Source organism: Agrobacterium sp. CCNWLW32, assembly GCF_037083425.1.
GTDB lineage: Bacteria > Pseudomonadota > Alphaproteobacteria > Rhizobiales > Rhizobiaceae > Agrobacterium > Agrobacterium radiobacter.
Genome location: NZ_JBAOJM010000013.1, coordinates 55821 through 111209, shown reverse-complemented (window position 1 = coordinate 111209; position 55389 = coordinate 55821). Strand labels below are relative to the sequence as shown.

Annotated in this window: 58 protein-coding genes and 4 pseudogenes (2 of these 62 running past the window's edge); 42 read left to right on the top strand and 20 right to left on the bottom strand. The window is 58.6% G+C overall.

Features of this window, described 5'->3' with window-relative positions; genetic code table 11:
• The 6 genes in view from V6R85_RS21855 to V6R85_RS21830 are tightly spaced (at most 33 nt apart) and all read left to right on the top strand, a layout consistent with a single transcriptional unit that may run on beyond the window.
• A protein-coding gene (locus tag V6R85_RS21855; protein WP_121557649.1) for a DUF2188 domain-containing protein crosses the window boundary here: on the top strand, positions 1 to 18 show its final stretch. It extends 219 nt beyond the left edge of the window; 18 of the gene's 237 nt are visible here — the last part of the coding sequence; the start codon falls outside the window, past its left edge; the stop codon is at positions 16 to 18.
• Positions 19 to 51: 33 nt separating this feature from the next.
• Positions 52 to 966, top strand: coding sequence for an AAA family ATPase (locus tag V6R85_RS21850; RefSeq protein WP_121557650.1), 915 nt, complete (start codon positions 52 to 54; stop codon positions 964 to 966).
• A complete protein-coding gene (locus V6R85_RS21845; RefSeq protein ID WP_121557651.1) occupies positions 963 to 1436 on the top strand; it encodes a hypothetical protein in 474 nt (157 codons plus the stop codon). The genes V6R85_RS21850 and V6R85_RS21845 overlap by 4 nt, the downstream gene beginning before the upstream one ends.
• Entirely contained in the window at positions 1433 to 1930 is a 498-nt protein-coding gene (locus V6R85_RS21840; RefSeq protein WP_121557652.1) for an HORMA domain containing protein, read from the top strand. Before V6R85_RS21845 ends, V6R85_RS21840 begins: the two co-directional genes overlap by 4 nt.
• A complete protein-coding gene (locus tag V6R85_RS21835; protein WP_121557653.1) occupies positions 1930 to 2835 on the top strand; it encodes a CBASS oligonucleotide cyclase in 906 nt (301 codons plus the stop codon). Before V6R85_RS21840 ends, V6R85_RS21835 begins: the two co-directional genes overlap by 1 nt.
• Positions 2836 to 2849: 14 nt before the next feature.
• On the top strand, positions 2850 to 3572 hold the full coding sequence (locus tag V6R85_RS21830) for a DUF6602 domain-containing protein (RefSeq protein WP_121557654.1): 723 nt from the start codon (positions 2850 to 2852) through the stop codon (positions 3570 to 3572).
• A gap of 865 nt (positions 3573 to 4437) precedes the next feature.
• Here V6R85_RS21830 and V6R85_RS21825 read toward each other — a convergent pair.
• Entirely contained in the window at positions 4438 to 5469 is a 1032-nt protein-coding gene (locus tag V6R85_RS21825; RefSeq protein ID WP_336377190.1) for an IS110 family transposase, read from the bottom strand.
• A gap of 369 nt (positions 5470 to 5838) precedes the next feature.
• Positions 5839 to 6624 carry an alpha/beta fold hydrolase gene (locus tag V6R85_RS21820; protein ID WP_022557122.1) on the bottom strand — a complete coding sequence of 262 codons (786 nt, stop codon included), beginning with the start codon at positions 6622 to 6624 and terminating at the stop codon, positions 5839 to 5841.
• Between the two features lie 192 nt (positions 6625 to 6816).
• Between V6R85_RS21820 and V6R85_RS21815 the strand changes: the two genes are divergently transcribed.
• The 3 genes from V6R85_RS21815 to V6R85_RS21805 all read left to right on the top strand — a co-directional run bounded on the left by V6R85_RS21815 (position 6817) and on the right by V6R85_RS21805 (position 9178).
• Positions 6817 to 7359, top strand: a complete 543-nt coding sequence (locus V6R85_RS21815; protein ID WP_048903003.1) for a sigma-70 family RNA polymerase sigma factor — start codon at positions 6817 to 6819, stop codon at positions 7357 to 7359.
• Positions 7352 to 7999, top strand: a complete 648-nt coding sequence (locus V6R85_RS21810; RefSeq protein WP_022557124.1) for an NrsF family protein — start codon at positions 7352 to 7354, stop codon at positions 7997 to 7999. The genes V6R85_RS21815 and V6R85_RS21810 overlap by 8 nt, the downstream gene beginning before the upstream one ends.
• Positions 8000 to 8191: 192 nt before the next feature.
• Positions 8192 to 9178, top strand: coding sequence for an alpha/beta hydrolase (locus V6R85_RS21805; RefSeq protein ID WP_034499610.1), 987 nt, complete (start codon positions 8192 to 8194; stop codon positions 9176 to 9178).
• A gap of 45 nt (positions 9179 to 9223) precedes the next feature.
• Here V6R85_RS21805 and V6R85_RS21800 read toward each other — a convergent pair whose 3' ends face one another.
• Complete coding sequence (locus V6R85_RS21800) at positions 9224 to 10033, bottom strand: SDR family NAD(P)-dependent oxidoreductase (protein ID WP_336377192.1); 810 nt, start codon at positions 10031 to 10033, stop codon at positions 9224 to 9226.
• 46 nt (positions 10034 to 10079) lie between these two features.
• Between V6R85_RS21800 and V6R85_RS21795 the strand changes: the two genes are divergently transcribed.
• The 5 genes from V6R85_RS21795 (at position 10080) to V6R85_RS21775 (ending at position 14449) form a co-directional block, all read left to right on the top strand.
• On the top strand, positions 10080 to 10460 hold the full coding sequence (locus V6R85_RS21795) for a winged helix-turn-helix transcriptional regulator (RefSeq protein WP_034499614.1): 381 nt from the start codon (positions 10080 to 10082) through the stop codon (positions 10458 to 10460).
• A 9-nt stretch (positions 10461 to 10469) separates the two neighbouring features.
• On the top strand, positions 10470 to 11150 hold the full coding sequence (locus tag V6R85_RS21790; RefSeq protein WP_244475395.1) for a TetR/AcrR family transcriptional regulator: 681 nt from the start codon (positions 10470 to 10472) through the stop codon (positions 11148 to 11150).
• An 80-nt stretch (positions 11151 to 11230) separates the two neighbouring features.
• Positions 11231 to 12649, top strand: coding sequence for an MFS transporter (locus V6R85_RS21785; protein ID WP_022557127.1), 1419 nt, complete (start codon positions 11231 to 11233; stop codon positions 12647 to 12649).
• An 88-nt stretch (positions 12650 to 12737) separates the two neighbouring features.
• Positions 12738 to 13493, top strand: a complete 756-nt coding sequence (locus tag V6R85_RS21780) for an SDR family oxidoreductase (RefSeq protein WP_013637163.1) — start codon at positions 12738 to 12740, stop codon at positions 13491 to 13493.
• 266 nt (positions 13494 to 13759) lie between these two features.
• Entirely contained in the window at positions 13760 to 14449 is a 690-nt protein-coding gene (locus V6R85_RS21775) for an aspartate/glutamate racemase family protein (protein WP_022557128.1), read from the top strand.
• 51 nt (positions 14450 to 14500) lie between these two features.
• Here V6R85_RS21775 and V6R85_RS21770 read toward each other — a convergent pair whose 3' ends face one another.
• Positions 14501 to 15412, bottom strand: a complete 912-nt coding sequence (locus V6R85_RS21770) for an AraC family transcriptional regulator (protein ID WP_022557129.1) — start codon at positions 15410 to 15412, stop codon at positions 14501 to 14503.
• Between the two features lie 93 nt (positions 15413 to 15505).
• On the opposite strand from V6R85_RS21770, the gene V6R85_RS21765 reads away from it, so the two are divergent.
• The 7 genes from V6R85_RS21765 to V6R85_RS21735 all read left to right on the top strand — a co-directional run bounded on the left by V6R85_RS21765 (position 15506) and on the right by V6R85_RS21735 (position 20608).
• Positions 15506 to 16333, top strand: coding sequence for an oxidoreductase (locus tag V6R85_RS21765; protein WP_020808319.1), 828 nt, complete (start codon positions 15506 to 15508; stop codon positions 16331 to 16333).
• A 55-nt stretch (positions 16334 to 16388) separates the two neighbouring features.
• Entirely contained in the window at positions 16389 to 16979 is a 591-nt protein-coding gene (locus tag V6R85_RS21760) for a TetR/AcrR family transcriptional regulator (RefSeq protein WP_020808320.1), read from the top strand.
• A gap of 66 nt (positions 16980 to 17045) precedes the next feature.
• A complete protein-coding gene (locus tag V6R85_RS21755; protein ID WP_336377191.1) occupies positions 17046 to 17672 on the top strand; it encodes a hypothetical protein in 627 nt (208 codons plus the stop codon).
• 110 nt (positions 17673 to 17782) lie between these two features.
• Positions 17783 to 18637 (top strand): cytochrome b/b6 domain-containing protein, encoded by an 855-nt coding sequence (locus V6R85_RS21750; protein ID WP_031233276.1) that lies wholly within the window; start codon positions 17783 to 17785, stop codon positions 18635 to 18637.
• Positions 18634 to 19410, top strand: coding sequence for a molybdopterin-binding protein (locus tag V6R85_RS21745; RefSeq protein WP_020808323.1), 777 nt, complete (start codon positions 18634 to 18636; stop codon positions 19408 to 19410). The genes V6R85_RS21750 and V6R85_RS21745 overlap by 4 nt, the downstream gene beginning before the upstream one ends.
• A gap of 275 nt (positions 19411 to 19685) precedes the next feature.
• Entirely contained in the window at positions 19686 to 20270 is a 585-nt protein-coding gene (locus V6R85_RS21740; protein WP_020808324.1) for a DUF308 domain-containing protein, read from the top strand.
• 26 nt (positions 20271 to 20296) lie between these two features.
• The gene (locus V6R85_RS21735) at positions 20297 to 20608 is read left to right on the top strand and encodes a chorismate mutase (protein WP_020808325.1); all 312 of its coding nucleotides are present in this window, start codon (positions 20297 to 20299) and stop codon (positions 20606 to 20608) included.
• A gap of 67 nt (positions 20609 to 20675) precedes the next feature.
• On the opposite strand, the gene V6R85_RS21730 is transcribed toward V6R85_RS21735, so the two are convergent.
• Positions 20676 to 21539 carry a LysR family transcriptional regulator gene (locus V6R85_RS21730; RefSeq protein ID WP_020808326.1) on the bottom strand — a complete coding sequence of 288 codons (864 nt, stop codon included), beginning with the start codon at positions 21537 to 21539 and terminating at the stop codon, positions 20676 to 20678.
• Positions 21540 to 21647: 108 nt separating this feature from the next.
• Here V6R85_RS21730 and V6R85_RS21725 point away from each other — a divergent pair, with 108 nt between their 5' ends.
• The 7 genes from V6R85_RS21725 to V6R85_RS21695 all read left to right on the top strand — a co-directional run bounded on the left by V6R85_RS21725 (position 21648) and on the right by V6R85_RS21695 (position 27113).
• Positions 21648 to 22472, top strand: a complete 825-nt coding sequence (locus V6R85_RS21725; protein ID WP_020808327.1) for an oxidoreductase — start codon at positions 21648 to 21650, stop codon at positions 22470 to 22472.
• Between the two features lie 47 nt (positions 22473 to 22519).
• Positions 22520 to 23368, top strand: coding sequence for an alpha/beta fold hydrolase (locus V6R85_RS21720; protein WP_020808328.1), 849 nt, complete (start codon positions 22520 to 22522; stop codon positions 23366 to 23368).
• 65 nt (positions 23369 to 23433) lie between these two features.
• Positions 23434 to 23964, top strand: a complete 531-nt coding sequence (locus tag V6R85_RS21715; protein WP_020808329.1) for a VOC family protein — start codon at positions 23434 to 23436, stop codon at positions 23962 to 23964.
• The gene (locus V6R85_RS21710; RefSeq protein WP_022557137.1) at positions 23961 to 24695 is read left to right on the top strand and encodes a L,D-transpeptidase; all 735 of its coding nucleotides are present in this window, start codon (positions 23961 to 23963) and stop codon (positions 24693 to 24695) included. Before V6R85_RS21715 ends, V6R85_RS21710 begins: the two co-directional genes overlap by 4 nt.
• A gap of 109 nt (positions 24696 to 24804) precedes the next feature.
• The gene (locus V6R85_RS21705; protein WP_062585768.1) at positions 24805 to 25563 is read left to right on the top strand and encodes an alpha/beta fold hydrolase; all 759 of its coding nucleotides are present in this window, start codon (positions 24805 to 24807) and stop codon (positions 25561 to 25563) included.
• 385 nt (positions 25564 to 25948) lie between these two features.
• Positions 25949 to 26596, top strand: coding sequence for a LysE family translocator (locus tag V6R85_RS21700; RefSeq protein ID WP_034499637.1), 648 nt, complete (start codon positions 25949 to 25951; stop codon positions 26594 to 26596).
• 88 nt (positions 26597 to 26684) lie between these two features.
• Positions 26685 to 27113, top strand: a complete 429-nt coding sequence (locus V6R85_RS21695) for a RidA family protein (protein WP_114836253.1) — start codon at positions 26685 to 26687, stop codon at positions 27111 to 27113.
• A gap of 605 nt (positions 27114 to 27718) precedes the next feature.
• On the opposite strand, the gene V6R85_RS21690 is transcribed toward V6R85_RS21695, so the two are convergent.
• Together V6R85_RS21690 and V6R85_RS21685 are read right to left on the bottom strand one after the other, a co-directional pair.
• Positions 27719 to 28750, bottom strand: a complete 1032-nt coding sequence (locus tag V6R85_RS21690) for an IS110 family transposase (RefSeq protein WP_336377190.1) — start codon at positions 28748 to 28750, stop codon at positions 27719 to 27721.
• A gap of 141 nt (positions 28751 to 28891) precedes the next feature.
• Positions 28892 to 29827 (bottom strand): LysR family transcriptional regulator, encoded by a 936-nt coding sequence (locus V6R85_RS21685; RefSeq protein WP_114836252.1) that lies wholly within the window; start codon positions 29825 to 29827, stop codon positions 28892 to 28894.
• A gap of 61 nt (positions 29828 to 29888) precedes the next feature.
• Between V6R85_RS21685 and V6R85_RS21680 the strand changes: the two genes are divergently transcribed.
• On the top strand, positions 29889 to 30812 hold the full coding sequence (locus tag V6R85_RS21680; protein WP_062585764.1) for an SDR family NAD(P)-dependent oxidoreductase: 924 nt from the start codon (positions 29889 to 29891) through the stop codon (positions 30810 to 30812).
• Positions 30813 to 30876: 64 nt separating this feature from the next.
• On the opposite strand, the gene V6R85_RS21675 is transcribed toward V6R85_RS21680, so the two are convergent.
• From V6R85_RS21675 to V6R85_RS21660, 4 genes are all read right to left on the bottom strand, one after another.
• The gene (locus V6R85_RS21675; protein WP_062585762.1) at positions 30877 to 31323 is read right to left on the bottom strand and encodes a carboxymuconolactone decarboxylase family protein; all 447 of its coding nucleotides are present in this window, start codon (positions 31321 to 31323) and stop codon (positions 30877 to 30879) included.
• A gap of 92 nt (positions 31324 to 31415) precedes the next feature.
• Positions 31416 to 31853: a cupin domain-containing protein gene (locus V6R85_RS21670; RefSeq protein ID WP_003517453.1), complete on the bottom strand. Its 438-nt coding sequence runs from the start codon at positions 31851 to 31853 to the stop codon at positions 31416 to 31418.
• A 13-nt stretch (positions 31854 to 31866) separates the two neighbouring features.
• Positions 31867 to 32619, bottom strand: coding sequence for an SDR family oxidoreductase (locus V6R85_RS21665; RefSeq protein ID WP_336377189.1), 753 nt, complete (start codon positions 32617 to 32619; stop codon positions 31867 to 31869).
• Positions 32620 to 32631: 12 nt separating this feature from the next.
• On the bottom strand, positions 32632 to 33144 hold the full coding sequence (locus V6R85_RS21660; RefSeq protein WP_336377188.1) for an RrF2 family transcriptional regulator: 513 nt from the start codon (positions 33142 to 33144) through the stop codon (positions 32632 to 32634).
• A gap of 176 nt (positions 33145 to 33320) precedes the next feature.
• Between V6R85_RS21660 and V6R85_RS21655 the strand changes: the two genes are divergently transcribed.
• Both V6R85_RS21655 and ada read left to right on the top strand, forming a co-directional pair.
• A complete protein-coding gene (locus V6R85_RS21655; RefSeq protein WP_087747400.1) occupies positions 33321 to 33725 on the top strand; it encodes a YybH family protein in 405 nt (134 codons plus the stop codon).
• Positions 33725 to 34747 carry a bifunctional DNA-binding transcriptional regulator/O6-methylguanine-DNA methyltransferase Ada gene (gene ada / locus V6R85_RS21650; protein ID WP_336377187.1) on the top strand — a complete coding sequence of 341 codons (1023 nt, stop codon included), beginning with the start codon at positions 33725 to 33727 and terminating at the stop codon, positions 34745 to 34747. The genes V6R85_RS21655 and ada overlap by 1 nt, the downstream gene beginning before the upstream one ends.
• An 83-nt stretch (positions 34748 to 34830) precedes the next feature.
• Here ada and V6R85_RS21645 read toward each other — a convergent pair whose 3' ends face one another.
• Positions 34831 to 35604 carry an SOS response-associated peptidase gene (locus V6R85_RS21645; RefSeq protein ID WP_336377186.1) on the bottom strand — a complete coding sequence of 258 codons (774 nt, stop codon included), beginning with the start codon at positions 35602 to 35604 and terminating at the stop codon, positions 34831 to 34833.
• Positions 35605 to 35662: 58 nt separating this feature from the next.
• Positions 35663 to 36715, bottom strand: coding sequence for a non-homologous end-joining DNA ligase (gene ligD, locus V6R85_RS21640; protein ID WP_111792064.1), 1053 nt, complete (start codon positions 36713 to 36715; stop codon positions 35663 to 35665).
• 282 nt (positions 36716 to 36997) lie between these two features.
• On the opposite strand from ligD, the gene V6R85_RS21635 reads away from it, so the two are divergent.
• From V6R85_RS21635 to V6R85_RS21600, 8 genes and pseudogenes are all read left to right on the top strand, one after another.
• On the top strand, positions 36998 to 37774 hold the full coding sequence (locus V6R85_RS21635) for an ImuA family protein (protein WP_111792065.1): 777 nt from the start codon (positions 36998 to 37000) through the stop codon (positions 37772 to 37774).
• Positions 37695 to 39206, top strand: a complete 1512-nt coding sequence (locus V6R85_RS21630; RefSeq protein ID WP_162686926.1) for a Y-family DNA polymerase — start codon at positions 37695 to 37697, stop codon at positions 39204 to 39206. The genes V6R85_RS21635 and V6R85_RS21630 overlap by 80 nt, the downstream gene beginning before the upstream one ends.
• Entirely contained in the window at positions 39203 to 42466 is a 3264-nt protein-coding gene (locus V6R85_RS21625) for an error-prone DNA polymerase (RefSeq protein ID WP_111817804.1), read from the top strand. Before V6R85_RS21630 ends, V6R85_RS21625 begins: the two co-directional genes overlap by 4 nt.
• A gap of 174 nt (positions 42467 to 42640) precedes the next feature.
• A complete protein-coding gene (locus V6R85_RS21620) occupies positions 42641 to 42958 on the top strand; it encodes a DUF1419 domain-containing protein (protein WP_336376889.1) in 318 nt (105 codons plus the stop codon).
• Positions 42959 to 43463: 505 nt separating this feature from the next.
• Positions 43464 to 44062: pseudogene (locus tag V6R85_RS21615) on the top strand (hypothetical protein).
• A gap of 431 nt (positions 44063 to 44493) precedes the next feature.
• On the top strand, positions 44494 to 45426 hold the full coding sequence (locus V6R85_RS21610; protein WP_087747414.1) for an ArdC family protein: 933 nt from the start codon (positions 44494 to 44496) through the stop codon (positions 45424 to 45426).
• 590 nt (positions 45427 to 46016) lie between these two features.
• Positions 46017 to 46328 carry a DUF736 domain-containing protein gene (locus V6R85_RS21605; protein WP_087747416.1) on the top strand — a complete coding sequence of 104 codons (312 nt, stop codon included), beginning with the start codon at positions 46017 to 46019 and terminating at the stop codon, positions 46326 to 46328.
• 318 nt (positions 46329 to 46646) lie between these two features.
• Positions 46647 to 46808, top strand: coding sequence for a hypothetical protein (locus V6R85_RS21600; RefSeq protein WP_019565695.1), 162 nt, complete (start codon positions 46647 to 46649; stop codon positions 46806 to 46808).
• Positions 46809 to 46962: 154 nt separating this feature from the next.
• Here V6R85_RS21600 and V6R85_RS21595 read toward each other — a convergent pair whose 3' ends face one another.
• From V6R85_RS21595 to V6R85_RS21570, 6 genes and pseudogenes are all read right to left on the bottom strand, one after another.
• Positions 46963 to 47241, bottom strand: a complete 279-nt coding sequence (locus V6R85_RS21595) for an HU family DNA-binding protein (protein ID WP_087747419.1) — start codon at positions 47239 to 47241, stop codon at positions 46963 to 46965.
• A 33-nt stretch (positions 47242 to 47274) separates the two neighbouring features.
• Positions 47275 to 47586 (bottom strand): WGR domain-containing protein, encoded by a 312-nt coding sequence (locus tag V6R85_RS21590; protein WP_087747464.1) that lies wholly within the window; start codon positions 47584 to 47586, stop codon positions 47275 to 47277.
• A gap of 519 nt (positions 47587 to 48105) precedes the next feature.
• Positions 48106 to 48714 (bottom strand): annotated as a pseudogene (locus tag V6R85_RS21585) (type IV secretory system conjugative DNA transfer family protein); the annotation flags it as partial.
• Positions 48714 to 48908 (bottom strand): annotated as a pseudogene (locus tag V6R85_RS21580) (ABC transporter substrate-binding protein); the annotation flags it as partial. The pseudogenes V6R85_RS21580 and V6R85_RS21585, both read right to left, overlap by 1 nt.
• A 76-nt stretch (positions 48909 to 48984) precedes the next feature.
• The gene (locus V6R85_RS21575; RefSeq protein WP_129565260.1) at positions 48985 to 49371 is read right to left on the bottom strand and encodes a hypothetical protein; all 387 of its coding nucleotides are present in this window, start codon (positions 49369 to 49371) and stop codon (positions 48985 to 48987) included.
• A 94-nt stretch (positions 49372 to 49465) separates the two neighbouring features.
• On the bottom strand, positions 49466 to 49678 hold the full coding sequence (locus tag V6R85_RS21570) for a hypothetical protein (protein ID WP_129565298.1): 213 nt from the start codon (positions 49676 to 49678) through the stop codon (positions 49466 to 49468).
• A 243-nt stretch (positions 49679 to 49921) separates the two neighbouring features.
• Here V6R85_RS21570 and V6R85_RS21565 point away from each other — a divergent pair, with 243 nt between their 5' ends.
• The 3 genes and pseudogenes from V6R85_RS21565 to V6R85_RS21555 all read left to right on the top strand — a co-directional run bounded on the left by V6R85_RS21565 (position 49922) and on the right by V6R85_RS21555 (position 54044).
• A complete protein-coding gene (locus tag V6R85_RS21565; protein ID WP_065660657.1) occupies positions 49922 to 50581 on the top strand; it encodes an ABC transporter ATP-binding protein in 660 nt (219 codons plus the stop codon).
• Positions 50578 to 52987 (top strand): annotated as a pseudogene (locus V6R85_RS21560) (ABC transporter permease). The gene V6R85_RS21565 and the pseudogene V6R85_RS21560 overlap by 4 nt, the downstream one beginning before the upstream one ends.
• Entirely contained in the window at positions 52977 to 54044 is a 1068-nt protein-coding gene (locus V6R85_RS21555) for a lipocalin-like domain-containing protein (protein ID WP_087747421.1), read from the top strand. Before V6R85_RS21560 ends, V6R85_RS21555 begins: the two are co-directional and overlap by 11 nt.
• 520 nt (positions 54045 to 54564) lie before the next feature.
• Here V6R85_RS21555 and blcR read toward each other — a convergent pair.
• Positions 54565 to 55389: the 3' portion of an IclR family transcriptional regulator BlcR gene (gene blcR / locus V6R85_RS21550; RefSeq protein ID WP_080802676.1), read on the bottom strand. 3 nt of this gene lie beyond the right edge of the window; only the last 825 of its 828 coding nucleotides appear in the window; its start codon lies beyond the right edge, outside the window; its stop codon occupies positions 54565 to 54567.

Genomic DNA, 55389 nt, shown 5'->3' with positions numbered 1-55389 from the left:
AATCCCCCGCGCGGCTAACCCAAGCGCCGAGCGACCTAGAAGGTAACCGATATGAACCAACGAGAAACATTTCCGATGAATGAATTGCCCAAAGGCATCCACAGCATCACTCGTCTGCCGAGCGCCCCGCTTGGAGAGCTGTGGGATTCCATCGTCATGGACGAGGACATGAAGGCGAAACTCTTGTCGCAGGCGGCGTTAAATTTCACGCTTCGTTCAAAGGTTCCGCGTTCGGTCATTCCCCTGCACGGCGTCATCATGCTCACTGGTCTTCCGGGTACGGGCAAGACGTCGCTCGCCAAAGGACTCGCCCATCGCGTCGCAAAGTCGTTCGGCAGCAACACCTTCCGCCTGCTTGAAGTCGAGCCCCATTCGCTGGCGAGCGCCGCGCATGGCAAGACCCAGCGCGCCGTGACCGATCTCTTCGGACAGGCCATCTCGGAAGCCGCGCAGGCGGGGCCGACGATCGTCCTGCTGGATGAAGTCGAAACGCTGGCCGCCGACCGCGGCAAGCTTAGCCTTGAGGCCAATCCCGTCGATGTCCACCGCGCTACAGATGCCGTGCTCGTGCAGCTCGATGCGCTCGCCGAAAAGCATCCGAACCTCCTGTTCGTCGCGACGAGTAACTTCCCCAAGGCGGTTGACGACGCATTCCTTTCGCGTTGCGATCTCATCCTCGAGGTTCCGCTCCCGGGCAAAGAGGCGTGCCTGCTTATCCTCCGGGATTGCCTGGGCGGCCTCGCGAAGGTCTTCCCCGAGATGCGAAAGCTCGTTGACGCGAAGGGTCTGGAAGACTGCGCGACTGCGTGCGTCGGACTGGACGGCCGCGCCATCCGCAAGATGGTGGCGAACGCTCTCGCGTCCGATCAGGCAACCGCGATGAACCCCGGCAGCGTCACGATGTCGGCGATCGTCGCCGCGGCAAAGGCGGCCCACAAGGCCCGAGTAAAGGAGGGCCGCGCATGAGCAGCACCTATTCACGCGTTTTCCGCAGCAACCCGCATCGCGATGCGCTCGACACTTGGAAGGCGATAGTCGAGCTGCTCACGCAGGGTCACGCCGGCTCGAACCGGAACGAGCTTCTGGCGGTCGGCGGCACGGCGGCGAGCGTAATCGCGGAACAAGCCGCAAAGGATGCCGCGATTGTGGTCACCTGCGACGGTCCGCGCACGCGCGTGTACACCCTCCATGACGACGACGCCATCGACGGATCGGACGCAAAGGAAGACACCTTGGGTTACGACCCCTTGAAGGGCGACTGGAAGGTGTCGCTCCCTTGCCCAGCAGATGACCTCGACTGGGTCAACAACTCTCTCAAGAAGCACAGCAGCCGTATCACCGCCCGCGACAGCGCGGAAAGCTTCGGCAGCGAAGCGACGAAGACCGTGTCGGAAAGCGCTCTCGTCCTCGATCCGAAAGGGTTCCTCGGCTCATGACAACCGTCGCCGTCAACACCTATACCCATTCGGTCACCTACGTGGCCGACAACATCCTCAAGAGCCTCAAGGACATCATCCGCCTGAGCGGCCTCGACCCCTCGGAGCTGGTCGGCAGTTGGGAAAGCAAGATGCGCGCCCTCAAGGCCTGGCTTGGAACGCAAGACCTCGAGAAGGTCGTACTGGAAATCTTCAACAAGAAGACCGACGCCCTCATCGTCCGCTGGGACATCGACATCGTCTACAGCTGGAATGGCGGTGGCGGGTTCTGGACCGACACCGATCAGCTCAAATACCATATCCAGAAAGCGGGAGTGGCCCCCTCCGACGCCAGCTACCGGATCATGATGCAGGCAAAGCCGGGCCATCCTGAAGTCGATGGTTGGAGCAACGGCTATTACCGCTCGACCGCCGGGTTCGTTCGCCACAACGTCGGCTCGACGATCGACCACAATGGTCTCGGCGGGAGCGCCGCATACTGGAGGAAGAACTGATGCTTACGACCGACGAGGCCTTCCGCAAGTTCAAGTCTCGGCTTGAGCTCAACGACCGCGAACAGGAGAATGCATCGAAACGGCAGAACGAGGTTAGGGACTATCTCGACACCAAGTTCTCGATCGCGAGCAGCTTCCTGACGGGGTCTTACAAGCGCCACACCAAGACCAAGCCCCTCAAGGACATCGACATCTTCTTTGTGCTCAAGGAGAGCGAGCGCTCGAAGTACCGTGATAAGGCACCCTCTGTTGTCTTGGATGATTTCCACAAGGCGCTCGTCGAGAAGTACGGAGAGAAGGCGGTGCGCAAGCAGGGTCGCTCGGTCAACGTCGATTTCGGCGTCGTCGTGGACGCCGAGGACAACACCGATTATCGCATCCTGAGCGTAGACGTCGTTCCGTCCTTCCCGTCCGGCGACGACTACGAAATCCCGGATACCGACAAGGGCACGTGGATCAAGACGAACCCCAAAATTCATGCCCAGAAAGCGATCGACGCGCACCAAGCCTTCTCCAACGAGTGGAAGGGTCTCGTCCGCATGGTCAAGTACTGGAACAACAATCCAAGGCACGGGTCCGACAAGCCCGTGAAGCCGTCGTTCCTGATCGAGGTCATGGCGCTCGAGTGTCTTTATGGCGGATGGCAGGGCCGTTTCGACTATGAACTCGAAGGGCTGTTCTCGACGCTTGCCGACCGCATCTTCGACACCTGGGCCGACCCCGCTGGCCTCGGCCCCCCGATCAGCGACGGCATGGACGCCACCCGTAAACAGCGTGCTCGCGACCTTCTCCTGGCCGCTAGCCGCGATGCGCGCAACGCCATCAATTTCGCCAAGCAGGGACGCAACGGCGACGCCTTGAAAGCTTGGCGCGACCTGTTCGGCCCAAAATTCCCCCTATCATAAGAAAGGAAGACGCTATGTCCGAATGGTCTCTCTCACAGCTTCTGTCCTCGTTGCACGAGGATATCCAGTCGCGGTTGGCCTTGGCGCGTAAGAGCTTCCAACATCCCGGGGTCAAGGGCGACGCGAGCGAGAGCGTCTGGATTAATCTGCTGGATAAATATCTGCCCGCCCGCTACAGCGTCGCGAAAGCGCATGTAGTGGACAGCCTCGGAAACTTTAGCGATCAGATCGACGTCGTGGTGTTCGATCGGCAGTATTCGCCGTTCATCTTCACCTACGAGAACCAGACGATCATTCCCGCCGAAAGCGTCTACGCGGTCTTCGAAGCAAAGCAGACCGCCGACGCGCAGCTCGTGAGATACGCACAGGACAAGGTCGCCAGTGTCAGGCGGCTCCATCGCACGAGCCTGCCGATTCCGCATGCGGGCGGAACCTATCCCGCAAAGCCCGCGATACCTATTTTCGGTGGCATTCTGACCTTCGAAAGCGAGTGGAGTCCGCCCATGGGGAAGGCGCTCGAATCGATCCTTCTCGAAGGCGGCGGTGACCGCCAATTGGACATTGGCTGCGTGGCGTCGCATGGTCATTTCGCACGCAACGCCACAGGCGAATATGATTTTGTCTTCGAGAACAAGCCCGCCACAGCGTTTCTGTTCAAGCTGATCTCGCGGCTGCAGTTCAGCGGCACTGTCCCGATGATCGATATCGACGCCTATGGAGAATGGCTGGCGAAATGAAGGGGAAAGCGGCGAACGGTTCCGCTCTCTCCCCGTGTCCGCGAACGTGATGATCACGGATCAGGATGCGGTGCTGGGCGTCTCAGACAGCCACGGCCGTTGGACGCGCTCACTCATCCGCACCTTTGTATGGATGACGATTTCCTTCTCGAGCGACCTGCAGCAAGGGATTCGGCCTGACATGGTCCTCGACGATTGGGTGGTAGTCGCACATCGTTGTCTTCTCCTGCATCATGAAGACCAATGTCGCTCTTGAAGAAAATTCCACTGCGGCCACTAGGTCGTCTCCGACAGGCCACTCAGGCAGCTACGAGATGAATCAGTGATGGTTCCGAACTGGCGCAATGCATATAAACCCGATACTATAATCGGTGTGAAACTTGGCGATGGCAAAGTACATTTCTTCGACAAAAAAAGACGCGGCGTTAAGAGGTAAAATAGGCATCGGGACGGGCTGAGTTGCCCCCGAGAGTCTAAGGAAATCAGGTAGCTAGGAACATAGACGTTGCAGGCGTGCTACTGGGCCCGGGTTCAGATCCGTTGTTGTCTAATCGCCTGCATCGGGTCAAGCGGATTTTAAACGAGGTACTTCGTTGCCGTGTTGCTAGCGCGGCACCTTCTGTAGATTTTCTTTCGACATCTTTCATTCCTGCAAATTCGTCCGGTGCTGGGAGCACTGTTGTCTCCGCGGTCGACATGTAGTCGCCGCATGATGGGTTTTCGCAGGGCAGGTCTTCCTATGTTCAAGACGCAGTCTCAATGAGCTGCGACGGAATCAACGGAATGACCCAACCCACGTCCACAGCAGGGACGCCCAGCATCTCAGTTTGATTGAGGTGCTGAGGCAGGTAGGCCGGCGCTTCGGTTAAGCTGCTGCGCCGCCCAATGGATTGAACGCTTGCCCGGCCTTGAGCATGCTATGCATTATGACGGCAAGTTTTCGCGCAACAGCAACCGCGGCACGTTTGAAGCCCAGCCGCTCACGCAGCTTCAGCCCCCAGGTCTTTAGACTGCATTCGGTCCTGGCAGTGGTTCTCGTCAAGAGAACGGTAGCTGCCTCGTAGAGTAATCCCCGCAGCCGACTGTCACCGCGTCGCGAGATATGGCCATCATAATCTATTTCGCCAGACTGATAGCGCCGCGTCGTCAGCCCTAGCCAAGCGCCGACTGAGCGCGAGGTGGGGAAGTTTTCGGGATCTTCGATCGCGGCAATGTACGAGACGGCCGTGACAGCACCAACGCCTGGAATCGTCATCAGGAGCTTCGTAGCCCGGCTCTGTCTGGAAGCTACGAGCAATTGGTGATCAAGATTAGATGCGCGCTTACGTATGTCGCGCCATGCCTCGAGCAGGGGCAATATCACACCTGCTAGGCCGCTATTTCCATCCAGTAGCGCTCTCACATTAGCATCAAATGCCCCGCCTTTCCCTTTGGGTACGATGAGACCAAACGTTTTTAGGAGGCCACGTATTTGGTTGCTGAGCTGCTTGGAAATGCTTACGAGCTGGCTACGCGCTGCCACCAGTGTGCGTGTCACCATGTTGTCGAAGGTCTTTACTCGCACGACTTTGTAAAATCCGGCTTCTGCCAACTGCGCTAAGCCATCCGCATCATTGGCATCAGTCTTGTTGAGGGTTTCATTCAGAACCTTTTGCGCATGCCGTGCTTCAATGCAGATCGCGGGAATTCTTTCGGCGTTCAGCGCATGATAGAACCATGTCGACAGTGGACCTGTCTCGAAGACGACTAGCTTTGCGTGCGGAGCATGCTTGCGGATGATTTGCGATATAACTTTCGGATCAGAAGGGCATTTCCCCCGCCAGATACGCTTCCTATTCTCTCGGATCGAAACCGCAGTATCTTTCAGCGAAACATCAAGCCCGATATATTGGTCCATGGTTGCCTCCCATTTGATGCTGGGCCCGGTTCCAATCGTGAGCCCGTATTTCCATCTTACCGGGGGCAACCACCCATGTCAGATATTGCTGAGGCAATGCCTTTGGGGAAACCGACCCGCGATTACCCCATGTTCAAGAGCTAGATTGCTTGAGAGATAAATCTGAACAACCTGGCACACATATATTCATTGCCTAACAGCTCGGAGAAAGAACGACACCCCCAGTCTTGGCTGTCGTCCTCTCTCGACTGCGCTGCTTGCCTCGTTGCCTAGAAACCGTCCGCTTTGCAAAGAGGTCACTGGACGACTAGCGCAGGTTTAGGGGAGGTCGCGCAGCGGTGTCTGACTGTCTGAATTTCGCGGATCGGGTTAGGCTTTCTGGCCTGCAGCTTCCAGGATAAGCTCCGCGACCTCGTCCGGGTGCGAGATCAGCGAGAGATGGCTGGCTTTCAATTCGATTGCCTTTGCGTCCATGCGTTTGGCGAGAAAGCGCTGCAGGTCCGGGTTGATCGTGCGGTCCTCGCTCGACACCGCGTAATAGCTGAGCTTGTGGCGCCAAGCGGCTTCGGTAACTTTGCCTGAGAGTAGCGTCTTCTGGAAAGGATACTGCGTTGCATACAGCACCTTCGCGCGGGCCGTGGGAATGTCACCGGCGAAGTCCTCGAGGAACGCCTTCTCGCTAAGTCTTCCTTCCTCACCGTCGAAAACAATTCCGGCAGAAGCGGGGGGAGTAGGGAAGGTTTTCGCTAAAGCGCCGAAATCCTCGTTTGCGTCGGGTGCACGGGCGGCGACGTACACGAGAGCCGACACATTAGGATGCATGCCGGCCTGAGTTACAATCATTCCCCCAAATGAGTGCCCTACCAATACTGTTGGCCCATCCTGCCGCGCCAGTACTCGCTCCGCAGCAGCAACCGATTCCGAGAGAGTAGTCAGAGGGTTCTGCACGGATGTGATGTTCAAGCCCTCGGGCTGCAGCCTCGATATCACTTCGCTCCAGCAGGAACCATCTGCGAATAGCCCATGGACGAAGACAACGTTACGGGCCTTTTCTGGGTGGCCGGCCGCCGATGCGGCCATGCCTTTGGTTGAAAGCATTGATGCTGCCGCGCCGGCAAGCATAGCAGTGGAAAATGTGCGCCTGTTCATGATCATTCCGGACTTCCTTTCATCGTAAAGCACATGCTTCGGAGGAGTCTTTCGTTGGGAATTCCCCAATCTTACATCGTCACGACTATGTGATCGGCGCGTAAATTCGAATAAATTCGCGATACGACGTAACAACGGGTCTCGTCCAACCGAAAGCATGGGTGCATGGACACACGGGAAGACAGATGGGCGAAAGCGATGCGCGCAGAACGCACTGGAGATAGCGCTGCTTACGAGGCGTTTCTCAGGGCTTTCGCCGCTTCGGTGCGGCGGATCGCCGAGGCGCATTTGCGATATATGGGCTTCAGTCTCTACGAGGCAGAGGATGTCGTACAGGAAGTGCTCATAGCAGTACATACCCGTCGCCACCAATGGGATACGAAGCGGTCTCTGCTTCCCTGGTTGAACGCAATCACGCGCTACAAGATCATTGACGCCAGCCGGCGCTTGGGCCGAGACGCACGCATGCGCGTCGATTTGACCGAAGAGCAGTGGGCCGGATTGTTCTCATCTGAGGGGGTCGTCGATCCTGAACGCAATCCGGCAGATGTCGAAAAACTAATCTCCGCCTTGCCCCCTGGCGAACAGGCTGCTGTCCGAGCCATCGGGCTTGAGGGTGCCTCTACCAAAGAGGCCGCGGCGCGCATCGGTTCCACCGAGGGAGCGGTGCGCGTCGCCTTCCATCGCTCGTTGAAGAAACTAATGGCGGCAACACAGAGAAGGGGCCCCGGGCATGAATGACAATCGACAGCCAACGGACGATCTTATTCGAGGGCTTGCAGCGCAAGCTGGTAAAGGTTCGTCACTTTTGCTCCGTCTCTCGATCGTCCTTCCTGTCGCGCTGGTCTTTTCGATCCTGGCAGCGACTGGCGTCGTGGTGATGATCGCCGGACCTCGCTCCGACCTCATGCAGATACTCCCGACATGGACGTTCCTGTTCAAAGTCATCGGCATGGTTCTTGTAGCTGCCGGCGGGTTTCAGCTTGTTTTGACAGTGGTCCAGCCGGGCCAGGCGCCTCGCACGGTTCTTTTTCTTGCTCCAGCACTGATGTTCCTGCTTACCGGAGCTCTGTTTGATCGGAGCGGCTTTCCCCTGCTTGGGGTTCACACCTACTCCGTGCCAAAATGTGCGGGTACTATCATCATGGCTTCCACCCCGGCGCTCGCCGCTATTTTTTCTGCGATGCGAGCCGGAACGCCCACGCGCCTCAGCCAGGCTGGCGCTTTTGCCGGTTTCCTTGCAGGTTCCGTGGGTGGTCTCGCCTATACCATCGCCTGCCTCAACGATGGCGCTGCCTTTGTGGCGGTATGGTATTCGATCGCCATTGCATGTGTAACGGCACTGGGAGCGTTAATCGGGCCCAAACTGTTGAGGTGGTAGCAAGGTCAGTTTGGTAATAGATGCTATTCTCCCTTCAACGCAATGGGATACAGTCAGTCATCTGGCTGCGGACCCAAGCGCCAATCTGAAGCGATCTCATGTCTCGGGCCGATCAGCTAAAGTCGACAGGCCAGACCGGCGCCCGGATTCGAGAAAAAATCGTCATCGCTTCGTTTCATTACAGAGCAAGAAATGAGCAATTCCTTACGCAGTGCAGCCGTCCCTTCACGGATAATTCAGGTCCCACAGTCCATCAGCGTCGAAGCACAAGCGGCACTGTCGCGCCTGGTCGACAAGGACGGCAGCCCTATCAATGCGCGGTTCGAAATGCCGTCCCCAGAGGATTTTTCAGGCTGGATGATGATGAAAGCCGCAGTAGATGCGCATTACGCCGCCGCGGCCAAAGATCTTGCCGGGAGTCTGCAGTCTACCGTCACCACAATCGTAGTCGAGCAAGCAACGATCCATGTCGCGACGCCGTACGGAGCATTTCATGAGCGTGGCGCACTCATCGACCTGCATGGCGGCGCATTGGTGTTCGGAGGCGGTGAGGCCTGTCTTGTCAGTGCGCGACGTCAAGCTCACCAGCATGCCGTGCGATGCTACGGCGTCGATTACCGGATGCCGCCTGAGCATCCCTATCCGGCCGCTCTTGATGACTGCTTAGCCACGTACCGTCATGTCTTGGCAGGTCACTCCCCCGACAAGATAATCATCCTGGGGAGATCGGCGGGCGGCAATCTCGCGACCGCCATGCTGCTGCGGGCGAGAGATGAAGGTATGCCAATGCCTGGCAGATTAGTCTTGCTCTCGCCACAGGTTGACCTCACCGAATCCGGTGACAGCTTCCAGACCAACCAGATGATCGATCTCGTTCTGCCCCGCCCGCTAAGACCAAACAACCTGCTCTACGCCGGTGGTGCCGATCTTTCCAATCCCTATCTATCGCCGCTCTTCGGCGATTTGGCGGGCTTTCCGCCGACATTCCTGCAGACCGGCACGCGTGACCTGTTCCTATCGAACACGGTGAGGATGCATCGAGCCTTGCGAAAAGCTGGCGTGGAAACCGAATTGCACGTCTTTGAAGCCATGCCCCATGGTGGCTTCATGGGTGGGACACCGGAAGAGCAGGAACTCGAAGCGGAGATCCACCGGTTCGTCATGGCAAACTGGAACTGAGGCCGGAAACCCACAAAGTTTTGGCGCTGCCCCTCTGTTGTCCTGCTACATCCCTGGCCACATTCCGCCATCAAGTCGGAGGTTTGCTCCTGTGATATAGCCAGCACGGGGGCTCGAGAGAAATGTAATCGCATCCGCAATGTCCTCGAGGGTTCCTACCCGTCCAAGGGGCACCTGAGCAAACAACGGCAGGATTTCTCTCTCTACGTCATTCCAAGGGGCGTCGATGGCCATGCCCCTCTCAATGGCTTTCTTACGGAACGCGGTATCCAAACTGATGCTATGCACTGTTCCAGGCGAAACGGTGTTTGCGGTAATGCCTTGTGCAGCAACGTCTTTTGCGAGCGACGCCGTCATCGCGATCATGGCTGCTTTGGCGGCAGAGTAGTCCGGTCGACTTGCAGGCGGCATCAGGGCCGCCAGGCTTGAGATGTTTATGATCCGACCCCACCGCGACGCTTTCATTGCGGGCAGAACGAGCGAGACGATCCTCACAGATGCGAGCACGTTTCTGTCATAGACAGCGGCCCACGTTTCAGAGTTTGTCGAGGTCCAATCCTCCGCCGGGGCAGATCCGCCAGCATTGTTGACCAGGATGTCGATCGACCCTGCTGCGGCCTTGGAATCCCTAACAAGACGATCGACCTGATCCGACACTGTCAGGTCACCGACTACCGCGAATGCCCGACCTCCAGAGGATATGATGTCATGCGCGACTTCCTCCGTTTTCATTCTGTCGCGACCGTGGACAAGAACGGTTGCCCCTTCCTTTGCGAGGCCTCTGGCCACACCCTCGCCAATTCCCTTGCTGCTTCCCGTGACCAGCGCAACCTTGTTCTGGAGTTGTAAGTCCATGATATTTGGTCCGTGTTATCGTCTCCGGCAGATATGAGGTTCGTCGATGAAACAGGCAATTACGCACTTTAAAGTGCCTGTCGAGGACAGGGCGACATGCCTCGGAGCCGACGGTTCTGTCTCTCATGTCAGCAGGGTGCTTCGGATGATCACAGGACGTTGGAAACTGCCGATCCTTTTCCGATTGTTCGCCGAACCATCATTGCGGGCATCGCAGTTCATGAGAGACATACCCGGCATATCCCAGAAGATGCTAACGCAACATCTCAGGGAACTGGAAAATGACGGCCTCATAAGCCGACACGACTTTCAAGAGCAGCCTCCTCGAGTCGAATACTCGCTGAGTTCAGCAGGCCACGGGCTTATGCCGATTTTGATGGCGGTCAGGGAATTCTCTCGGGATTATCCTGTTGATCGGCGTCGATAACTAACTTGGGTGCCGACGCTTGGCGCGATCCCGAAAATATCGCTTGCATTATGGACCAAATGGTTCCATATAGAACTTATGGTCAAGCGCACTCAAATATCCGCGTCCGTTGGTCGCCCTAGAGAATTTGAACTCGATGAAGCAGTTCGAAAAGCAATGCACGTATTTTGGGATCGTGGATATCACGAAGCATCCCTTCCCGACTTGCTTGAGGGTATGAAACTTTCCAGAGGCAGCTTTTATAAGGCTTTCGTCGATAAGAGAGGCGTCTATCTGCGCGCCCTCGACGCTTACATTGAGGACGCGGTTCGCTCGGTCGGTGAAGCGCTTCATTCCAATCCGTCGCCCAAAGCCGCGATTTTAGAAGCTTTTTCTCAACAGGTGGATCAAGCATCGGGACAGGACGGTTTGCGTGGATGCTTTGTCGTCTTTGCAGCTGTCGAGATGCTCCCAAAGGATAAAGAGGTCGCACCACGTATTTCCCGGCTGTTCAGGCGGCTGCAAGATCTTTATGCGGCGGCGATAATAAGAGCGCAGGCCTTGGGCGAAATCGATCCCGAGCTGGATGAACGAACGCTTGCGAGGTTCCTCGTGTGTCAGATTCAGGGCATGCGGGTCCTTGCCAAAGCAGGAGCGGATCGCGCTGAGACGAGGGCCATGGTCGAACTGGCGCTGAAGGCGCTTGGCTAACTTCAATTTGGAACCAATAGGTTCCCAATTTTTATCATTTCAAACCGTCGATCGATTTTTTGGTCGATGTGGAGACACTTATGAGAGACACGAGCAATCCCGATGACAAACTCGATCCACGTCGTTGGATTGCACTGATCATCCTTTTGACCGGCGCCTTTTTGCCACCGCTTGACTTCTTCATCGTCAATGTGGCGCTGCCCTCGATCCGGGCAGATTTCAGGGCTTCTGCGTCAACGATGCAGCTGATTATCTCCGGTTACGCCACCACCTATGCTGTGATGCTTATCACTGGCGGCAGGCTTGGAGATCTCTATGGTCGACGAAATGTCTTTCTGGCTGGAATGGTCGGGTTTGCAGCCGCATCTGCCTTATGCGGGTTTGCCTGGTCTCCAGCCGCGTTGGTCGCCGGCCGTATCCTTCAGGGGTTTGCAGCGGCAATTATGGCACCGCAGGCCTTGGCTTCGATCAATGCCATTTTCCCAGACCAAGAAAAATCAAGAGCCCTCAGCTTTTATGCCCTGACATTCGGGATGGCATCGATGGTTGGTCTGTTTCTTGGTGGTGCGTTGATTGCGCTTGATGTTCTTGGTCTTGGATGGAGAGCCATCTTCCTCATCAACCTGCCGGTTATTGCAGTCGCTGCGCCGTCGGCCTTCATCATGTTGCGAGAAACCCGATCTGCGCACCCAAGCAAACTGGATCTTGGCGGAGCACTGTTGATCGCGATTGCGCTATTTGCACTGATTGCGCCGCTGATCGAGGGCCGGGAGCACGGGTGGCCGATCTGGCTTATCGTGATGCTTGCCACATGTCTTCCGTTTTTCGTCTTGTTTTGGCGGCATGAGAAACATCTGGAATCGACGGGGAAAGATCCGATTCTTGCACCGAGCCTGCTGCAAAACCGTGGGCTACTGCGCGGGCTCCTGGCTGCCTTGTTCTTCTACGCCCTTGCGGCCTTCTGGCTGATATTCTCGGTCTATGAGCAGGGTGGCCTTGGTCGGACGCCTTTCGAGGCCGGGCTGGCGATCCTTCCTGCGGCTGTCGGCTTCGTCCTTGGTCCTTTTGCAAGCGAGCGCATCCTCAGCGTCTTCGGGAGATTTTCCGCTGGCGCCGGCATGGTGCTGCAGGCTGCAGGATTGTTTGGAACGGCGGCCTTGATTTCTACTGGCCTTCCGCAATTCCTTTTTGCTGCGCTCTTTCTTATCGGTGCGGGGCAGGGGATCGCCCTTCCAAACCTGGTGAAGAGCATCGTGCAAAGGGTAGACCGGACGCAGTCAGGATTGGCTTCTGGTCTGGTCAATTCGATGTTTCAGATTGGCGGTGCGTTGGCAGCCGCAATCGTTGGCGGCTTGTTCTTCTCGATCTTGGGGCCGGCCACAGACGTTCAATCCATTGGCCAAGCATACAGCGTTGCAGCGGTTGCAATTGCCATTTGTCTTCTCATCGCGGGATGGCTTTCCGTCAGCCTGACATCGACCCAACCGTTGCGTCGATAAGCGGCGCCATCGCAGCGCATCATCAGCCGATCGCGCGGAAACGGGGTAAAACTCCCCAGCAAAACAGAAACATTCAGAGGTAATCTCCATGAACAACATCTCCACACTACCTCTTGCCGGCAAGTGCGCGCTGGTCACCGGTGCGGCACGCGGTATCGGTGCGGCAATTGCGCTGAAACTGGCCGAGGACGGTGCCGACGTTGCGATCACCTATGAGAAGTCGGTCGAGAAAGCGGAAGCCCTCGTTGCTGAGATCCGCGCCATGGGTCGCAAAGCGATCGCCATCCATGCCGATGCCGCGCGTACAGAAGCGGCAAGGTCCACTGTCGAGCAGACCGTCGCCCGCCTCGGCAGCCTTGATATTCTGGTCAATAATGCCGGCGTCCTTTTCGCAAGTGATTTTTCCACGCAGCCACTTGAGGAGATTGATCTGCAGCTGAACGTCAATGTTCGCGGTGTCTTTCTGATCACCCAGGCAGCGCTGAAATATATTCCCAACGGAGGTCGCATCATCAGTACCGGCAGCAACGCGGGTCTGGCTGTGCCGTTCGCGGGGATCGCGGTCTATGCCGCGACCAAGTCTGCGCTGGAAAGCTTCACGCGCGGTCTCGCACGTGAGCTGGGCTCTCGGGAAATTACTGTCAATCTGGTTCGACCAGGTCCGATTGATACTGACATGAACCCTGCCGATGGCGCGCTCGCAGCCGCTATCCTGCCAAACCTCTCGATTGCTCGATACGGTAAAGCCAGTGAAGTCGCAGAGGCCGTCGCCTTTCTCGCAGGTCCCGGTGCAGCCTACATCACCGGCTCAGGCATTCTCGTCGATGGCGGCATCAGTGCCTGAGCATTGATACGAGGCGGTGCCTCGCCGCTCTGTCCTGTAGGTGATAATGCGGAATTTAAGCGCGAATGGGCTGCGGAGTTCCCTCCGCTGCACTGTGCGCGTAAATTTGGCGAAGCGGGCGGTGGCCATCATCCAGGAATTTCTCCACTCCGTTGGTGGTTTTCCTGCGTTGCGATCGTAGAAAAATAGCAAATATGGGTAGCCTGGTTTCTGCTCAAGCGCCCGTTGAGCGGTAACAGACCTAACGTATGAACATGGAGAAGAATTTGAAGACCATCGGCATACTTGGCGGAATGTCCGCGACGTCAACCCAGATTTATTACCGAGAACTCTGCAGGCTTACCCGCGAGAGCCTGGGAGGACTCCATTCTCCCGAGCTTCTCATACGGTCTGTCGACTTCGACGAAATCGAAAAGTTGCAGGCATCCTCCGATTGGGACGCGGCGGGCCGAATCCTCAATGAACATGCTATCGCGCTGCAGCGCGGAGGTGCCGACCTCCTCATTCTGGCGACGAATACCATGCACAAGGTGGCGGACAAGATCGTGGGCAGGGTGTCGATCCCGTTCGTGCACATCGCGGACGCGACTGCAACCGCTATCCTCGACCGCGGTTTCCGGAGACCGGGTTTGATGGCAACGGCCTTCACCATGGAGCAGACCTTCTACACCGACCGCCTCATCGCTCAGGGGCTGTCGCCAACGATCCCTGAAGCTGATGATCGAACAGAAACCCATCGTATTATCTATGAAGAGCTGTGCCGCGACATCGTTCGCGAGGAGAGCCGCTTGACCTATGAACGGATTGCGCAGCGTCTGGTCGACAAAGGCTGCGACTGTCTTATCCTCGGCTGTACCGAGGTGGGTATGCTGTTAAACCAGGATAACGTAGGCGTTCCCGTCTTCGACACGACCCTCATTCATTGCAAAGCCGCCCTTCAAACCGCTTTACAATGACATGTTGTGTTCTGACGGTCGATCGATCGTCATAACGGTGAGGGGCAATGGTCAAACCTGTTCGCCCAGGTGATGCCTGACCCACTTCGCTTCTTCCGATGCGGTACGCCCGAAATGCCGTCTGAAGTCGCGGCTGAATTGCGCCGGGCTGACATAGCCCACTGACGCCGCCACCTCTGCAATTGTCGCCGTCTGGCGGGCGATCATCAGTCTCGCTTCATGGAGCCGCATCGCCTTCACGTATTGCATCGGACTTGAGCCTGTCAGCTCCTTGAAATGGACATGGTATGAAGGAATGCTCATGCCCACCGCTCTGGCAAGGTCCGCGACGGTGATTTCAGAGCCGTAGTTTTTGCGCAGCCATGCCAGGCTCTCGATCAGTTTTCCCGACGTCCCTTTCCGCTGCAGGGCGGCGATCACTGCGCCGCCTTGCGGCCCTGACATGACCCGGTAATGCAACTCACGCAGGATGGAGCCGCCGAGGACGGCGACCTCAACCGGACTGCCGAGCACCGTCAGCAAGCGCAGCAGGACGTCTTCGATAGTGCTGTCCATCCTACTCGAGAAGAGCCCTTTTGGCTTGACGCTTGCAGGACCCGCGAGCTTTTCAAGCTGCGTGGCGATCTCGGCCGCCATCTGCATGTCGAACTCTAAATAGACCGCGAGCAGTGGCCGCCGTGGACTGGCTGTAGATGTCATCCTAAAGGGAACGGGCACCGAAACGGCAAGATAGTGGTGCTCGTCATAGAGGTAGATTTCCCCGTCCAGAATTCCGTGTTTGCTCCCCTGCAATACGAACACGGCGCCCGGCTTATAAAGAACCGGAATGTCGTACAGCACTGCTTCCGTGCGTAGGATACGGACACAACTGAGCCCGGTCTGGTTGTAGCCAAGACGAGGAGCGAGTTGTCCGGCCAAGGCGGCAGACTGGTCATGTGTAGAGGGCGGCATTTTATAGTTCATAGGAATTGGCAAAAATTTAAGAGGATTCGCAATCGAACCCGCGTTGTCTCCAGATTATCTGTCACATCAACGGGTAATCAAGGAGTTTCAGAAATGTCGAGCAAAACGTTTTTCATAACAGGGGCGAACTCGGGTTTTGGGCTGGCGATCGCCACTGCTGCAATCGAAGCCGGTCATACCGTCATCGGGACCATCCGCTCCGAAGCCTCGCGCGAAGCGCTGGCAAAGACCCTCCCGGAACTGCGCCCGGTCCTCTGCGACGTCACCGATTTTGATCGTATTCCGGTCGCGGTGCAGCGAGCGGAGGAAGAGCACGGCCCAGTCGATGTGCTGATCAACAATGCCGGATATGGGCACGAGGGTGTGCTTGAGGAATCGCCGATCGAGGAGATGCGCCGCCAGTTCGACGTGAATGTGTTTGGCGCCGTTGCAGTCGCCAAGGCGTTCCTCCCGAGGTTCCGTGAGCGCCGAAGCGGCTTTATCGTCAACGTCACGTCGATGGGAGGCATGATCACCATGCCCGGCATCGCCTATTACTGCGGCAGCAAGTTCGCGTTGCAGGGTATTTCAGAGGTCATGCGGTCGGAAATGGCGCCGTTTGGTGTGCACGTAACAACCCTTTGCCCCGGCTCGTTCCGGACGGACTGGGCAGGCCGTTCTATGGTCCGCACAGAGCGTTCCATTGCTGACTATGATACCCTGTTCGATCCGATCCGCGAGGCGCGTCAGGCAGTGAGCGGCAAGCAGCTCGGAAATCCGAAAAAGCTCGCCGACGCGGTGCTGACCCTCATCGAATCTGAAAATCCCCCGCCGCAACTTCTCCTTGGCAGCGATGCGCTTAGACATGTAACGGCGCGGATCGAACGCCTGACCCAGGAAATCGAAGCTTGGAAGAGCGTGACTGTTTCCACAGACGGCTAGCGCAAACCCAAAATTTGCTATTGACGATCTGCCTACTAGAAGGTAGACAAGCTGCATGAGCAATCTTTCGACCACCTCGGACGACATTCTGGCGTCCACCCGACACCTTCTGATAAGCGGCGGCTACAATGGCTTCAGCTACGCCGATATCTCGGAGATTGTCGGTATCCGCAAGGCCAGCATCCATCATCATTTTCCCAGCAAGGTCGATCTGGTGCGTGAGCTGGTCAAGCGTTATCGAGAGGATGGCCAGGCAAGCGTGGCAATCCTTGAGCAGAAGGTTCCGAATGCTCTGGACATCCTCAAGGCTTATGCTAACCACTGGGCTGCGTGCATTGAGGATGCCAGCAGACCCTACTGTGTCTGTGCTATGCTTGCCAGTGAACTGCCATCCCTCCCCACGGAGGTCGCAACCGAGGTAACGAACTTTTTTCGCTTCATCTCCTCGTGGCTGGCTTCGGTCATGGAGCGAGGTTCCAAGCAGGGCGAGCTGAGTCTTACCAGTGCGCCGCATGTCGAAGCCGAAACATTTCTGGCAACCGTCTACGGGGCAATGCTTTCGGCGAGAGCCAATGGGAAGCCGGAAGTGTTCTCAATGATACTCGAACCTGCCCTCAATCGTCTCACGCCGACGGTTTCTCACTAATCCTGCGTGGCAAGGCTACTCGGGTGAATCGCGTCCATCGAAACTACCAACTAGTAGGAAGATAAAATGAGAAATACTTTCCCAGCCTTAACCCTCGGGCTGACAAGCATCCTTTCTGTGACTGTCCTTTCGGCACCCGCATCTGCCGAGGATAAGAAAGCCGCGCCGATCCATGTCCGCGGGAGCATCGTCGACTACCAGGGGTCAACGCTCAAAGTGAAGACCCGCGAAGGGGAGACAATGGACGTCGCGCTTGCAGACGACTGGAAGCTGGCAGGCGTCGCGAATGCCAAGGTCACCGACATCAAGCCGGGCGATTTTGTCGGCATTGCATCCCTACCAAAGGCCGATGGTGGCGATGGCGCACTTGAGGTCCTGATTTTCCCTCCGGCAATGAAAGGCACAGGCGAGGGGAGCTACGGTTGGGATCTGAAGCCGGACAGCAGCATGACCAATGCGACGGTCGCGGATGCCGTTAAAGGCGTCGATGGCCGGACTGTCACCGTGACCTATCATGGCAAGGAAAAGAAGATCGCTATTCCGGATGGGACACCGGTCGTGACCATCGCCGCGGCCACCAAGGATGATCTCGTTCCTGGTGCCGTGGTCTTCATCACAGCTGAAAAAGCTGCAACAGGCCCGATCGCCCACCAGGTGGTCGTCGGCAGGAATGGCGTGGTTCCCCCTATGTGAAGAGCACGCCGCCATTGGCCGGAGCAGCCGCCTTACTGCTTCGGCCAGTGACTAGAAATCGGCGACGCCTGATCTGCAGCCGTAAAATGTCAACGATGAAAGACGCTGAGATGAGCGCAAACGCTTCCAACGACAATGTTGAATATCCACGGACGATCTTTATCCGCCGGCACTCGGTTGTGACCCGTGTCACGCACTGGCTGAACGTGCTTTGCCTGAGTTTCCTTCTTTTGAGCGGGCTGCAGATCTTCAATGCCCACCCAGAGCTTTATTGGGGTCATTATGGCGCGAACGGCGATCCCGCCGTTCTGACAATAGGCTCCGATGACGGCGGCCGTCAGCCGCGCGGTTTCGTACGTGTTGCCGGGTTGAAGATCCCCACGACGGGCGTGCTTGGCGTTTCTCAGGCTGATGGCGAACAGGTCTCACGCGCTTTTCCCTCCTGGGCAACCATCCCTTCATTCCAGGATCTTGCCGCCGGACGTCGCTGGCATTTCTTCTTCGCCTGGCTGCTTGTGATCAACGGCATTGTCTATCTCGGCTTCAGCGTGCTCAGCGGACATTTCCGCAAAGACCTGGCGCCAAAGCCCCATGAGATCTCGCCGCGCCACCTCGGCCGCGAAATCCTCGACCACGCTCGGCTCCGCTTTCCAGAAGGGGAGGAGGCCAGGCACTACAACGCGCTTCAAAAGCTCACCTATCTCACCGTTATTGTCGTCCTCCTGCCTCTGATGGTTTTGACAGGCCTGACCATGTCACCGGGCGTCGATGCCGCTCTGCCCGCCTTGATCGAGATTTTTGGCGGACGTCAGTCCGCGCGCACCATCCACTTCATCACAGCGTCGGCGCTTGTCATCTTCGTTGTCGTGCATGTGGCAATGGTGGTCCTGTCCGGGACCTGGAACAACATCCGCTCGATGATCACCGGACGCTATGCGATCCAGGAGAAAGGCCCGAAATCATGAGCAAGCTTTTCACCCGACGCCGCTTTCTCATCGGCGGCACGCTCGGGGCCAGCGCCCTTACTCTCTCGGGTTGCGACCTCTTGGACCAGAACGCAGACGTCGCAAAAGTCCTTCGCTCAGCTGAGCATCTGACCATAAAAGCCCAAAGACTGCTTCAGGGGCGCGATTCACTGGCGCGCGAGTTTGACGAAAAGGACATTTCCCCCTCCTTCCGTGTCAATGGAACGAGTGCTCCCGACAGCGATGAATATGCGGAGCTGCTGGAAGGCAAGTTCGCAAACTGGCGACTGAAGATCGACGGTCTTGTTGATCGACCTCAGACGTTTTCACTCGCTGATCTGAAGGCGCTTCCTTCCCGCACCCAGATTACCCGCCATGACTGCGTCGAAGGCTGGAGTGCGATCGGTAAATGGAAAGGCGTCCCGCTCTCCCACTTGTTGCGCCTCACCGGGGTCAAGCCAACGGCGCGCTACGTCGTATTGCATTGTGCCGACGAACTCGAAAAGACGCTCGACGGAAGCGGTCGTTACTATGAGAGCATTGATCTCATCGATGCGGCCCATCCTCAAACCATCCTCGCCTACCAGATGAACGGCCAGGATCTCAGCGTCGGCCACGGCGCGCCCTTGCGCCTCAGGGTCGAGCGACAGCTTGGCTACAAACAGGCAAAATACATCATGCGTATCGAACTGGTCGACAGCTTCGCCGGGCTGTGGGGTGGGAACGGCGGCTATTGGGAAGACCGTGGCTACGAGTGGTACGCCGGCATCTGAGGTAATCGAAATGGTGAACCACAGGAAAACAATCCATGAGCCTTCGGAAAGGCATGGGCATCAAGGGTTGCCCACGGCGGCGGGACGACGGTTTCTTCTCGCGACGGCCAGGACCTCGATAGTCCCGAAATGTCAGCCGGGAAACTCTCCGGCAAAGCGATCGGATCCGCCGTACTGAATGGGAGGAGAACACCCTCTTGGGCAAGCGTTTCGCCTTCATCTGACGACGCTTGCGCGAACCATTAAACAACTAGTTCAGAAAGTGAAAGAAAACGATGTCGAACAACCAGACCTCCCGTGCCGCGCGCGGCAACGACCAGTGGCTCAAGCAGTATTACTTTACCAGAGCGGCCTTCTCATCGCTGTGGGTCGCGACTGCGTTGACGGCCGGACAACATTCCTTTGCGGTGGCTGCCGCTCTGCTGATCATTTACCCCGCTTGGGATGCAGTCGCCAACGTTATCGATGCCGCGAGGAGCGGCGGTCTTGCCGCCAACCGGAGCCAAGCGATCAACGTCGCCGCGAGCTCGGTTATGACGATAGCCGTGATCCTGGCGCTGACAATGAACATGAACTGGGTTCTCGGCGCTTTCGGTCTATGGGCGATCTTTTCAGGCCTGTTGCAGCTTGGAACTGCCGTGCGGCGCTGGAGAACGAGTGGAGGTCAGTGGGTGATGATTTTGAGCGGAGCCCAATCCTCTGTGGCCGGTGCTCTCTTCATCTTTCAGGCGCAAAGGCCTCAGGAGCCTTCTATCGCCACGGTTGCGGGCTACGCTGGCGTCGGCGCATTCTACTTCCTGGTTTCGGCAATTTGGCTGACGATCGCCCTGTCGCGTCGCAGTATGCATCCCATCTCATAAGCTCTACCTCGCGCCTACGAAACGACTTGGAAGATATTCAAATGATGACAGATGATGTGGCACAGCAACTCGCTTCCTACCGGAGGACCATCGACAATTTGGATTCCGCTCTCCTCTATATTCTGGCCGAACGCTTTCGCTGTACCGAGCATGTCGGCCACTTGAAAGCCGAACAGGCGTTGCCGGCGGTCGATAATGAGCGAGAGCGACGCCAATTGGATCGAGTGATGAGTATCGCCAATGACGTTGGCCTCAGTCGGCACTTCGTCGAAGGGCTGATGACAATGATCGTGGGCGCTGTGGTGGAGCGGCACAGGGAGATTGCGGCCAGCAAGTAAGTTGTCTGTGGCGGCTGTCCTACCGCAGCCGGGGATCGGCGGGGAGAATCGATCTTCTTCGCGCGGCTTACCATGCAGGGGCATTTGTGATGTGGTCCGAGACGGCCGAGATAAACGCCCGAAGACGCTGAAGACGTCGCAGGTCGCGGTGATATCCCATCCAGATGTCTCGCGCCGGCGGGTGCTTGGGTAGTTCTAGTCTGCGGATACCCGGGATTTGATTGCCTACTGCGCGGGGCAGGACGGCGATCCCAACGCCTTGCCTGCACATTCGCCCCTGGACGTTTCGGTTGTTTGATCGCAGCACAGGTCTCGCGTTCGGAAAACTCTCGGCGAGCCAGGCTATGTCGGGAAATTGCCCTGTCGAAGTGTCGTGGGTGATCAGACGGAAACCAGTCCCGTCGCCATATTTAGGGTCAGGCGACTCCTCGGCGATGTAGACGCCGTATTCGAGCCTGAAGAGCCGCCGCTGAATGACATCGGCAGTGTCGAACGGAACGATGCGAAAGGCAACGTCGGCCTCTCTTTGGGCGAGGTTGAACAGGCGAGTGCCCGTCAGGATCTCGACGTCTACATTGGGGTAGGCTTTCGAGAAATCCGCCACGATGGGAGGCAGGACATAGGCCCCGAACCAGTCTGCCGATGAGATGCGCAGATTGCCTTTGAGGTTTTGCTCCTGCCCGGCGAGCCGGCGCTCCATGGCCAGCGCGCCTTCTTCCATCTGCTCTGCCAGGGCGATGATCCCATGGCCCTCCTCGGTCAACACGAGACCGTCCGCGGTCCGCTGGAAGAGTGTGTGGCCGATGGCATCCTCAAGGGCACGCAGCCGTCTGCCGACGGTCGGATGGCTTGTATGAAGAGCACGCGCAGCACCGCCGAGCGTGCCGGATCGCGCAATCGCAAGGAAGATTTTTACGTCGCTCCATTCCACGGCCCAAGCCCTTACAAAAGTGAACGGTGAAAATACAAAACTGTCACTTCAAGTACAGATCTAAACATCTAGATTCAAGTCATGTTCGAAACCAAGCGGAGAAACGTTATGAAAACATGGTTCATCACAGGCTGCTCAAGCGGCTTCGGCCAGCGGCTTGCGCTCGCCGCGGCACAGCGAGGCGATCAGGTTGTCGCAACTGCCCGCAACGTCAACTCGATCGAAGAAATGGCTGAGCCTTTCGGTGGCCGCATGATCACCTTGCCGCTCGACGTGACGGATGTGGCGGCAGTCAAAGCCGCAGTCGCTAAGGCGGTCGAGACATTCGGCGGCTTTGACGTCCTCGTCAACAATGCCGGCTACGGATTGTTTGGCGCGCTCGAGGAAGGCACGCCGGAAGAATATCGACCGATGTTCGAGGTGAACGTTTTCGGTCTTATCGAAACCACCAGAGCAGCGCTGCCGAGCTTGCGACGTTCGGGCGGAATGATCGTCAATATGTCGTCCGGCGCAGGGATCGCGGGCAGCGGCGGCGCAGCATACTACAATGCCGCCAAGTTTGCGGTTGAAGGGGTTTCCGAGGCGCTCGCCGGTGAGCTGAAGCCGTTCGGCGTCCGTGTGCTGATCGTCGAGCCTGGCCCGTTTCGCACCGATTTCCTCGGCCGTTCGATCACGATGGCGGCCAACGAGATGCCGGAATACGCCGCGAGTTCGCGCAGGCACTATCGGGAAACCAACAACGGCAATCAAGCAGGGGATCCCGACAAGGCGGTTGCAGTGATCCTGCAGGCGGTCGACGCCGATAATACCCCGCTTCATCTGCCGCTTGGGCCCGTCGCGCATTCAATCGCTGAGCGAAAGCTGGCTTCGTTTCGCCGCGATATCGACACCTGGCGCGACATCTCGATTGCCACCGATTTCGATCAGCCCTGATCTGGCAGCTAGCACTGCTTGAACGTCACATCGATTGGAAAGTCATCATGATCCCAACATTGAAAGGGTTTACCCAGCAATTGGTGCCGGTGAACGGCATCAAGATCAATGCCGTCACGGGCGGCTCCGGCCCCCCGATCCTTCTGCTTCACGGTTGGCCGGAAACATGGTGGGAATGGCACCATGTGATGCCGCTGCTGGCGGAGCAGTTCAGCGTGGCGGCGATTGATCTACGCGGCGCAGGCTTTTCCGAATGCCCGCTTGACGGCTACGATAAGGCGACGATGGCGCGCGACGCGCACGAGGTCATGATTACCCTTGGGCATCAACGCTATGCCGTATGCGGCCATGACATCGGCGGAATGGTAGCGCTTCCGCAGGCCGCTATCTATCGAGATGCGGTTACTCACCTTGCCGTCCTCGATGTTCCGCTTCCTGGCTGGAGCCAGTGGGAGGCGACGACGGCGAAGATCTGGCACTTCGCGTTCCATGCTAATCGGGATCTGCCGGAACGCCTGATTTATGGCCGCGAACATGACTATGTTTCGACCTTCATGGCGGAGCGGTTTTACGATCACAGCACCTTTAATCCTGAAGATATCGACATTTATGCGAAAGCAATGGCACTTCCTGGTCGCACGCGCGGTGGCATGGAATGGTACCGCACACTGACCGCCGACCATGCGGCCGCGCTTGAATACAAAAAACAACCGCTCCGGATTCCGGTTTTAGGTCTCGGCGGCGAGCAGCGTTTCGGTGCTCATATGGTCGCGATGCTCAGGGAGTTCGCCACAGATGTAACTGGCGGCTCGATTGCCCGCTGCAGTCACTATGTGGCGGACGAGCGCCCGGATGAAGTGGCCGCTGCTCTCATCGATTTCCTCAAGGCCAAGTGAACTCTGCGATGCGGGCAAATTGAGCTCGATCGCGTTCATTGATTTAACAAGAAAGGAAAATTGTCATGACCGCACCTGTCATTCGCGGCGTCAATCACATCGGCATCACGGTGCCTGACATCGAAGCGGCAAAATCGTTCCTGGTGGAAGCCTTTGGCGGCCAGGTGATCTACCAATCGTTCGGGCCGCAGGATCCGGCCAGGCAGGGACCCGAGTTCGAGCGGGCCACTGGTGCTTACCCGGGAACGGTTGTGCGTGCGCAGGCGATGGTCAAGATCGGAACCGGGCCTGACATCGAGCTCTTTGAAATGCACGGCCCCAAACAAGCGCAACCGGTTACACCGAGCGACTTCGGCATCACGCATTTTGGTGTCTATACCGACGACATCGACGCATCGGTACAGCGCTTTGAGAAGGCTGGCGGAACAGCCCTTACGGCACCACGAGCTATTCCCTACGCAACCGAAAAAGGTCCTGGAAACAGGGTCTGCTATTGCCGAGCGCCGTGGGGCACGATGATCGAGTTTATCACCACGCCTGATCGCATGGCCTATCACGACCAGACGGAGCTGCGCAGATGGCAGGATGAGGAATGAGCGTGAGCTTTGATACCTCGTCATCCCGCCGCAGCCTCCTGTCGCTTTCGGCGATGGCTGCGGTCTCGGCCCTGGCAGGGTGCGTCTCCACCCCCGGCACGGGCCGGATGGTGGGGCGACAGTCGACGCCTCTCCAGGAACCGATCGGCTCTGTCCACATCGCTCGTGCGCCGACAGATGCCGAACTGGCTGTCATGTACGGTCCTACCGAGGATGGCGGCTTTCTAATCCCGGCGGTCCCCTACAAGCAGATCGATCCGCGCTACTATCGCCAGCAGGTCCTCGACCCGACTGGCGAGGCGCCCGGCACGATCGTCGTCGACACCCCCTCCCGCTTCCTCTATCTCGTCCAGCCGGGCGGGACCGCGATGCGCTATGGTGTCGGGATCGGGCGCGATGGCTTTGCCTGGCAGGGCAACGGCATCATTCAGTGGCGTCAGAAATGGCCGCGTTGGAAGCCGCCGAACGAGATGGTCGCCCGCCAGCCGGAATTGGCCAAATATTCGATCGAAAATGGCGGCATGGAGCCGGGCCTGAAAAATCCGCTGGGTGCTCGAGCGCTGTACATCTTCTCCGGTGGCCACGACACACTCTATCGTCTGCACGGCAATCCGCAATGGCGCTCGATTGGCAAGGCAGTTTCTTCCGGATGTGTGCGCCTGCTCAACCAGGACATTATCGACCTCTATGAACGCGTGCCGATTAAGGCTCCAATTGTCGTCAAGCAGTAAGCGCAAGCGATCACGTTCGTCTCTCCTTCGGATAGGGGGAGAGACATGTCCTTCAGGCGATTTCAAAGCCTCAGTTATTTCACGCACAAAGCTCAAGGAACAAGCGACCATGTCGAACTTCAGTAAAGCGGCCGCTGGCCTCATTGCCGCGCTTTTGTCTTCCGCTGCCCTAACAGCCCCAGCCTTAGCGGACGCGCGCAACATCGTGCTTGTGCATGGCGCGCTCGTGGATGGTTCGGGCTGGCGCGGCGTTTATGACATCCTGACCCGCGACGGCTATCATGTCAGCATCGTCCAGCAGCCACTGACAAGCCTGGATCAGGACGTTGCAGCCACGAAGAGCGTGCTTGATCAGCAGGACGGGGACGTCGTTCTCGTCGGCCACAGCTATGGGGGCACGATCATCACGGCAGCAGGTGATGATCCCAAGGTCAAGGCACTAGTCTATGTTGCGGCACTGCAGCCAGAAAAGGGCGAGAGCACCGCACAACTGCTCCAATCGATGCCGTCACCCACCAACGATATCAAGCCGACAAAGGATGGCTTCCTGCTTATCGACCCGGCAAAGTTCGCAGCTGATTTCGGGGCGGATCTGCCCAAGGAAAAGGGCGAGTTTATGGCCCGGTCTCAGATGCCTGTCGCCATCGCGGCCACCAGTGCACCCGTGTCTATTGCCGCTTGGCACGATAAGCCCAGCTATGGGATTGTCGCCAAGAACGATAAGACCATCAACCCCGAACTGGAGCGCCGGATGTACAAGCGCGCCGGATCAAGGGTGACAGAGGTAGAGGGCAGCCACGCCATTTATATAACGCAGGCAGCCGCAGTTGCAAAGGTGATCGAGGAGGCCGCGGAAGCTGTCGACTGACAGAAAAGGACCGCGGTAACTCTGCAAATTCACAAGCTGCGGCGTTTTGCGAGTTTGGACTCGTGCCTTGCTAGTGATGTGATCGCTGCATCGGATAAACGTTGTCATCAGAGGGTCCCCGCGATCCAACATCGAGCTTCGAAGCCTGGTGTCGTCGCGGGCCTTCAATGCAGATCGCCATGGAAGGTACAGCAGGAGCGCACTCCTTACGAATGTAGGATGGCTCAACTTCTCAACCTCGTTGAAACGGTGCTCTGCATATCTGTTGCCCGGGAGCACTGTACCCGATAACTCCGTCTCGACTCGAACTCCTTCGTATGATTCAGGCCGGAAAACGGTCGGATGCAGTACGCTCTAATTGTGCCCAAACCGCAAGGTCGTTGCCATGTCCATCCCTCTGCATCAATACCTCATATTTATCTCTATCGTTACCATGATCGTGGTGACACCGGGACCCAACCTGGCTTTGCTCCTAGCCAATTCGCCGAGCAACACGAAGCTGACCGGCTTCGGGATGGTATTCGGGTTCGCCGCAGCCATCGTTTCTCATGCCACGTTGGCACTTGTTGGAGTGGGGGCAGTGATCGCAGCGTCGGCAATCTTGTTCACAGTCATGAAACTGTTGGGTGCAGCCTATCTCATCTGGCTGGGGATCAAATCTCTCTTGTCGCTGCGCGGTCTGGATGCATCTGTCATAAATCCAAGCCGGGTTCCAATGAGCCTGACAGCTCCGAAAGCCTTCGTTCGCGGATATCTCAGCAATTTCCTCAATCCCAAACCGGCGATCTTTTACGTTGCGGTCTTCCCCCAATTCTTGGAGGGCCACCAACAGGAGGTGCTTGCAAATGGCGCCGCGCTTGCACTCACACATGCTCTGATCGCTGTAGGTTTTTACGGCGTAGTTGTCCTCCTTATCGGCAGCGTCACCGGTTTCCTCAATCGCCCGCACATCGCCAGAAGGATCAAAACAGTTTCCGGGGCGGCTTTGATTTTGCTAGGCGGTCGCTTGTTATTGGCAAAGAGCCCTGCCTGATCGTCTCAACCTAATCCGGGGCTAACGCGCCTTCAATACAACGACCCCATCGCATCAGTGCATTCACTTAGCTAATTTGGCTCGGCCTATGCGGACGAAGAAAGGATCATTTGTGAATCGCAAAATTATCGTGCCGCTGGCAATGAGGCCCATTGTGGAGCGGGCAGGCTATGCCCCTGCAGTACGCTTCGAAAACCTGGTTTTCTGCGCGGGGCAGGTTGGACGTGATACCAACATGAATGTTATCAACGACCCAGAGAAGCAATTCGAGGCTTGTTGGGACAACTTAGCTACCGTTTTGTCAGCGGCAGGTTGCAGCTTCGAAGATGTTGTCGAAATGACTACGTATCATGTCGGATTGCAGCAGCACATACATACCTTTCGCAAGGTAAAGGACCGAATTTTCCCCCGCGGAACATGCGCGTGGACTTGCATTGGCGTCTCTGAACTTGCCCATCCCGGTCTTCTTGTGGAAATCAAAGTTGTGGCAGCTATACCTTCGCACCCGTTGGAATAGAGCGGCAGTTGATCCCCGCCGAAGTCGAAAAGTGCTCAAATTCGACCGGACAGCTGGTGTAGAAGACATAACAAAACGACGCAGCTGGTGGACGACCAGCCGCGGTTTGTATCGCGAATGCCGCGGCTGCGACAGGTTTGTATTCTCTCCATAATATTCCTTGGTCGGCTGGAATTAGCGGTTCCATAAGCTCCGGTACGCCGCACCACCGATCCGCATACGCTTAGTAGTCGAAGTCTCAGTCACTTAGAGGTCTGATGAGCAGATCGCGAGTTGGTATCCGTTGTCTAATCGCCTGCATCGGGTCAAGCGGATTTTAAACGAGGTACTTCGTTGCCGTGTTGCTAGCGCGGCACCTTCTGTAGATTTTCTTTCGACATCTTTCATTCCTGCAAATTCGTCCGGTGCTGGGAGCACTGTTGTCTCCGCGGTCGACATGTAGTCGCCGCATGATGGGTTTTCGCAGGGCAGGTCTTCCTATGTTCAAGACGCAGTCTCAATGAGCTGCGACGGAATCAACGGAATGACCCAACCCACGTCCACAGCAGGGACGCCCAGCATCTCAGTTTGATTGAGGTGCTGAGGCAGGTAGGCCGGCGCTTCGGTTAAGCTGCTGCGCCGCCCAATGGATTGAACGCTTGCCCGGCCTTGAGCATGCTATGCATTATGACGGCAAGTTTTCGCGCAACAGCAACCGCGGCACGTTTGAAGCCCAGCCGCTCACGCAGCTTCAGCCCCCAGGTCTTTAGACTGCATTCGGTCCTGGCAGTGGTTCTCGTCAAGAGAACGGTAGCTGCCTCGTAGAGTAATCCCCGCAGCCGACTGTCACCGCGTCGCGAGATATGGCCATCATAATCTATTTCGCCAGACTGATAGCGCCGCGTCGTCAGCCCTAGCCAAGCGCCGACTGAGCGCGAGGTGGGGAAGTTTTCGGGATCTTCGATCGCGGCAATGTACGAGACGGCCGTGACAGCACCAACGCCTGGAATCGTCATCAGGAGCTTCGTAGCCCGGCTCTGTCTGGAAGCTACGAGCAATTGGTGATCAAGATTAGATGCGCGCTTACGTATGTCGCGCCATGCCTCGAGCAGGGGCAATATCACACCTGCTAGGCCGCTATTTCCATCCAGTAGCGCTCTCACATTAGCATCAAATGCCCCGCCTTTCCCTTTGGGTACGATGAGACCAAACGTTTTTAGGAGGCCACGTATTTGGTTGCTGAGCTGCTTGGAAATGCTTACGAGCTGGCTACGCGCTGCCACCAGTGTGCGTGTCACCATGTTGTCGAAGGTCTTTACTCGCACGACTTTGTAAAATCCGGCTTCTGCCAACTGCGCTAAGCCATCCGCATCATTGGCATCAGTCTTGTTGAGGGTTTCATTCAGAACCTTTTGCGCATGCCGTGCTTCAATGCAGATCGCGGGAATTCTTTCGGCGTTCAGCGCATGATAGAACCATGTCGACAGTGGACCTGTCTCGAAGACGACTAGCTTTGCGTGCGGAGCATGCTTGCGGATGATTTGCGATATAACTTTCGGATCAGAAGGGCATTTCCCCCGCCAGATACGCTTCCTATTCTCTCGGATCGAAACCGCAGTATCTTTCAGCGAAACATCAAGCCCGATATATTGGTCCATGGTTGCCTCCCATTTGATGCTGGGCCCGGTTCCAATCGTGAGCCCGTATTTCCATCTTACCGGGGGCAACCACCCATGTCAGATATTGCTGAGGCAATGCCTTTGGGGAAACCGACCCGCGATTACCCCATGTTCAAGAGCTTAGATCGATCGATTGGCCCTCAAAAAGTTCAGAAAAGCCCGCATCCCCGCTCCGATATGGCGGTGTCTGGGATAGTAAAGGCAGAGGCCAGGATAGGGCGGCGTCCACTCGGCTAACGCCTGCCGGAGTCTCCCGTCCGCAAGTGCTTCCTCGGCCATCCATCGAGTGACATAGGCGAGGCCGCAGTCGTCCAGAGCCGCGGCCAGAAGAAGTCGGGACTGGTCGACCACGAGGTTGCCGGTCGTCGCCACGACGACATCCTCGCCCCGGCGCTGAAACTCCCAGCGATAAATCGACCCGCCCGCCATGCGGAGCTGGATGCACTGGTGAAGCGAGAGATCCGACGGACTTTCGAGAAGCGGCGCATTGTCGAGATAGGCGGGCGATGCCACCACGATGTGCTGCTGGTCTGGACCGATCGGGATTGCGACCATCTCGCCGGGGACGAGTTCCGCCGCGCGGATGCCGCAGTCGAAACCTCCTTCGGCGATATCGACCAGTCGCCCTTCGGACCGGATTTCGAAGCGCATTGCCGGCTGCAGCTTCACGAAGCGCGTCAACAGCGGCATTAGCACCTGCTCGGCGGCGTTGGCGTCGCAGTTGATCCGTACAAGCCCGGACGGCGAGGCGGCTTGGTCGTGAAGCTCCTCGACCGCCATTCCGATTTCGCTAAGCGCCGGCATGAGCCGCTCCGCAAGTCTCCGCCCAGGCTCCGTCAGCGAGACGTTCCTCGTCGAACGGTGGAAGAGCTTCACTTTGAGACGTCTCTCCAGTCCGGCGACTGCGTGGCTCAACGCCGACGCCGTCTGGCCCAGAACTCGGGACGCAGCGCGAAAACCTCCGTGCTCGGCGACGGCAAGGAAGGCCGCTAGCTCGCCAGGAGGGAGCAAGCCCACTGTTCGAATTATCTCATCATTGCGTGTAACGGTGGTCATCTAGTTCATGAATGCCATGCGCTTATCTTTGGGACAAGTCGATTACTGAAGGAGTACAACCATGACTTTACCGATACCGTTCGGCTTTTCATCTACGGCCGCCGACGTTCTGGAAGGCGTCGACCTCGCCAGCCGGAACGTCATCGTAACCGGTGGCGCCGCTGGCATCGGGCTGGAGACGAGCCGCGCTCTCGCGGCCGCGGGAGCTGCTGTGACGATTGCAGCCCGCCGCCCGGATGAGGCGGAGAAGGCAGTCGCTGAGCTGAAAAAGAGTATGCCCGAGGCTCAACTGCGCGTTCGGCGCCTCGACCTCGCGGATCTGTCTTCCGTGCAGGAATTCTCGGAGAACTGGAACGAGCCTTTGCACTTTCTCGTCAACAATGCGGGCGTCATGGCCATTCCGGAATTGCAGCGGACTGCGCAAGGGCGGGAGATGCAGTTCGCCACGAACTATCTGGGGCATTTCGCGCTAGCCCTTGGCCTGCGGCCGCATCTGGCCAAGGCAAATGGTGCCCGTGTCGTTTCCGTCGCCTCGACCGGCAACCTGTTCGCGCCCGTGTTCTGGGACGATCCAGACTTCCGCTTCATTCCATACGATCCGCTCCTTGCTTATGGGCAATCGAAGACAGCCTGCATCCTGCTGTCCGTTGGGATCACCAAGAACTGGGCCAGCGACGGGATAACGTCCAACGCGCTCAATCCCGGAGCGATTGCCACGGGGCTTCAGAAGCACACCGGAGGCCTGCGAACCCCCGAGCATTTGCGCAAGACAATAGAGCAGGGGGCAGCCACGTCGGTGCTGCTGGCGGGTTCGCCGCTCGTCGAAGGCATTTCCGGTCGATATTTCGACGATTGCCAGGAGGCCTCGGTCGTTGACGAGCGGGGACCTGGGCCCTTCAAAGGCGTGGCGAGATACGCGGTTGATGAGGACAACGCGGTCCGCCTCTGGGAGATCGCGACGCGGTTACTGGGATTGCCTCTGTGAGCGGAACACCCTGTCGACCTGTCTGGAACTGAAGGGTGCTCGTCGAGCGATGACCGGACGCTGGTCAGGCCTTGGCCGCCACCGGAAGCCGGAATGGCGCGCCCAGGCGGTTGAAGGCGTTCATCGCGGCGATCGTGATCGTCAGATCGACGAGATCCTTCGGTTCGAAGGCTGACGCGGCCGCGGCATAAGCCTCGTCCGAGGCGTGGGTCTGGCTGACATTCGTGACTTCTTCAGCCCAGGCCAGTGCTGCTCGTTCCTGGTCGCTGAACAGGTGAGGCACCTCGTCCCACACCGGGACGAGCGTGATCTTGTCTACCGACATTGTCTTGCGTAGGTCGCGGCTATGCATGTCGATGCAATGGGCGCAGCCGTTGATCTGCGACACGCGCAGGAAGACGAGATGAATCAGCTCCCCAGGCAGGTTCGTTTTCTTGGTGACGTAGTGATGGACGCCGAAGAGCGCCTTGGCCCCCTCGGGGGCGACTTCGGACCAGTTCATGCGGGACATATTGTTTTCCTTTCTCGTGGACACGGTTCTCCGTTCGCCGGAGAAACCGTCGTTGCTTGTGCTAGGTGAGGGGGTAGGTCTGGTAGGTAGCGCTACGGCTTTCGCGGTGTCGTCAGGGCGGTGTCATCGGTATCGACGACGAAGACGGCAAGCAGCTTCGCCGGCTCGGTCTTGCTGGCGTTGGCGCTGACGTCGTGGCGGTCGCCCGGCAGCTCGGTGAAGTTCTGCCCGGCGATGAAGGTCTTCGTCTCGCCACCGTTCACGGCACTTTGGATGGCGCCTTCGAGAACCGTCGCATAGATCAAGGCGGATTTTGCATGCGTATGAGCGGAACTGTAGCCGCCGGGGCCGTACTCGACGAGGACGCCCTTCACGCTCTTTCCGGGAACGTCCGGGAGGGGATGCTCGTAAACCAGCGTCACCTTCGCGTCCTTCGTGTCATATGCAAGTCCAGGCTTGGCAACGTCATGAGCGGAAGCTGTGGCCAGAGAGACCGCAAGGGCTGAAGCGGCATGGAGGATGGTCTTCATGATTGTTTCCCTCCTATGTTCTGAGCCACTCGGCGATCGTGATCGCACCCTTGACGTAGTCTCCGTCGGGAACCAGTGAGCCGGCGACAACGGGAGCGCCGAAGTAGTCAACGGCGGCGTCGGCGTTGACCGGGCGAGCGTCGCCCTTGGCGTCGAGATAGGTCCGGATGAAGGATTCGAACGGTCCCCGTTCGGGCCCGGCAAGATCGACGGATCCGTTCTTCGGCTCCCCGAGCGCGGCTTCCACCAGAGCAGCGGCGACGTCGTCGGCCGCGATCGGCTGGAAGTCGATATCCGGCACTTTCACCACGCCGTCGGCCGCATAAGCGCCGGCCAGGGTCTCGATGAACTCATGGAACTGCGTCGCGCGGACGATGGTGTACCCTTGGCCCGACGCCGCGACGGTCTCCTCCTGCGCCAGCTTGCCGGCCATGTAGGGATTGGCCGCGAGCTGATCGGCGTTGACAATGGAAAGGACGACGTGGTGGCGTACGCCCGCGGCCTTTTCTGCGATCGTCAGGTTGCTGCTCGACGTTCCAAAGAAGTCGGTTATCACAGTCTTGTCGAACGACATCATGTTGGAAACGTCGATGACGGCGTCGGCGCCTGCTAGCGCATCGGCCAGTCCTTCGCCTGTGTAGGCATTGATCCCGTTGCGGGAGCTTGCGACGACGGCTTCGTGGCCGGCGTCCTGTAGCAACTTCACTGCCTTCGAGCCGATCAGGCCCGTGCCGCCGATGACGGCGACCTTCTTTAACGTACTCATTTCTGCTTTCTCCTATGACGAGGCGCGATTGCCCGTCTTGCGTTCGTGGAGTTTCAGGAAGGCGCATCCGCGGGCGGCGATCTCGCCGTCGTCGTCTGCGCCGAGATCCGCCAGAAGGTCCGCGACGGACACCTTGGCGAGTTCTGCGCGATATGCTTTCTCGGCTTTCAGCATCGCGGCGTTGATCTGGCAGGGTTTTGTGAAATAGCGCTGCGGAAGAGGGTTCGGCCCTCGCTGGCGGATTTCGGCGCACCGGAAGGCGGGCGCCGGTCCCTCGACCGCGAGGACGATATCCAGGAGGCTGATTTCGCGTGGGGCCTTGGCCAGCCTGTAGCCGCCTTTCGGCCCTGGTGTTGTCGCGACGATGCCCGCGCCGGACAGCGCCTGAAGGTGCTTCAGCAGATAGCTTGTCGACACGCCGTGGAGTTCGGCCAGTGCTGCAGCCGACAGCACGCCGTCTTGCGACAGCCCCGCCAGGAATGCCGTGCAGTGGATCGCCTGTTCGACGCCTTCGCTCAGTTTCATGTTGCATCTCCTAATCGTGGATATAAAATGTCTATGATTTTGATCGGAGTCAACCCGTGATCACATCAAGTGCTCGAAATTGCGAATATGAGATCAGAAAACGGAGTTTCGACGGCTGGAAGTCCGCCCATTGTCACGATGCTCGCAAGAGCGGAAACAACAACAAAGGACATCGAATGACTACCAAGCTCGCACTCTCCTCGACGCCGGAAGGCATCGTCCCGGCGCTTCTCGCCCATCTGAACTCGCTCGACGTCGAGACCATGCTCGGCTTCTACGACCCGGAAGGTTTGATCGTTGACGCCGCGGGCGTCGCTCACGTGGGCAAAGACGCAATCGGCAAGGAGCTTGCCAAGTACTTTAGCCTCGGCCTTCAGATGTCGATCACCCAGCGCCACCTGTTCGTCGCCGGCGACGTCGCCTCTCTCATCCTCGACTGGTCGTACATCGGCACCGCGAAGGATGGGACCGAGATCAACATGGTAGCCACTGCGACGGACATCGCCCGCCGCGGGCCGGACGGCCTGTGGCGTTACCTCATCGACAACCCGTTTGGCTCGATGCAGAGGAGCGCCGGCTGATGACGGATGCCGCGGAAGTTCTGACCGAAGCGACAGCGCTCGCATTCCGCGGCGTCCTCACAACCGGCGTCTACTGCAGGGCGACCTGCATCTCCCGTCCTCCCCGGCCAGAGAACATGCGCTGGTTCGGGTGCGTCTCCGACGCACAAAGAGCAGGCTTTCGCCCGTGCCTGCGATGCCGTCCCAATGATGAGGAATTCGCAAGGAGGAATGCCGATCTGGTCGCCGAGGCGTGCAAGCTGATTGATGCCGGAGACAGCTCGCCGACCGTCGCGGCGCTCGCGCATGCGCTCGGCGTCAGTGAAGGGCACTTCCACCGAACGTTCCGTGCACACACTGGAATGACCCCGCGAGCATACATGCTCGAGAGGAGGGCTCAACTCGTCCGCGAAGGACTAAAACCGGGCAGGACCATTACATCGACGTTCTATGACGCAGGATACGGTTCCAGCGGAAGGTTCTACGCGGTATGCAGCCGCGCGCTCGGAATGGCTCCGGCAGACTACAGGGCGGGCGGGCGCAGGGAAACGCTGCACTTTGCAGTCGGCCAGACATCGCTTGGGGCGATCCTGGTTGCATCGAGCGCCAAGGGCGTTGCGGCAATTCTCCTTGGGGATGATCCTGCCGCCCTCCTGACAGATCTTCAGGATCGATTTCCAAACGCGAACTTTGTCGGAGGGGACGAACGATACGAGGATACCGTCGCCAAGGTTGTTGGAATGGTTGAGCGCCCGGAGGTCGGCTTCGACTTGCCGCTCGACCTGCGTGGGACTACCTTCCAGCGTCGCGTCTGGCTGGCGTTGCGAGATATTTCTCCGGGCGAGATCATCAGCTATGAAGATCTCGCAGCGAGGGTTGGATATCCGAAGGCCGGTAAGGCTGTGGCTAGCGCCTGCGCGAGCAATCCACTCGCCATCGCTATTCCCTGCCACCGTGTTGTGAGAAAAGATGGAGCGTCATTCCGCTATACCTGGGGAATCGAGCGGAAGGCTGAGCTGCTGCGAAGAGAGGGACGACATTAAATTGAAATCGTGTTCTCGCACAACTGCGCCGCGGTGGTTTACCCGATTGTGGAGTGCTCCTGCCGAGCGAAACGGCTAATGGGTTACACCAGACCGTCTTGCTCCACCGGCTCGCCAGATTTCGATACGATTGACGATCCGTAGGGCTCACGTGACAGGATGATGAGCGCATCGTTTGGTAGTGGGCGGGCGAGGTGCTTTGCTTCCTCCCAAGGTGCTCGCATCCAGACGTCGGTTTCCTCTTTCGTCAGCAGCAGAACAGGCATGGCCTTTTCGTGGATTGGCTTCACAAGATCGTTCGGATCCGTGGTCAGGAAGCCATAGAGATCGTCCGTGGTCATTCCATCCTTCACCTTGCGGACGCTTTTCCATTGCGGCACGTGGATACCGGCGAAGAACATCAGCGATTTTGCCTCGTCGCGCGCAAACCATGCATTGGGCACATTGCCACCGTCCTGTTGGCTCGCCGGATCCGGTTCGGCAAAGCTGGTGACGGGCACGAGACACCTGTGCTCGACGCCGAACCATCGCGTCCAGTGCGGGAAATTGAGCTTGCGGACGTTCGTCGTGCCGCGGTCGGGCTCTATGCGGATCAGTTCTTCAAGATCGAAGGGCTTGCCCTTGGCTGCGAGTTTCTCGGCCTTGGCTTTGGCCGCTTTTTCCAAGGCGAAGCGAGGCGAGGGCAGGCCCCAGCGGGCGTGCACGAGCTGCTTCTTCCCGTCAGCCGTGTTACGGACTATCGGCCCCAGCTGGTCGGGGTTCATCTGATACGCCGGCATCAGGTTAATAAAGCTTTCGGCATCCTGAGCCCATTTCGAGACCCAGTCCTTGTCTTCCATGCGATAAAGATTGCACATGGCAGCAATTCCTCCGTTGCGACCGAATGCAGTTGTCCGGTGACGTCCGCCTGCGTCTCTAGTCTAGCTTGTAAACGTCGGCATTGTCCTGCCGTTCCCGCAGTCCTTTGTAGGAAGCATGCCGCAGTTTATCCTCGCTGGTCCACGCCCGAAACTCGATCTCAGCGATCAGCGTCGGCTCGACCCAGACAATGTCGGTTTTTCCGGGATAGGGAACGGGCGGCTGCTTTCGTTTCCAGCGGAGTTTGTCGAGTATCTTGCGCAGCCTGATCATCTCGGCTTCTTTGAAGCCCGTGCCGACGTTTCCGACATGAATGAGCTCATCGCCATGATAGGCAGCAAGCGCCAGCGATGCGAAACCGCCCGGCGATGCGGTGGATGGCTCGTAGCCAACAACCATGAACGCTTCGCTGTCGACGCATTTGATCTTCACCCAGTCGCCGGTGCGGCCGGAGCGATAGGGCTGATTGAGACGCTTGCCGACGATCCCCTCGAGGCCAAGGCTGTGGACATGCTCCAACAGGACGTCTGGTTCGGCGTCGAGTGTTTCCGACAGACGGATGGCGCCGTCATTTGCCTTTATCGTATCCTCGAGAAGATGACGGCGTGATCGGTATTCCGTCTCCCGCAGATCGTGGCCGTCGAGATACATAAGATCAAAAGCGTAGAGGACGGCATCAGATGACCGGTTACCGGCCGTCTTGCCCGAAGCCCCCAACGACTTCTGAAGCAGCCCGAAATCCGGCCGCCCTTCATCGTCAAGCACCACCGCCTCGCCATCGATGATCATCGTTGCCGGGCCAAGCGCTCGGGCAGCCTGTTCTATCGCCGGAAACCGGTGCGTCCAGTCATGACCACCGCGGGTAAGGATGCGGACCCCTGTTGGCTCGATGTGGACCGCCAGCCGATAGCCATCCCACTTCAGTTCCCAGCTCCACTGGTCACCTCGTGGCGGATGGGCCTTCAGCTCAGCAAGCGCCGGCTCAACGCGGTCGGGCATCGGATCGAACAGAAGCTGTGGCTGCGCAGGATTACGCTTCCGACGCGGCTTCGAGCGGATCGGGGCTTCGATATCACGAAGGAGCGGTTTTGATCTCGGTGGCTTCGTCATGGGCGAGAGTTCAGCACGAAAACCTTAAGAATAGTGTGACGCCGCTCATCTATCCCAGCTATCCACGATCCGGAGCTCGACACGAGGGGAGTGCGGTAAAAATTCTTGTTATCCCTACATCCTTGAATCCTTTTCGAATCTTCGTTTTTGCTAATACTAGGATAGTATTCCTCAACCTTGTGGTGCTTGACTCTTTCGCGTCACCAGAACAAACAATGAACAAATAGCCCGTGCGACATGATGTCGATCTTTTGAACACGACCTTGAAGGGAGCCGTGAACGATGACTGCTGCCCGTTCCCCCAGGGCTCCTGGAGGGGTCTTGGATGTGATCTGCGACTTGCGTGAACGCATCTCATCGCTGGAGGGCGCAGCCGCGAAACGGGCTGGCACACTCGCCTTCGGCGTCCCCGAAATCGACGCGGCCTTGCCTGGCGGGGGTCTTGCTTATGGAGCGCTGCATGAGTTCGCGGGCGGTGGATCCGGTACAGTCGACGGAGCGGCTGCCGCGCTTTTTGTGGCCGGCATTGCCGCGCGAACCAAAGGCCCCGTCATCTGGTGTCTGACGAGGCCGGATCTGTTTTTTCCGGCGCTTGCCCAGGTCGGTCTCCATCCCGACCGCGTCATCTTCGTGGAGTCCGACAGGGAAGAGGATGTTCTGGCCAATATGGAGGAGGGACTTTCCTTCGGCGGTCTCGGGGCGGTCGTCGGCGAGCTTGTCCGCCTGCCGATGGTCAGTTCCCGACGCCTGCAGCTGGCTGCCGAGCGAACCGGGACGATGGCGCTTGGTGTCCGCCGATGGCGACGGCAGACGGAGGCAAATGATTTTGGCCAGCCGACGGCGTCAACCACCAGATGGCGGGTGAGTGTGATGCCGTCCGAGGAGCTGCCGGTACCGGGGGTGGGCAGGCCTCAGTGGTTTTTGGAATTGATGCGCGTGAAAGCGGGTGAGTGTGCTGAGTTTCTCGTGAGAGCGTGTGATGACAAGGGTCGTATCCATTTATCTTCCGGATCTGCCGACGGATCGCATTCGTCGAGCCGATCCCTCCATTCCGCCTGAACAGCCAATCGCGGTAATCGCCAAAAGCGGTTCCAAGCGATGGGTTTCGGCTGCCGACCCGGCTGCCAGAGCTGCTGGCGTGCATGTCGGCATGCCGGCGGCGAAGGCGCAGTCGCTGTTTCGCGGTCTGATGATGGTTGACGCGGATATCGAAGCCGATCGGGTCGCTCTCGAACGCATCACGCTCTGGGCGCTGACGATCTATTCGCCAATTGTTGCCGTCGACGGGATCGATGGCATTGTCATGGATACCGAAGGCGCCGACCACCTTCAGGGCGGCGAGCTGCCAATGATGACAAAGATCGCCAACCAGTTTCTGGGCAGGAAGCTGACTGCCCGCGTGGCGGTCGCCGACAGTTGGGGTGCAGCCCATGCCTGCGCCCGCGCCATCAACCGCGACACGATCATCGTTCCGTCAGGCGAGACAGTCCGGACGGTGGAAAAACTGTCGATATCGCTCCTGCGCCTGCCGTCCAAGATTGTCAGCGATCTGCGCATTCTCGGCTTCCAGACCATTGGCGAGCTTGCCAACACGCCACGTGCGCCACTGACGTTGCGCTTTGGACCGGAGATCGGCCGCCGTCTCGACCAGATGCTCTGTCGTATCGCCGAGCCTATCGAGCCGATCCGCACCCCTGAGCTGGTCGAAGTTTCGAAAGCCTTCGCTGAACCGATTGGCGCCGCCGAAACGATCAACAAATATGTCGGCCGCCTCGTCGTCCAACTGGTCGATGAGCTTCAGAAGCGCGGCCTTGGGGTGCGCCGCGCCGACCTCATTGTCGAGAAGGTCGACGGTACCAGACAAGCCATTCGCGCAGGTACCGCCAAGCCGGCCCGTGATATCGCCTGGCTGACGAAACTGTTTCGGGACCGGACGGAGAAGATCGAGCCGGGTTTCGGGATCGAGAAGCTTACCCTTGTTGCGGTTCTGGCCGAGGCATTGGAGGAGGCGCAGAAAGCCTCTGCCCTTATTGAGGATGATATCACCGACGTGACGCCGCTGATCGACATCTATGGAAACCGAGGCCAGCGGGTCTACCGCGTCGCACCGGTCGCCTCAGATGTGCCGGAACGCTCCGTGAAGCGGATCAGCCCCGTTGCTGAACCGATCGCCATTGCCTGGGTCAGCCATTGGCGCCGGCCGGTCCGGCTCTTGCCACGACCCGAGCTGATCGAGGCAATCGCGCTGATGCCGGACCGCCCTCCGGTCTCCATCGTCTGGCGTGGCAGACGCCGCAAAGTCAAGCGCGCCGATGGCCCGGAACGCATTTTTGGGGAGTGGTGGCAACGCGACGCAGAGATGGAAGCTGTCCGCGATTACTTTGTTATTGAGGACGAATCCGGTGAACGCCTGTGGGTGTTTCGCTCTGGCGACGGTGTTGATCCTGAGACCGGATCCCATCGCTGGTTCTGCCATGGGATCTTCGCATGAGCTACGCCGAGCTGCAGGTCACGACGCACTTCTCCTTTCTGCGTGGCGCGTCCTCGGCGCAGGAGCTGTTCGAGACCGCCAGGATCCTGGGGATCGAAGCGCTCGGCGTCGTCGATCGGAATTCTCTGGCAGGCATCGTCCGCGCGCTGGAAGCATCCCGCGCCACGGGTCTGCGCCTGGTCGTCGGTTGTCGGCTCGATCTCGCGGACGGCATGTCGGTGCTGGTCTATCCGATGGATCGAGCCGCCTATTCGCGCCTGACTCGGCTGATCACGCTCGGCAAGTCGCGTGGCGGCAAGAACAACTGCATCCTGCACTGGGACGATATCGTCGCTTACTCCGAGGGCATGATCGGCATTCTGGTGCCTGATCTGCCGGATGCCACCTGTGCCGCGCAGCTTCGAAAAATGGCTGAGCTGTTTGGTGATCGCGCTTACGTCTCTCTCTGTCTGCGTCGGCGACCGAACGACCAGTTGCGCCTGCATGAGATTTCCAACATGGCGGCGCGGTTCAAGGTCAGAACCGTCGTCACCAATGATGTGCTGTTCCATGAGCCAGGCCGGCGGCAATTGCAGGATATCGTCACCTGTATCAGGCACAACACCACGATCGACGATGTCGGCTTTGAGCGCGAACGTCATGCCGACCGCTACCTCAAGCCACCGGAGGAAATGGAGCGGCTATTTCCGCGCTACACGCAGGCACTCGCGCGAACCCTGGAAATCGTGCGTCGCTGCAAATTCTCGCTCGAGGAGCTGACCTACCAGTACCCGGAGGAGGCGATTGTGCCGGGCAAGGATGCCCAGGCCTCGCTCGAGCATTATGTCTGGGAATGTGCGCCCGATCGCTATCCGGAAGGCCTGCCGCCGGATGTTTTAAAGACCGTTCGGCACGAACTCGACCTCATCCGCACCATGAGATACGCCCCGTATTTCCTGACGGTGTTTTCGATTGTGCGCTTTGCCCGAAGTCAGGGCATTCTCTGTCAGGGCAGGGGATCGGCGGCCAATAGTGCTGTCTGCTATATTCTCGGCATTACCTCGATCGATCCTTCAACCAATGACCTTCTCTTCGAGCGTTTCGTCAGCCAGGAACGCGACGAGCCGCCGGACATCGACGTCGACTTCGAGCATGAACGGCGCGAGGAGGTCATCCAGTGGATCTACAAGACCTACACCAAGGACAAGGCGGCCCTCTGCGCCACCGTCACCCGTTACCGGGCCAAGGGCGCAATCCGCGATGTAGGCAAGGCACTCGGCTTACCTGAAGATGTCATCAAGGCACTATCGTCGGGCATGTGGTCCTGGTCGGAAGAGGTTCCCGACCGAAACATCAGGGAGCTCAATCTCAATCCGGACGACCGGCGCTTAGCGCTCACCCTGAAACTCGCGCAGCAGCTTATGGGCGCGCCGCGTCATCTCGGTCAGCACCCCGGCGGTTTTGTCCTCACCCATGACCGGCTGGACGATCTCGTGCCGATCGAGCCGGCGACGATGAAGGACCGGCAGATCATCGAATGGGACAAGGACGATGTCGAGGCACTGAAATTCATGAAGGTGGACGTCTTGGCACTCGGCATGCTCACCTGCATGGCCAAGACCTTCGATCTTATTCGAGAGCACAAGGGGGAAGATCTTGATCTCTCGAAGATCGAGCAGGAAGATGCCGCCACATATGCGATGATCCGCAAGGCTGACACGCTCGGCACGTTCCAGATCGAAAGCCGTGCGCAGATGGCGATGCTGCCACGGTTAAAGCCGCGCACCTTCTACGATCTGGTCGTGCAGGTGGCGATCGTGCGGCCGGGCCCGATCCAGGGTGACATGGTGCATCCCTATCTTCGTCGGCGTGAAGGCAAGGAGCCTGTCGAGTATCCGACACCCGAGTTGGAGGCGGTGCTTGGCAAGACGCTGGGCGTGCCGCTGTTTCAGGAGAGCGCCATGCGTGTTGCCATGGTCTGTGCCGGCTTTACCGGTGGTGAGGCCGACCAGCTGCGCAAATCCATGGCGACCTTCAAGTTCACTGGCGGCGTCTCGCGCTTCAAGGACAAGCTGGTGTCCGGCATGGTCAAGAACGGATATTCGCCTGAGTTTGCCGAAAAGACCTTTTCGCAGCTCGAAGGTTTCGGCTCCTACGGCTTTCCGGAAAGTCATGCAGCCTCTTTTGCGTTGATCGCCTATGCATCGAACTACATCAAGTGCCATTATCCAGATGTCTTTTGCGCAGCCCTTCTCAACAGCCAGCCAATGGGCTTTTATGCTCCGGCCCAGATCGTCGGGGACGCGATCAAGCATGGCGTCGAGGTGCGGCCGGTCTGCGTCAACCGCTCGCGATGGGACTGCACGCTTGAAAGGATTGGAGGCAGCGATCGTCATGCTGTGCGCCTCGGGTTTCGGCAGGTGAAAGGACTGGCTGTCGCGGACGCCGCACGGATCGTTGCAGGGCGCATGAACAACCCGTTCGCCTCAGTCGATGATATGTGGCGGCGTTCCAGTGTCCCAACCGAAGCACTTGTCCAGCTGGCGGAGGCCGATGCCTTCCTGCCATCGCTCAAACACGAACGACGCGATGCGCTTTGGGCAATCAAGGCGCTGCGCGACGAGCCCTTACCGTTGTTCGCAGCCGCAGCCGCAGCCGAACGCGAGGCGACGGCAATTGCCGAGCAGCAGGAGCCAGAGGTGGCGCTTCGGCAAATGACGGACGGCCATAACGTCATCGAGGACTACGGTCACATCGGGCTGACTTTGCGCCAGCATCCAGTCGCCTTTCTGCGCAAGGACCTGTCGGCACGCAATATCATCACCTGTGCCGAGGCAATGAATGCCCGGGATGGCCGATGGGTTTACACCGCTGGACTCGTGCTGGTGCGGCAGAAGCCGGGATCAGCCAAGGGTGTGATGTTCATCACCATCGAGGACGAGACGGGGCCGGCCAATGTCGTCGTCTGGCCTACCTTGTTCGAGAAGCGTCGGCGGATCGTGCTGGGATCGTCGATGATGGCGATCAACGGACGCATTCAACGGGAAGGGGAGGTCGTGCATCTCGTCGCTCAGCAACTGTTCGATCTCTCAGGCGACCTCGTCGGCCTTGCCGATCGGGATACCGAGTTCAGGTTGCCGGCCGGGCGAGGCGATGAGTTCGCGCATGGAGGTGGCGGGCCGGATTCGCGCGATCGGCTAAAGCCGGTCGTTCCGCGCGACATGTTCGTGCCCGACCTTCATATCGATACGCTGAAGGTGAAGAGCCGGAATTTTCAGTAATTTTTCGCTATCCCGGGAGCCGCACCGCTTGGCGTCCCTCGAGGGCCCCCGCAGCATTTTTTTGGGAAAACAGTAGAGTTGGCGTGCAGCCATGGGTGCCACATCAGCGCGATCATTACCGAACGAGGCTGAGCATGTATGGGAGTGGGACGACAGCGCGCTCTACAGCGGCGAATGGTTCAAGATCGCCGATGCACACCCCACGACTACGCGTTTGAGATACTGCCGCTGCTCTCGATCAAGGCCGGGATATTCGCTATGCGCGAATTCCCGACCGGTTTGGTCACCAGCATCCTCTTCTCTCTGTCGGTCGACGGGTGCCTCCGGCACCTCCGCGGTTATTGCGACCTGGCCGACAAGAGCTCGCCCGAACGCATGCGAAGCGCTATCATTGAACGCGAATCCAGGCCCTCCCGAGCGATGACGCACGACGAGAAGCTGGAACATATCTGGTCGAGCACTGCGGACGATTATCGCGTTTCTGCGGCATAATCCCTCCGTCGATGGACTTTCGTGAAAGCTCGCGCGACAGGAGGATGCAATCGCATCATTGCGTGCCCGTGCACATCTGCCGGGTGGCTCAGGCCAAACGGGACCACGAGCCGATAGTGACGTCGGCGGTTGTGGCGACTGGGCAAGCTGCGGCTTGGACGTTGGATCGGCGCGGCCTGGCGCGGGTCTTGCGTGGTTTCCTCTCAGCTTCGGCATCCGAGGTTTGCCTCTGGCCGTTCTGTCCTTCGGTTTCGTGGCGTCTGAACCGGCGCCCGTTCGGTTCAAGGCCGCTGTCGCGCCGCGGGGCGGCCGGTCATGCCGCTCTCGACAAAGCAGGCACGCGGGCTTCGCAAGGGCTTGTCACCCCTGCTTGACCGCCTGCCTGCTTCGCTCGATCTGGCCTGCCCGGGCCATGATCCGCCCGGATTGCGCCTGTTCCTTTCGACCGCACCGAAGGACAGAACGGCCAGGGGGCCGACACTTCGGCGAAGCAAAGGAGACCACCATGGCAAAGTCAGCAACCCAATTCCGTCAATCAATCCGCCAATCCGCCCGCGTCGTGCCGCTGCGCAGAGGCGCCACCCTCGAAATGGTCCGCCTTTCATGCCCCGATGAAACACAGGCGCTTCGGATCGCCGAAAGCTTCGGGACCGCCATTGTCGACGGCGACGGCATCCGTGACATGCACGAGCGCCTGATCGTCGGAACCGCCACCGCACTTCCGATGGCCTTGGCGACCGGGCGATGCAGATCCATCTGCAGCGCATCGTCGGGGCCTATGTCGGATCGGCCCATGGCGCCGGCCAGTTCTACTCCCGCGCCGTCACCGAGGCGCGGGACGCCACCGCCAAGAGCGCTGCGGATGCCCGCGACGAGGATCTCGACGGTCCGGTCGGCTATGAGAGCGTCGCCCAGCGCAAGCGCGAATTCGCAGCCGACATGGGCATCCAGGCACATGCGCTCAGAATGGCGGCCGTCGGCGCTGTCGCAGCCTATGAGCAGGTGGTCGGCGAAACATGGAAGCCCTTCGACCGGCCGGTCGAAAATCCCGGCCAGACGCTCGACCGCAAGGCGGCAGCAGTCCAGCTGTCAGCCTTCGAATAACATCCATCACGGCGGGGCTCCTGCCCCGCTTTTGTTCACGTAGACGAAGGTGCCCTGTTCTCGTCAGCTCGAAGTCACGAGGGCCTGTGCCGGCCACCGCCTCGGATCAACGACGGGACGCGACTTCAATGCGTCGACAGAAGGTCCCAACCTCAACCGCGCCGTTGCTAAGATTCCGTCGGCTGCCGTGCGGCAGAAAGTGGTCTTGCTGGCGAAGCCCCTGCATTGGCTGCGGATGAAGATCGGTAATCTGTCCATTGCTACCCCGTCCCGCCTTCGGTCTGCCGGGCCGAGGGTCTCGCGCAAGGGCTTCGCCCTCCTTCACGTTGTTACGGCGCGTTCCGCGTGCGCTCATCCCTGATCTCCCCGGCTTTTGACCGACGTGACGGGGTCGCGATGGTCGCGACCTCCGAAAACGGAGGTTGAAGGATATGAAAAGAAAAGGGCAGGGCGAGCGCGCCGATCTCTATGCGGGGATCACCGACAGGATCGTTGCGGATCTGGCAAAAGGCGTCCGTCCCTGGATGAAGCCCTGGTCGGCCGCAAACACGACCGGATGGATCACCCGGCCGCTCCGCCACAACGGCGAAGCCTATAGCGGTCTCAACGTGCTGCTGTTGTGGTCGGAGAGCACAGCGAGGGGCTATGTCTCGCCGACATGGATGACGTTCAAACAGGCCTTGCAGCTGGATGGAGCTGTTCGCAAGGGCGAGACCGGAACGACGGTCATCTATGCAAGCCGCTTCACCAAGTCGGAGACCGACAGCAACGGCGGCGAGGTGGAGCGCGATATTCCGTTCCTTAAATCGTACACGGTGTTCAACGTGGCGCAGATCGACGGCCTGCCTGACCACTATCATGGCGCGCCCGAACCGTTCCTGAGCCCGATCGAGCGCATCGGTCACGCCGACGAGTTCTTCCGCAATACCGGCGCAGTCATTCGGCACGGCGGCAACCAGGCATACTATTCTCCGGCCATGGACTATATCCAGATGCCGCCGTTCGAAGCCTTCCGCGATGCCGCCGGGTACGCGGCAGTCCTCAGCCATGAGGCGACCCACTGGACGGCGGCAGAACATCGCGTGGGACGTGACCTGTCGCGCTATGCCAAGGACCGGACGGAGCGGGCGCGGGAAGAACTCATTGCCGAACTTGGCAGTTGCTTCCTCTGCGCTGACCTTGGTATCGCGCCGGAACTTGAGTCGCGGCCGGATCACGCATCCTATCTGCAGTCATGGCTCTCGGTGCTGGCCAACGACAAACGGGCAATTTTCCAGGCGGCCGCGCATGCGCAGCGGGCGGTCAATTATCTCCACGGTCTTCAGCCAAGGGCGGATGCCTGCGCGACGAGGGAGGCAGTGTAATAGCGCTCCTCTCTTTTTAGAGCGTCCTTTGGTGCTGCTCCCAAAATCTGAATCCGGGCAGCGCGGATTGACCGTTTGGGAGGAAAGCGAAGGCGATCTTGTTCCGTGCGGGCGCGAGCCAGTTTTGCTGCGACTGGCCCTAATGCGTCCTGCATCAGCAACAGGTCATTCTTGCGGATACGAGCAAGCATGGGCGACATGTGCCCGATCGAAAACCGGAGCCGCCATCGAGACGGAAAGTTCGGCAACGCTCCCCGGACTTGTCGCATTGGCCCGGCAAATTCCCAAACGATCGATCTGGCCATTGTTGCCATCCATTCGGGCATAGCAAGTGGGCACGGCCAACGCGGCCTCGATTTGACATGTCTGATCGAAGAGCGGCTGCGCCTCGATCGTTCATCCGCAACGGCATCGCCCCCTTTCTTCCCCTGCGACCTGCGTTCGCATTCCTCGCGGTCCAAGAAAGCCGTCTCCCGCCGCCCTCCATTGCGTTCCGGTCCCTGGGGATGCGGTCCGATCGTCCCCGATCAAATCGACAGTCATCGAGGACGCGATGGTCGCGGCCCGATCAAACCGAAAGGATCACGACAATGGCAGTCATCGGCGAATTCACCACCAACGGCAACACCATCCTCGGCCACGTACGCACTCTGACGGTCTCCATGAAGGCCCGCCTGAACCCGATCGAACGCACATCCCGCGACGCTCCCGACTTCCGGATCATGTCCGGAGCGGCCGAAGTCGGCGCGGCCTGGAGCCAGGTTTCCGGCGACGGAGAGCCCTACATCTCGGTAAAGCTCGACGATCCGAGCTTTCCAGCCCCGATCAACGCGGCACTTTGGCCGACCGAGAAGGAAGGCGACTACACGTTGGTCTGGAACCGCCCGAAGCGCGACGCCTGACCAAAGACGAAGCCCTGCCGGAAGCGGCGGGGCTTTTCCCTTGCTCAAATCAGGGAGGAACCGGGCATCGAGCCCGCTTCCTCCTTCCGGCCGCGATGCGGAAAGGTGGGGCTGCTCAGAGTGACCAATCGTGCCGTGAGCAAATGCCGGCCTCAAGGACTTCGCGTGGCCCCCCGATTTTGCTTCCGCTCCGGTTCCCTGCGCTCCAACAAACCCGGCACCCCGCTCGCCGCCTCTGGCGGTCGCCGACGCGATCCCTGACCCCGTCCTTTCCTCACGCCCGGCGGCGACATCTTTCTCAAACGTCAAGGGATGACGATGCTGCTGGAACAACATATCGAAGAACTGCGCGCCGAGATGAACCATTGCCACCCGGACGAGCGTCGCCAGATCGCAGCGGAGCTGGAACTGGCGCTGGCGGAACTGGCCGTTATCATGGCCGAGCAGGACGGTTCCGTTGACGCCGTGCCGCCCTTCTGAGGGCGGCATACACCCGCAATGCTGCCACCATCGTCCGATTGCCATCGAGATCGGGATCAGCTTTAAGCGTCAAGGCAAGCAGCGCCAATGATACTCCGCCGCCGGGAGCCGCTTTGGCGGCTCCCCCTGACAACCTCGCTTGCCGCGGTGCGGCTCACTTGTTCAGCACATCTTTCAGTGCTTTGGCGGGCTGGAACATAAGCTTCTTCGCAGCGGCAACCTTGATGGTGGCGCCGGTTGCCGGATTGCGAGCCTCACGCTCCGGGGTATCCTTGATCTTGAACTTGCCGAATCCGGGGATAGATGTTTCCGCTCCGGACGTGGCTGCCGTCGTGATCGACGCGAAGACGGTTTCGACGATCGATTTCGCCTTGGCTTTGGTCAGGTTCTGTTCGGATGCGATCTTTTCGGCGATTTCATTGGTTGTGGTCATGACGGTTTCCTCGTTAAAGACGGGAAAACCCTTTCAGGCGATCGTTACGTTGTCATGCGGCGATGTCTTTAGAGTGGCGCTCCTGCAGGGGTTTCCACAGTTTCTTGCCGGTTGATAGCCCCTTTTGCGCTTCTGCAGTACCAGTTCGAGAAAGCGCGATATCGCATCATTCTCATTGCCGAACACCTCGGTCATCTCCCCGCCAGCCTTGCCGATCCGTCCCCAGCTTCGCACGACGGCTATTTCGCCAAAAAGGGTTGGCCGGATCGCAAGCGCGTAATATCGGGCCATGTTCCTGTTGGCATCGATCCTCTGGCAATAAAGCTGGTAGTGGTGTGTTCCCATCCCCGCATGATCGGCGATGCTCGCGATCTGGTCCAACGAGACTTATGAATCGAAAGGTCGCTTCCGATTCATTTCTGTGATGGATGCCTGTTGCGGTTTCGGCAGTGTCCGATCATCCTCACGGGATCAAGCTTCCCGGTCTGAACGATACGCCCGGGCGCGATCGTTGAGGTGAGCACAGCCGGTAAATCAGATGGCGAGCTGTCTTCGCTTCCAATCGTCAGTCGGTCCATGTTCAGGCATCGCATGTTTTCCAAAAAGGAGGATCAAATGGCATCCATTGAGGAGGTGGCGACCGCGACGACTACGATACAGGAGCAGCTGTCATCTACGCTGGAGAGGCTTTAGGGCGGGTTTAGTGAGCACATCGTCAATGCTGCGGTGTCCATGCTCATCCTTCAATGAGATACAACGACCTGATCAAAGAGCGAAAGATGATCGACGCAGGAATGGCGCTGATGAAGGCAACGAAATGGCCAATAGAAGCCGAATACGGTCCGCAAGAAAACGCCTGAGCCGTCAAGGTCGCAGCTTGGCGAACCTGTTGGGCCTGGCCTGTATATCCATGTCCTTCCGCCTGAAATAGATCGCCCGCCCGCAGCGGATCGGACTATGGCCCTGGACGATAATGATCTGCTCGTCCTTGCGCATCGATTGGGTGATTTCGTGCGGCATTATCAACGGGCGGCGCTGGAAATTGATGTTTTCTGATTTCCGCGATGCGCTGTTTTTCGTACCCCAGCCGAGATTGCGAGAACGGCCTTTGACTTCGACAGTCATTTCTCCACATTGGGCAGAGACGTTGCGGGCGGTATCCAGTGCCTTGATCGCGGCGTAACTCGCGAAAGCGCAGCCGTCGATCCACGACACCGCACCGTCTTTTCCGAAGTGCCGTTCCAGTTGCCCGACGGACTGGTACATCAGCATCATGCTAACGCCATACTTGCGACCGCGATCGCGTGCCTCTTCAAGCACGCGCATGTAGCCAAGCAGATCGACTTCGTCCAAAATGAACAACGCTCGCCTCGTGAACGCACCATCCGCTTCGATCATCGCGTTGATCAGCGAGCCGATGATCACCCGACCGATACCGGGATAGGACCGCAGGATCGATGCGGGGATATTGATTCCTGCGACGCGGATCCAACCGCGTCGTAGATAACCTTCACGCCGAATTCTTTTTCGAAGGGCTCGATGATCCGATCCCGGATGATATCTTCGTAAGGTCCACCGTAGCTGTTGACGATCAACTGCTCTGCGTCTGCAGATCTGACCAGGCCGGTTGCTGCTACAAATGTAACAAACAGGATTCCACGTTTCATCGTTCGCCCTCGTAATGGATTGATTTTTCGCAATTTGCTGGCAGACATTGGCTACGCTGCCGCGCCAAATCCAATATTAGTTTTTTATTATTGATCGTATTTCGCGAATAATTGCGTTTCCGACATGTCGGGATTTGAGCAGCACCGAGAGGCAGTCACACCTGTTCTCCGCGGACGGAATTCCGGAGCGCTCAGAAATTCCTGGAATTTTGAAGGCTGGTGGCAACTGAAGAGAGAAGACCGGGGACGCCTTGCGAAGATCGCAAAAAAGACCAAACCAGAAACGATAATGGTCATCCTTATCGTCGCCACGTGCTTCTATGGCGCACCATGCCGCGGCTGTCGCAGCATAAACCCCATAGTGATCACGCATCACCTCAAAGGCGACAGCGGCGTGTATTCCGTCGCAGGTTTCTACACGTACGAACGGCAAGGACGGCGTTGCAAAAGATTGTTCCGACATGACGACTCTCCAATGAGAGTCCGGCCGAGTTTAGAAGTTGCTTGTGGCCGGACACTGCCTTGGCGACCCTCGCCGTCCGGATGCACACCGCCTGTCATGTTTCCACAGCATAGGACAATTCTTCAACAGGGTGAAGCCTGTATGCGCCTGTCATGTGAGCCAACGTGATCGGATGCCCGTGACTGACATGGATACTCCTAAGTTTTGAGGAAATTTTGCCTCGGCAGCCTTCATCGCCACGCCGCTCACTTTTGCCCGGCTCAGAAATGATCGAAGGCGCTGCGATATAAACCGTCACGTTGATCATAGCTCGTCGGTCAATCCGGCCCCCCAAGAGCCGCCATGACTGTCGGAAGGCTACGGCGAGTGTTTTTTGTGTCGGGTGCCATCTCACGCTCGGAACGGGAGGGGGGAGACGCCAGAGGGGAAGGCGACTTTACAGGCAGAAACGGTGCGGTCGTTTAGGCTGCGCGTGGAATATCGGTATCTAAACCGGTTGAGATCCGCCAGCATATCGGTCCATATAGGACGAAGCAGAGATCGAAGAGCCATGGTCCTTTCACTTTCCGGCATCAAGAAATCCTACCAGACAGCCGAAGGCAATATCCCCGTCCTGAACGGCGTCGACCTTTCACTTGAAGCCGGCGAAAGTCTTGCCCTGACGGGGGAATCCGGCAGTGGAAAGAGTACGCTTTTGCATCTGGCCGGCGGCCTTGATTTGCCCGACAGTGGCATCATCACGGTGAGGGGTCGGAAAATAACCGATCTCGACGAGGCCGGTCGAGCGAGCTTCCGACGCCGGGAGGTGGGCTTAATCTTCCAGCAGTTCAATCTCATTCCGAGCCTCGATGTCGGATCCAATATCTCGTTTCACGCCCGGCTGGCGGGCCGTTTCGACCCGGTCTGGGAAAAAAGCCTGGTCGAGGCGCTGGGGATCGGAGAGCTGCTTGCACGCTATCCCGAACAGCTCTCCGGCGGTCAGCAGCAAAGGGTGGCGATCGGACGTACGCTTGCGGCAAGACCGCCCCTCATTCTTGCCGATGAGCCGACAGGTAATCTCGACGAGGCGACGGCTGATATCGTCATCGATATTATGTTGAGACTGACAAAGTCCGCGCAGATCACACTCCTCCTGGTGACCCATTCCAGCCGGCTGGCGGTAAAACTCGATCGGCGTATCGCGCTGAGCGGCGGGAAGGTTTCGCAATGAACTGGACCGCCTTCCGGGCGCTGCTCTCACACTGGCGCTACCGACCGCTTCAGCTTCTCACCCTCATTGTCGGCGTCACGCTTGCAACCGGCCTCTGGTGCGCGGTCCAGGCAATCAATGCCGAAGCCAGAGCAAGTTATGACCCGGCGGCCTCGGTCCTGGCGCAAAACCAGCTGGATCAACTGGTGGCAAAGGACGGCGGCAGAATTTCCTCGCAAACATATGCCCGGCTTCGAAGGGCAGGTTTGCACGTCTCTCCGATCATTGAAGGCGATTACAGGTTTGGTACGACGCGTATCAGGCTTATCGGCATCGACCCCCTGACCATGCCGTCCGACGGAATGGTGCCTGCACCATCTGATCCGTCCGGGCTGGTGGAATTCATCCAGACGCCGGGACAGATGATCGTTTCTGCTGCAACGGCTGCCACATTGAAAGATACCTCTGGCCTTACCATTAAGGCACGAGCGGATCTCCCCGACGGCGCAGCATTTGTCGATATTTCCACGGCTGACCGCATGTTGAAACGCAATGGTGAACTGAGCCGGCTTATCGTTTCGCCATCGCAAGACCCCGATCTTCCGACGATCGGAAACATAGCCCCTGAACTTTCACTCGAACAGGCAAGAAGCAGGCCCGATGTCGCAAGCCTCACGGACAGTTTTCATCTCAACCTGACGGCTTTTGGTTTTCTTGCCTTCGTTGTCGGTCTCTTCATCGTGTATTCCGCAACGGGCCTGTCGTTCGAGCAACGGCGTGGCACGTTCAGGACCATGCGGTCGCTCGGGGTCTCGCTTCGCTCCTTAACCGTGATGCTGGTTATCGAAACCGCGCTCTTTGCACTGGTATCGGGAGCGCTCGGCATTGTTGTCGGCTACGTTGTCGCATCGGCTCTATTGCCGGGCGTGGCCGCGACCCTGCGTGGTCTTTACGGGGCCAGTGTTGCCGGTTCACTCTCGCTGCGGCCTGAATGGTGGATCGCCGGCCTTGCAATGGCGCTGGTGGGGACCGGGCTCTCCTCGCTTCAACATCTCCTCCGCGTCTGGCGGATGCCGATACTGTCCACGGCACAGGGCAGGGCGTGGGCGATGGTGTCCACGAAAAGCCTCCTCCATCAGGCGGCCGCCGGGTTGGTTCTGCTTTTTGTATCTGGCTCGCTTGTCCTGCTGGGCGGCGGGCTCATTTCAGGTTTCGCAGTGCTTGCAGCGCTTCTTCTGGGTGCTGCACTCATTCTTCCAACCTTGCTGGCACTGGGCATGAGAGTGGCGGAACACATCTCCGGACACGGACTGACCCGCTGGTTTTTCGCCGATACGCGCCAGCAACTGCCGGGTCTTTCCCTGGCGCTGATGGCATTGCTGCTCGCTTTGTCGGCCAATATCGGGGTCGGCACCATGGTCTCAAGCTTCAGGCAAACCTTTGTGGGATGGCTCGATCAGCGCCTGGCCGCAGAGGTCTATGTGACGGCCCGTGACGAGGCTGAAGCTGCGCGTCTGCGGCAGTGGTTTCCACACCATGCAAGGGCGGTTCTACCCATCTGGAGCACGGAAGGGGAAATTTCGGGGCAGAAGGTCCGCATCTTTGGCGTCGCTGACGATGCGACATACAGGGATCATTGGCCGTTGATTTCGGGCGGGCCCGCAACATGGGACGAGATTGCAAGCGGGGAAGGGTGCACTGGTCAACGAACAGTTCTGGAGGTCAGGCAAGGCGTCGCCCGGCGCAGAGATAGAAATGCCAGGTGGCTGGAAAGCCCGCGTCGCCGGGGTGTTTTCCGACTATGGCAATCCGAGGGGCGAAATCATCATTGGTCTTGATGCCCTCGTCCAGCACTACCCGGACGTGGAAAAGCTGAGATACGGCCTTCGCATGGAGCCACAGGAGGTTGCGGGCTTCAGACAACGCCTCATGACTGAGTTCGGCCTGCCCGAAGCCAATATTGTCGACCAGGCCTCGCTGAAACGGCAGTCTGCTGCAATCTTCGAACAGACGTTTGCCGTCACCGGCGCGCGTAATGTGCTCACGCTCGCGGTGGCGGGTTTTGCCATGTTTTCGAGCCAGCTTACGCTCGCTTCGCTTCGATTGCCGCAGCTTGCTCCTGTCTGGGCACTTGGACTTCGTCGCCGCGACCTTGCGATGCTGGAAGTTCTGCGAACTCTTGCGTTATGGCTTGTGAGCTTCATTGCCGCCATCCCTGTCGGGCTGGGACTGGCCTGGGTTCTGCTGGCAATCATCAATGTGGAGGCTTTCGGATGGCGACTGCCGCTGATCCTGTTTCCGCTGGACTGGCTGAGGCTGGGTCTTGTTGCGCTGTTCGCCGCCATCATTTCGGTCCTGATCCCTGTTCGAAGGCTTGCTAAAACCGCGCCGGCCGATCTTCTGAGGATATTCGCCAGTGAACGCTAAAGCCGTCCTCCTGCTCCTTTGCGCTTCATGCACTTCTTTGCCCACGCCGGTCATGGGGCAAGGCTTTGCGGGCCTCGGGTCAAATGCCGAAGGCTTCAGCATTCCCACACGAGGCGTTGAACTCGTCTTTCCAAAAGACCACAAGCCGCATCCGGATTTCAGGATCGAGTGGTGGTACGTCACTGCAAATCTGCAGACGGCCGATGGACAGCGCATGGGCGTCCAATGGACACTTTTCCGTTCTGCGCTTGAACCTGTGGAGCGCCCCGGATGGCCCGACCCTCAAATTTGGATTGGCCACGCAGCCGTGACGACTGCCAGCCGTCACCATGTTGCCGAACGGCTGGCGCGGGGAGGCGTGGGACAGGCGAGGGTCAAAGGCGAACCCTTCGACGCCTGGATTGACAATTGGCAAATGAAGGCAGGAATTGGCAATGCACGGGACGACCTCGATCAGATCGATTTGAACGCCAATGGCGAGAGCTTCCGATATCGTCTGAAACTTCAGGCCCACGGGCCTTTGGTGCGTCAGGGGGACAAGGGCTACTCCGTTAAATCGGCAAAGGGCCAGGCAAGCTATTATTACTCCCAGCCATTCTACCGTGTCAGCGGCAGCGTCTTTCTTGATGGTGAAACCCATGAGGTAACGGGCGAGGCGTGGCTCGATCGGGAATGGTCGTCGCAACCGCTAGCCTCGAGCCAGACGGGATGGGACTGGTTTTCCCTTCACCTTGCATCCGGCGAAAAACTCATGGCCTTCCGTCTACGTGACGACAAAAGCGGCTACATCTCCGGCAACTGGATTTCCGCCGATGGCAGGCCGTCTCCCGTCGATCCGAAAGACGTCTTGCTCAGTCCGTTGCGGACCGCGGATATCAACGGCAAGAGCATTCCGGTCGAATGGAGCGTGAAGATACCCAGCCGTGGCCTCGACATAAAAACGAAGCCCCTGAACGAGAAAGCCTGGATGGCGACGTCAACCCCCTACTGGGAGGGGCCAATAGAGTTTGATAGAAGCACGTCAGGACAAGGTTATCTGGAGATGACCGGATATTAGCCAGTTCAACTGCGTTTGCCGAGATATCGGCTGGAGCAGGGCCTGAGCTTATAGACGCCGCCTTATCCGGGCCGGCGCGACATCCCGGACAGGCTCCGAAGGAGTCGTCTTGAGTTCCTTGATCTAACGATAAGCGTCGTTTTCACTCTTGCCAGGTTTCCCCGGGTCGAGAACCTCCGGTCTGCCTTCTGGCACTGCAATTGCTGAGAAATTATTGGCAAGTTCGTGGAGACGCGCACGCAGGTTTTCGCACCGTAGCGGAGGTCCATGACCTGTGATGACAACCGATTGTTCGGCTTCGTTCCAGTTGGGCATCAGGTAGGGCGGTGGATCGTGCATCTCCGGACCGAGGTCCCTTCCCTTGGCGCTCAACACATCACGATGTATTTTTTTGTTTTCGATCCGGAACTGCGCTCGGCGCAGCCGTACTCGGGACAGGGGGCTACCTGGGGTATCGGTGCACTGGCGCATACAGCAAAGCTGGGCTGGTCGGCATCGTCTATACCGCTACGGGTTACGACTAGTCTTTCTGCGATCGGTACCCAAGCTTTTCAGAAAGCGCGTTGGCAGTGGTGCGAAGCTCCTCACCAAGGCTAGCGATTTTTTCGTCGCTGGCTTCGCTGCGGATCAGACTGATTGCAATGCCGGCAGATGCGGCTCCCGAGTAATCGCGTATGGCCGCCCCAATGCAAAGCATACCTTCGCGGATCTGACCATCGTCGATGGAGTAGCCGCGAGCGCGCGTCAAAGCCAGTTCCTCTTCAAGCTGCGAAAGGCCAGCAACGCTCCTTGATGTCAGAGGCTGTGGAAACTGAGAGAACAGCATCCTCAATTCACCGGGCCCGAGATCGGACAGGAGGATCTTCCCGGTGGCCGTAAATGGCGCCGGCAGACGCATACCGATCCGAAACGTGTGTCCAAGCGGCTGGGCCGAGTTGCGACAGCCGATGTAAACGACTTCGCCACCCTCGCGGACGGTGAGGGTCACCGTGTAGGGATCGAGGTCGTGGCGCTGGGCGAGATGGTCGTTGAATGTCGATACGATATCGAGGTGCGATAGAAAACCGTTCGCCCATCTGAGCGAGTGAGGTCCAATACGCAGGGTTCCATCGGCAGATCGCGCCAGAAGATCAAGCTCAGTCATCACCGCTAGCAAGCCATGCGCGCTGCTTTTGGGCAAATCCAGAAATCGTGTCAGCTCGGCTGCTGTGAGGTCCCGCGGGGAACCTGCCACAAGATCCAGAATACGCACGGCGCGTCTGAGTGCCGGTACAGTGTCTGATATTTGCGACGATTGTTGATCTTCAGCCATGCACCTTCCTTGACACACTTGGCCCCTTTGGCC

Bases quoted from the DNA above. Each gene is read 5' to 3' on its own strand.
- V6R85_RS21720 (WP_020808328.1), top strand. From the start codon at position 22,520: ATGATCCCAACATTGAAAGGGTTTACCCAGCAATTGGTGCCGGTGAAC.
- V6R85_RS21760 (WP_020808320.1), top strand. From the start codon at position 16,389: ATGAGCAATCTTTCGACCACCTCGGACGACATTCTGGCGTCCACCCGA.
- V6R85_RS21700 (WP_034499637.1), top strand. From the start codon at position 25,949: ATGTCCATCCCTCTGCATCAATACCTCATATTTATCTCTATCGTTACC.
- V6R85_RS21800 (WP_336377192.1), bottom strand. From the start codon at position 10,033: ATGGACTTACAACTCCAGAACAAGGTTGCGCTGGTCACGGGAAGCAGC.
- V6R85_RS21630 (WP_162686926.1), top strand. From the start codon at position 37,695: ATGACAAGGGTCGTATCCATTTATCTTCCGGATCTGCCGACGGATCGC.
- V6R85_RS21780 (WP_013637163.1), top strand. From the start codon at position 12,738: ATGAACAACATCTCCACACTACCTCTTGCCGGCAAGTGCGCGCTGGTC.
- V6R85_RS21625 (WP_111817804.1), top strand. From the start codon at position 39,203: ATGAGCTACGCCGAGCTGCAGGTCACGACGCACTTCTCCTTTCTGCGT.
- V6R85_RS21740 (WP_020808324.1), top strand. From the start codon at position 19,686: ATGTCGAACAACCAGACCTCCCGTGCCGCGCGCGGCAACGACCAGTGG.
- V6R85_RS21770 (WP_022557129.1), bottom strand. From the start codon at position 15,412: ATGAACTATAAAATGCCGCCCTCTACACATGACCAGTCTGCCGCCTTG.
- V6R85_RS21685 (WP_114836252.1), bottom strand. From the start codon at position 29,827: ATGACCACCGTTACACGCAATGATGAGATAATTCGAACAGTGGGCTTG.
- ligD (WP_111792064.1), bottom strand. From the start codon at position 36,715: ATGACGAAGCCACCGAGATCAAAACCGCTCCTTCGTGATATCGAAGCC.
- V6R85_RS21660 (WP_336377188.1), bottom strand. From the start codon at position 33,144: ATGAAACTGAGCGAAGGCGTCGAACAGGCGATCCACTGCACGGCATTC.
- V6R85_RS21725 (WP_020808327.1), top strand. From the start codon at position 21,648: ATGAAAACATGGTTCATCACAGGCTGCTCAAGCGGCTTCGGCCAGCGG.
- V6R85_RS21710 (WP_022557137.1), top strand. From the start codon at position 23,961: ATGAGCGTGAGCTTTGATACCTCGTCATCCCGCCGCAGCCTCCTGTCG.
- V6R85_RS21750 (WP_031233276.1), top strand. From the start codon at position 17,783: ATGAGCGCAAACGCTTCCAACGACAATGTTGAATATCCACGGACGATC.
- V6R85_RS21705 (WP_062585768.1), top strand. From the start codon at position 24,805: ATGTCGAACTTCAGTAAAGCGGCCGCTGGCCTCATTGCCGCGCTTTTG.
- V6R85_RS21845 (WP_121557651.1), top strand. From the start codon at position 963: ATGAGCAGCACCTATTCACGCGTTTTCCGCAGCAACCCGCATCGCGAT.
- V6R85_RS21680 (WP_062585764.1), top strand. From the start codon at position 29,889: ATGACTTTACCGATACCGTTCGGCTTTTCATCTACGGCCGCCGACGTT.
- V6R85_RS21610 (WP_087747414.1), top strand. From the start codon at position 44,494: ATGAAAAGAAAAGGGCAGGGCGAGCGCGCCGATCTCTATGCGGGGATC.
- V6R85_RS21755 (WP_336377191.1), top strand. From the start codon at position 17,046: ATGAGAAATACTTTCCCAGCCTTAACCCTCGGGCTGACAAGCATCCTT.
- V6R85_RS21595 (WP_087747419.1), bottom strand. From the start codon at position 47,241: ATGACCACAACCAATGAAATCGCCGAAAAGATCGCATCCGAACAGAAC.
- V6R85_RS21765 (WP_020808319.1), top strand. From the start codon at position 15,506: ATGTCGAGCAAAACGTTTTTCATAACAGGGGCGAACTCGGGTTTTGGG.
- V6R85_RS21695 (WP_114836253.1), top strand. From the start codon at position 26,685: ATGCGGACGAAGAAAGGATCATTTGTGAATCGCAAAATTATCGTGCCG.
- V6R85_RS21670 (WP_003517453.1), bottom strand. From the start codon at position 31,853: ATGAAGACCATCCTCCATGCCGCTTCAGCCCTTGCGGTCTCTCTGGCC.
- V6R85_RS21690 (WP_336377190.1), bottom strand. From the start codon at position 28,750: ATGGACCAATATATCGGGCTTGATGTTTCGCTGAAAGATACTGCGGTT.
- V6R85_RS21645 (WP_336377186.1), bottom strand. From the start codon at position 35,604: ATGTGCAATCTTTATCGCATGGAAGACAAGGACTGGGTCTCGAAATGG.
- V6R85_RS21565 (WP_065660657.1), top strand. From the start codon at position 49,922: ATGGTCCTTTCACTTTCCGGCATCAAGAAATCCTACCAGACAGCCGAA.
- V6R85_RS21820 (WP_022557122.1), bottom strand. From the start codon at position 6,624: ATGATCATGAACAGGCGCACATTTTCCACTGCTATGCTTGCCGGCGCG.
- V6R85_RS21835 (WP_121557653.1), top strand. From the start codon at position 1,930: ATGCTTACGACCGACGAGGCCTTCCGCAAGTTCAAGTCTCGGCTTGAG.
- V6R85_RS21715 (WP_020808329.1), top strand. From the start codon at position 23,434: ATGACCGCACCTGTCATTCGCGGCGTCAATCACATCGGCATCACGGTG.
- V6R85_RS21805 (WP_034499610.1), top strand. From the start codon at position 8,192: ATGAGCAATTCCTTACGCAGTGCAGCCGTCCCTTCACGGATAATTCAG.
- V6R85_RS21815 (WP_048903003.1), top strand. From the start codon at position 6,817: ATGCGCGCAGAACGCACTGGAGATAGCGCTGCTTACGAGGCGTTTCTC.
- V6R85_RS21810 (WP_022557124.1), top strand. From the start codon at position 7,352: ATGAATGACAATCGACAGCCAACGGACGATCTTATTCGAGGGCTTGCA.
- V6R85_RS21795 (WP_034499614.1), top strand. From the start codon at position 10,080: ATGAAACAGGCAATTACGCACTTTAAAGTGCCTGTCGAGGACAGGGCG.
- V6R85_RS21655 (WP_087747400.1), top strand. From the start codon at position 33,321: ATGACTACCAAGCTCGCACTCTCCTCGACGCCGGAAGGCATCGTCCCG.
- V6R85_RS21570 (WP_129565298.1), bottom strand. From the start codon at position 49,678: ATGATCAACGTGACGGTTTATATCGCAGCGCCTTCGATCATTTCTGAG.
- V6R85_RS21590 (WP_087747464.1), bottom strand. From the start codon at position 47,586: ATGGGAACACACCACTACCAGCTTTATTGCCAGAGGATCGATGCCAAC.
- V6R85_RS21785 (WP_022557127.1), top strand. From the start codon at position 11,231: ATGAGAGACACGAGCAATCCCGATGACAAACTCGATCCACGTCGTTGG.
- V6R85_RS21830 (WP_121557654.1), top strand. From the start codon at position 2,850: ATGTCCGAATGGTCTCTCTCACAGCTTCTGTCCTCGTTGCACGAGGAT.
- V6R85_RS21665 (WP_336377189.1), bottom strand. From the start codon at position 32,619: ATGAGTACGTTAAAGAAGGTCGCCGTCATCGGCGGCACGGGCCTGATC.
- V6R85_RS21850 (WP_121557650.1), top strand. From the start codon at position 52: ATGAACCAACGAGAAACATTTCCGATGAATGAATTGCCCAAAGGCATC.
- V6R85_RS21745 (WP_020808323.1), top strand. From the start codon at position 18,634: ATGAGCAAGCTTTTCACCCGACGCCGCTTTCTCATCGGCGGCACGCTC.
- V6R85_RS21575 (WP_129565260.1), bottom strand. From the start codon at position 49,371: ATGTCGGAACAATCTTTTGCAACGCCGTCCTTGCCGTTCGTACGTGTA.
- V6R85_RS21825 (WP_336377190.1), bottom strand. From the start codon at position 5,469: ATGGACCAATATATCGGGCTTGATGTTTCGCTGAAAGATACTGCGGTT.
- V6R85_RS21620 (WP_336376889.1), top strand. From the start codon at position 42,641: ATGGTTCAAGATCGCCGATGCACACCCCACGACTACGCGTTTGAGATA.
- V6R85_RS21600 (WP_019565695.1), top strand. From the start codon at position 46,647: ATGCTGCTGGAACAACATATCGAAGAACTGCGCGCCGAGATGAACCAT.
- V6R85_RS21840 (WP_121557652.1), top strand. From the start codon at position 1,433: ATGACAACCGTCGCCGTCAACACCTATACCCATTCGGTCACCTACGTG.
- V6R85_RS21635 (WP_111792065.1), top strand. From the start codon at position 36,998: ATGACTGCTGCCCGTTCCCCCAGGGCTCCTGGAGGGGTCTTGGATGTG.
- V6R85_RS21605 (WP_087747416.1), top strand. From the start codon at position 46,017: ATGGCAGTCATCGGCGAATTCACCACCAACGGCAACACCATCCTCGGC.
- ada (WP_336377187.1), top strand. From the start codon at position 33,725: ATGACGGATGCCGCGGAAGTTCTGACCGAAGCGACAGCGCTCGCATTC.
- V6R85_RS21675 (WP_062585762.1), bottom strand. From the start codon at position 31,323: ATGTCCCGCATGAACTGGTCCGAAGTCGCCCCCGAGGGGGCCAAGGCG.